General features: G+C 34.7%; 45 protein-coding genes, 5 tRNA genes and 2 rRNA genes. 6 read left to right on the top strand and 46 right to left on the bottom strand.

Translation table 11 applies throughout. The features are described 5' to 3' along the window. Window positions 1-419 precede the first annotated feature (419 nt). The 15 genes from JN09_RS06575 to JN09_RS07705 all read right to left on the bottom strand — a co-directional run bounded on the left by JN09_RS06575 (window position 420) and on the right by JN09_RS07705 (window position 14,300). A complete protein-coding gene (locus JN09_RS06575; protein ID WP_204434050.1) occupies window positions 420-971 on the bottom strand; it encodes an acetate uptake transporter in 552 nt (183 codons plus the stop codon). Window positions 972-1,062: 91 nt separating this feature from the next. Then, window positions 1,063-1,617: a chromate transporter gene (locus JN09_RS06570; protein WP_204434048.1), complete on the bottom strand. Its 555-nt coding sequence runs from the start codon at window positions 1,615-1,617 to the stop codon at window positions 1,063-1,065. After that, window positions 1,614-2,165 carry a chromate transporter gene (locus tag JN09_RS06565; protein ID WP_204434045.1) on the bottom strand — a complete coding sequence of 184 codons (552 nt, stop codon included), beginning with the start codon at window positions 2,163-2,165 and terminating at the stop codon, window positions 1,614-1,616. The genes JN09_RS06570 and JN09_RS06565 overlap by 4 nt, the downstream gene beginning before the upstream one ends. Before the next feature lie 39 nt (window positions 2,166-2,204). Then, a complete protein-coding gene (locus JN09_RS06560) occupies window positions 2,205-2,603 on the bottom strand; it encodes a protein-export chaperone SecB (RefSeq protein WP_204434043.1) in 399 nt (132 codons plus the stop codon). A gap of 129 nt (window positions 2,604-2,732) precedes the next feature. Further along, entirely contained in the window at window positions 2,733-3,497 is a 765-nt protein-coding gene (locus JN09_RS06555) for a hypothetical protein (protein ID WP_204434042.1), read from the bottom strand. Beyond that, on the bottom strand, window positions 3,481-4,584 hold the full coding sequence (locus tag JN09_RS06550; RefSeq protein WP_204434040.1) for an AAA family ATPase: 1,104 nt from the start codon (window positions 4,582-4,584) through the stop codon (window positions 3,481-3,483). Before JN09_RS06550 ends, JN09_RS06555 begins: the two co-directional genes overlap by 17 nt. A 144-nt stretch (window positions 4,585-4,728) precedes the next feature. Continuing rightward, window positions 4,729-5,964 (bottom strand): aminopeptidase, encoded by a 1,236-nt coding sequence (locus tag JN09_RS06545; RefSeq protein WP_204434038.1) that lies wholly within the window; start codon window positions 5,962-5,964, stop codon window positions 4,729-4,731. 87 nt (window positions 5,965-6,051) lie between these two features. After that, on the bottom strand, window positions 6,052-7,554 hold the full coding sequence (locus tag JN09_RS06540) for a putative bifunctional diguanylate cyclase/phosphodiesterase (RefSeq protein WP_204434036.1): 1,503 nt from the start codon (window positions 7,552-7,554) through the stop codon (window positions 6,052-6,054). Between the two features lie 197 nt (window positions 7,555-7,751). After that, entirely contained in the window at window positions 7,752-8,789 is a 1,038-nt protein-coding gene (locus JN09_RS06535) for a hypothetical protein (RefSeq protein ID WP_204434026.1), read from the bottom strand. 64 nt (window positions 8,790-8,853) lie between these two features. Continuing rightward, window positions 8,854-9,843 (bottom strand): endonuclease I family protein, encoded by a 990-nt coding sequence (locus tag JN09_RS06530; protein WP_204434024.1) that lies wholly within the window; start codon window positions 9,841-9,843, stop codon window positions 8,854-8,856. A gap of 59 nt (window positions 9,844-9,902) precedes the next feature. Further along, window positions 9,903-11,243 (bottom strand): hypothetical protein, encoded by a 1,341-nt coding sequence (locus tag JN09_RS06525; RefSeq protein ID WP_204434016.1) that lies wholly within the window; start codon window positions 11,241-11,243, stop codon window positions 9,903-9,905. Window positions 11,244-11,396: 153 nt separating this feature from the next. Beyond that, window positions 11,397-11,528 (bottom strand): hypothetical protein, encoded by a 132-nt coding sequence (locus tag JN09_RS07690; RefSeq protein WP_268939118.1) that lies wholly within the window; start codon window positions 11,526-11,528, stop codon window positions 11,397-11,399. Window positions 11,529-11,653: 125 nt separating this feature from the next. After that, entirely contained in the window at window positions 11,654-12,805 is a 1,152-nt protein-coding gene (locus tag JN09_RS06520; protein WP_204434014.1) for a nucleotidyltransferase domain-containing protein, read from the bottom strand. Further along, entirely contained in the window at window positions 12,805-13,209 is a 405-nt protein-coding gene (locus JN09_RS06515; protein WP_204434012.1) for a S24/S26 family peptidase, read from the bottom strand. The genes JN09_RS06520 and JN09_RS06515 overlap by 1 nt, the downstream gene beginning before the upstream one ends. Continuing rightward, window positions 13,206-14,300, bottom strand: a complete 1,095-nt coding sequence (locus JN09_RS07705) for a PqqD family peptide modification chaperone (protein ID WP_204434010.1) — start codon at window positions 14,298-14,300, stop codon at window positions 13,206-13,208. The genes JN09_RS06515 and JN09_RS07705 overlap by 4 nt, the downstream gene beginning before the upstream one ends. Window positions 14,301-14,404: 104 nt before the next feature. Here JN09_RS07705 and JN09_RS06505 point away from each other — a divergent pair, with 104 nt between their 5' ends. Beyond that, window positions 14,405-16,003 carry an ABC transporter ATP-binding protein gene (locus JN09_RS06505; RefSeq protein ID WP_204434002.1) on the top strand — a complete coding sequence of 533 codons (1,599 nt, stop codon included), beginning with the start codon at window positions 14,405-14,407 and terminating at the stop codon, window positions 16,001-16,003. A gap of 38 nt (window positions 16,004-16,041) precedes the next feature. On the opposite strand, the gene JN09_RS06500 is transcribed toward JN09_RS06505, so the two are convergent. Further along, the gene (locus JN09_RS06500) at window positions 16,042-18,042 is read right to left on the bottom strand and encodes an HD domain-containing phosphohydrolase (RefSeq protein ID WP_204434000.1); all 2,001 of its coding nucleotides are present in this window, start codon (window positions 18,040-18,042) and stop codon (window positions 16,042-16,044) included. Window positions 18,043-18,101: 59 nt separating this feature from the next. Continuing rightward, window positions 18,102-19,100, bottom strand: coding sequence for a CorA family divalent cation transporter (locus tag JN09_RS06495; RefSeq protein WP_204433993.1), 999 nt, complete (start codon window positions 19,098-19,100; stop codon window positions 18,102-18,104). Between the two features lie 101 nt (window positions 19,101-19,201). On the opposite strand from JN09_RS06495, the gene JN09_RS06490 reads away from it, so the two are divergent. Next, the gene (locus JN09_RS06490) at window positions 19,202-21,010 is read left to right on the top strand and encodes a glycerophosphodiester phosphodiesterase family protein (protein WP_204433990.1); all 1,809 of its coding nucleotides are present in this window, start codon (window positions 19,202-19,204) and stop codon (window positions 21,008-21,010) included. Between the two features lie 37 nt (window positions 21,011-21,047). Here JN09_RS06490 and JN09_RS06485 read toward each other — a convergent pair whose 3' ends face one another. The 6 genes from JN09_RS06485 to JN09_RS06460 all read right to left on the bottom strand — a co-directional run bounded on the left by JN09_RS06485 (window position 21,048) and on the right by JN09_RS06460 (window position 24,636). Beyond that, the gene (locus JN09_RS06485) at window positions 21,048-21,233 is read right to left on the bottom strand and encodes a hypothetical protein (RefSeq protein WP_204433988.1); all 186 of its coding nucleotides are present in this window, start codon (window positions 21,231-21,233) and stop codon (window positions 21,048-21,050) included. Between the two features lie 10 nt (window positions 21,234-21,243). Next, the gene (locus JN09_RS06480; RefSeq protein WP_204433986.1) at window positions 21,244-21,948 is read right to left on the bottom strand and encodes a hypothetical protein; all 705 of its coding nucleotides are present in this window, start codon (window positions 21,946-21,948) and stop codon (window positions 21,244-21,246) included. Window positions 21,949-22,018: 70 nt separating this feature from the next. After that, window positions 22,019-22,264, bottom strand: coding sequence for a thioredoxin family protein (locus JN09_RS06475; RefSeq protein ID WP_204433984.1), 246 nt, complete (start codon window positions 22,262-22,264; stop codon window positions 22,019-22,021). 9 nt (window positions 22,265-22,273) lie between these two features. Further along, window positions 22,274-23,293 carry a permease gene (locus JN09_RS06470; RefSeq protein ID WP_204433975.1) on the bottom strand — a complete coding sequence of 340 codons (1,020 nt, stop codon included), beginning with the start codon at window positions 23,291-23,293 and terminating at the stop codon, window positions 22,274-22,276. After that, on the bottom strand, window positions 23,286-23,570 hold the full coding sequence (locus JN09_RS06465; protein ID WP_204433967.1) for an ArsR/SmtB family transcription factor: 285 nt from the start codon (window positions 23,568-23,570) through the stop codon (window positions 23,286-23,288). Before JN09_RS06465 ends, JN09_RS06470 begins: the two co-directional genes overlap by 8 nt. A gap of 115 nt (window positions 23,571-23,685) precedes the next feature. Continuing rightward, complete coding sequence (locus JN09_RS06460) at window positions 23,686-24,636, bottom strand: sensor domain-containing diguanylate cyclase (RefSeq protein WP_204433965.1); 951 nt, start codon at window positions 24,634-24,636, stop codon at window positions 23,686-23,688. Between the two features lie 264 nt (window positions 24,637-24,900). Between JN09_RS06460 and JN09_RS06455 the strand changes: the two genes are divergently transcribed. From JN09_RS06455 to JN09_RS06445, 3 genes are all read left to right on the top strand, one after another. Continuing rightward, complete coding sequence (locus tag JN09_RS06455) at window positions 24,901-25,239, top strand: ArsR/SmtB family transcription factor (RefSeq protein ID WP_204433963.1); 339 nt, start codon at window positions 24,901-24,903, stop codon at window positions 25,237-25,239. 3 nt (window positions 25,240-25,242) lie between these two features. Further along, window positions 25,243-27,165, top strand: a complete 1,923-nt coding sequence (locus tag JN09_RS06450; RefSeq protein ID WP_204433961.1) for a heavy metal translocating P-type ATPase — start codon at window positions 25,243-25,245, stop codon at window positions 27,163-27,165. A gap of 120 nt (window positions 27,166-27,285) precedes the next feature. Beyond that, complete coding sequence (locus JN09_RS06445) at window positions 27,286-28,086, top strand: TMEM164 family acyltransferase (protein ID WP_204433959.1); 801 nt, start codon at window positions 27,286-27,288, stop codon at window positions 28,084-28,086. A gap of 26 nt (window positions 28,087-28,112) precedes the next feature. Here the strand turns inward: JN09_RS06445 and JN09_RS06440 are convergent, their stop codons facing one another. After that, window positions 28,113-28,721 (bottom strand): sugar O-acetyltransferase, encoded by a 609-nt coding sequence (locus tag JN09_RS06440; RefSeq protein ID WP_204433957.1) that lies wholly within the window; start codon window positions 28,719-28,721, stop codon window positions 28,113-28,115. Between the two features lie 157 nt (window positions 28,722-28,878). On the opposite strand from JN09_RS06440, the gene JN09_RS06435 reads away from it, so the two are divergent. Then, window positions 28,879-29,103 carry a hypothetical protein gene (locus tag JN09_RS06435; protein WP_204433955.1) on the top strand — a complete coding sequence of 75 codons (225 nt, stop codon included), beginning with the start codon at window positions 28,879-28,881 and terminating at the stop codon, window positions 29,101-29,103. On the opposite strand, the gene JN09_RS06430 is transcribed toward JN09_RS06435, so the two are convergent. The 22 genes from JN09_RS06430 to JN09_RS06325 all read right to left on the bottom strand — a co-directional run. Next, window positions 29,093-30,370, bottom strand: coding sequence for an MATE family efflux transporter (locus JN09_RS06430; RefSeq protein ID WP_204433953.1), 1,278 nt, complete (start codon window positions 30,368-30,370; stop codon window positions 29,093-29,095). The genes JN09_RS06435 and JN09_RS06430 overlap by 11 nt on opposite strands. A 383-nt stretch (window positions 30,371-30,753) precedes the next feature. Further along, on the bottom strand, window positions 30,754-31,623 hold the full coding sequence (locus JN09_RS06425) for an ABC transporter permease (RefSeq protein WP_204433950.1): 870 nt from the start codon (window positions 31,621-31,623) through the stop codon (window positions 30,754-30,756). Continuing rightward, window positions 31,616-32,521 (bottom strand): ABC transporter ATP-binding protein, encoded by a 906-nt coding sequence (locus JN09_RS06420; RefSeq protein WP_204433948.1) that lies wholly within the window; start codon window positions 32,519-32,521, stop codon window positions 31,616-31,618. Before JN09_RS06420 ends, JN09_RS06425 begins: the two co-directional genes overlap by 8 nt. Before the next feature lie 73 nt (window positions 32,522-32,594). Beyond that, window positions 32,595-33,143, bottom strand: coding sequence for a DUF3267 domain-containing protein (locus JN09_RS06415; protein ID WP_204433946.1), 549 nt, complete (start codon window positions 33,141-33,143; stop codon window positions 32,595-32,597). A gap of 119 nt (window positions 33,144-33,262) precedes the next feature. Beyond that, on the bottom strand, window positions 33,263-34,606 hold the full coding sequence (locus JN09_RS06410; RefSeq protein WP_204433944.1) for a dicarboxylate/amino acid:cation symporter: 1,344 nt from the start codon (window positions 34,604-34,606) through the stop codon (window positions 33,263-33,265). A gap of 85 nt (window positions 34,607-34,691) precedes the next feature. Beyond that, on the bottom strand, window positions 34,692-35,738 hold the full coding sequence (locus tag JN09_RS06405; RefSeq protein WP_204433942.1) for an LLM class flavin-dependent oxidoreductase: 1,047 nt from the start codon (window positions 35,736-35,738) through the stop codon (window positions 34,692-34,694). Between the two features lie 121 nt (window positions 35,739-35,859). Then, window positions 35,860-36,444 (bottom strand): DUF2188 domain-containing protein, encoded by a 585-nt coding sequence (locus JN09_RS06400; protein WP_204433940.1) that lies wholly within the window; start codon window positions 36,442-36,444, stop codon window positions 35,860-35,862. 108 nt (window positions 36,445-36,552) lie between these two features. After that, complete coding sequence (locus tag JN09_RS06395; protein WP_204433937.1) at window positions 36,553-37,083, bottom strand: NUDIX hydrolase; 531 nt, start codon at window positions 37,081-37,083, stop codon at window positions 36,553-36,555. Between the two features lie 91 nt (window positions 37,084-37,174). Then, a tRNA-Gly gene (locus JN09_RS06390) sits at window positions 37,175-37,248 on the bottom strand. 6 nt (window positions 37,249-37,254) lie between these two features. Next, a tRNA-Pro gene (locus JN09_RS06385) sits at window positions 37,255-37,331 on the bottom strand. 9 nt (window positions 37,332-37,340) lie between these two features. Beyond that, window positions 37,341-37,417: transfer RNA gene (locus tag JN09_RS06380), tRNA-Arg, on the bottom strand. Window positions 37,418-37,423: 6 nt separating this feature from the next. After that, window positions 37,424-37,499, bottom strand: a tRNA-Glu gene (locus tag JN09_RS06375). A 70-nt stretch (window positions 37,500-37,569) separates the two neighbouring features. Next, window positions 37,570-38,118 (bottom strand): DJ-1/PfpI family protein, encoded by a 549-nt coding sequence (locus JN09_RS06370; RefSeq protein ID WP_204433935.1) that lies wholly within the window; start codon window positions 38,116-38,118, stop codon window positions 37,570-37,572. 14 nt (window positions 38,119-38,132) lie between these two features. Continuing rightward, on the bottom strand, window positions 38,133-38,768 hold the full coding sequence (mtnN, locus tag JN09_RS06365; RefSeq protein ID WP_204433933.1) for a 5'-methylthioadenosine/S-adenosylhomocysteine nucleosidase: 636 nt from the start codon (window positions 38,766-38,768) through the stop codon (window positions 38,133-38,135). Continuing rightward, a complete protein-coding gene (udk, locus tag JN09_RS06360) occupies window positions 38,765-39,388 on the bottom strand; it encodes a uridine kinase (RefSeq protein WP_204433924.1) in 624 nt (207 codons plus the stop codon). The genes mtnN and udk overlap by 4 nt, the downstream gene beginning before the upstream one ends. Before the next feature lie 2 nt (window positions 39,389-39,390). Beyond that, window positions 39,391-40,737: an MATE family efflux transporter gene (locus tag JN09_RS06355; protein ID WP_204433922.1), complete on the bottom strand. Its 1,347-nt coding sequence runs from the start codon at window positions 40,735-40,737 to the stop codon at window positions 39,391-39,393. 85 nt (window positions 40,738-40,822) lie between these two features. Then, window positions 40,823-41,092, bottom strand: a complete 270-nt coding sequence (locus tag JN09_RS06350; protein ID WP_204433920.1) for a GNAT family N-acetyltransferase — start codon at window positions 41,090-41,092, stop codon at window positions 40,823-40,825. An 11-nt stretch (window positions 41,093-41,103) separates the two neighbouring features. Beyond that, entirely contained in the window at window positions 41,104-41,418 is a 315-nt protein-coding gene (locus JN09_RS06345; protein WP_204433917.1) for a GNAT family N-acetyltransferase, read from the bottom strand. A 33-nt stretch (window positions 41,419-41,451) separates the two neighbouring features. Continuing rightward, a complete protein-coding gene (locus tag JN09_RS06340) occupies window positions 41,452-41,898 on the bottom strand; it encodes a hypothetical protein (protein ID WP_204433916.1) in 447 nt (148 codons plus the stop codon). Window positions 41,899-42,043: 145 nt separating this feature from the next. Beyond that, a tRNA-Asn gene (locus JN09_RS06335) sits at window positions 42,044-42,120 on the bottom strand. 15 nt (window positions 42,121-42,135) lie between these two features. Then, window positions 42,136-42,246: ribosomal RNA gene (gene rrf, locus JN09_RS06330) — 5S ribosomal RNA — on the bottom strand. A gap of 29 nt (window positions 42,247-42,275) precedes the next feature. Next, window positions 42,276-42,448 (bottom strand): 23S ribosomal RNA (locus tag JN09_RS06325); the annotation flags it as partial.

Below are 42,448 nucleotides of genomic sequence, written 5' to 3'. Positions count from 1 at the left end.
AAAAAACTGTGTGGTTGTTAGATGATAGAACAATAAAGGATGAACTTTCCTAGTCAATAAAAAAGATGATGAGGTGCCATGCTTGCTTCATATTCAATCAATAAGGTGTTGAATATGATCCCAGTCATTAAGATGCTTACTAACGTTATCATGGAAAGCCACGGTAGATACTTCTGATTTCCTTTTATAACTAAAATAGAGGTAATCCATACCATGAGGTTAGATTGGTGGGTAAAGTATAAAAATGTACTGAGTCCATTGTCAATTAGACTTCCAAAAAATCCTATACTACTTGTACATAATAAAACCCATACAAGTGTTTTTTGAGCTTTTGTCATAGTATCAATCCTTTTTAGTTAGTATAACACGTTTTTATTTAGAAAAAAAGAATCTCTAACGAAAGAGATTCTTATATTTTTTTATAGAGGCAATACTTTTTTTCCAAACTCGTTATTTACCACTTGAGCAACAGCACCATAAAATGCGCTTAACCCTGAGAAGATACCAACATAACCAGCAATGGTTGTGATTAATTCTACTTTAGTGAAATCTCCTAAGGCAAGTAAGAAGAATAATAACGCTAATGATCCAAAGATGATTTGGGTTGTTCTATTGTGTTTTAATGTGCCAATAAACATGAATGCTGTATATAAGCCCCACAACAATAAGTAAAAGCCCATTGAAACCTTGTCAGCTTCTAAGCCAGCTTTAGGGAATAACCAAATAATCACTAAGCTTAACCAGAAGAAACCATAGCTAGTAAAAGCCGTTCCACCGAAAGTGTTGCCTGTTTTAAACTCTAAAACACCGGCAATGATTTGTGCGAATCCCCCCATTGCGATACCCATAGCGATGATTACCATCGATAGTGGGATTAAGCCTGCATTGTGTAAATTCAGTAATACGGTTGTTAATCCAAACCCTAATAAACCTAGTGGTCCTGGATTAGCTAATTTTAATTCTTTTTGCATGAAGTAATGTCTCCTATTATCTATTTTTTTAGTTGGTCTAGCCAACTATTCCAATTATAATAAAAGGCACGCTTATAGTCAATGAAAACACCTATAAAGCGTATACAATTAGCCCCAACAAAGCCGATAACAGTACTAAGTGAATAGGAGATAACTTTTTAAAAACCTTTGATGAGATAAATACACATAAGAATATGATTAATGCTTTATAATCAAATGTGATTTCTTCAAAGTAATCACCTAATATAGCATGTAACAATACCCCAATCCCCGCACTTAGAATTAACCCAAGAATAACAGGTTTTAAGTAACTTAGAATGGTTTGAACTGGTCTAGTCTTAATGAACTTATCGCTAAAATAAGCAATTAAAAGGATGATGATAAAACTAGGGAGTACTACGCCTAGGGTTGCGAATACGGAACCCCAAATGCCATAACTATGGTACCCAGCAAAGGTTGCCATATTGATTGCGAATGGTCCTGGGGTAGATTCTGCAATCCCAATAAACTGATTGACTTGATCGACAGTCAAATAACCCCCTAGGGTCATTTCTTGTCTGATCATCGGGATCATCGCATACCCACCGCCAAAGGTGAATAAACCGATTCTAAAGAATACGAAAAAAAACTTTAAGAGTGCCATCATATCTTCTTACCTCTTTGAATAAAAGATACGATAAACCCAAATATCCCTGTAATCAGTAATAAAAGGATAATTGAGAAATTGGTAAAAAACGATACCCCAAACGCCATTAAAATTAAAAGTATGTTAATGACATTCATTTTCACTTTTTTTGATAATTTGAATAAAGCATTAAAGATCAATACAGATACACCAGCAGAGATTCCTTTTAAGGCGTTTGCAATATAGACATTCTCACTAAAGGCTTCTAGAAATAGTGAGATTATTAAAATCACAATAAAGCTCGGTAATACGACGCCTAGAGTTGCAAACAAAGACCCTAAGAACTTCTTATGTTGATAACCAATATAAGTTGCCCCATTAATCGCAAATGGTCCTGGGGTTGCTTCACTAATGGTAATGAGTTCTAACATCGTTTCTTCATCAATCCATTTTTTCTTTTCAACAATATCTCTTTGCATAACTCCAATCATGGCATATCCACCCCCAAAGGTAAATAATCCGATTTTGAAGAATGTGAAGAAGATATCTAAGTATTCATTTTTCTTCATATACTACCCCTTCTAAAAAAGAATTAAACAGCTGGCTGTTTAATTCATGGTTTGTTCATCTGGAAATAAAACACTCGTATCTAATATCGGAATAACGATAGGTGGAATCATCGCAAGTGTGGTCATCTGTGTGATCGTTGCCCTTAAGTATGGGTACAAAAACGTAACCGCATCTTTCTTTAAGAATGTTTCAATCGCATCTTCTGTTTCCGCCACATGAAACTCAAAAATCCCTCTCATATGAACGACAATGTTAATAGGATAAACCGTATCGGCATGATCTAGGACTTCAAACCTAAGTTCTGTGTAATAAACTTGGTCTGATAGTTTACCAGTGTGCCTTGTCAGTTTATGATTCAGTTGAAAAGTCCCTGCTATATGCTTATTAACAAGTTCCATTCTGGTAATAACGATATTCGTTCGTTTCATTGGTAACATGATTAACACCTCATGTTCATTATAACATCAATCAAACCGTAATAAAACGTCTTAATTGGATAATACAAGTATACTGATAATTCATATGTGAAAAATCATTTTAGTTCTTAATCTAAGAAAGCACACTTACTATTGAAATTTTAGCTGATGTTTCATGAGCGAATGAACAAATTTACCTTGTTTTAGGTCTATTAAGTAGAGTATTGAAGTGTTGATGACGTATAAACCATCATTTATATACGACTTATACTGCTTATCTAAAAGTGCGATTGAAACAGACGAGTCGATATCGAAACAGTCCTCTACAAAAATCTTCTTTTGATTGTGCAATAAGTACCCTAATTTTGATAAATGATGGATGATAATGTCTCTAAAGTCACTATATTTCAACTTACCATAATTAGTATAGCGATTAAAGTTCCCAACTATTTTTTTGTATTCAAGCAAGTCATTTTGACTAATCGTCCTACCTATAAATTGTTGATCCGGCATTTGCTTTATATGTCTAAAACACTCGATCATTGGATAGTTAACGTACAGCTTTCCACCATCAGTTGAGTCATTGAAAAGTGTAAGCATTTTATGAAGTTTTTCATTGCAAAACTTTTGATAATGAGGATCATAATCAAATAACAAGTATATTTTTGAAAACTTATTAGAAAGCTTTTTTCGTTCTTCCTCTGTCTTTGCTAACTCCTTCGCAAGTAAAACTATATCTAAGTTTTCGTCTTCAGATAACTCTTCATAGAGTTCATAAATCGAAGTTTCATATGAATAAATACTGTACGTTCTGTCTTTGTCAAATACACGTTGTAAATGATATATTAAATTGGGTTCTGCTGAAGTCCCCTCTACAATAAATAGAATATTTTGAGTATTAGAGAAATTCGCCATTTCGATACATCTTTTCTAAATTATGTCCTTCTCTCAATTCTCTTTCGGTACAGTCTGAAAGAGGTGTCAGCTTATTCTTAGACAAAATAAAATAACTGTCTGGTCTCATAAAATTGTTAGACATAATCCCAGTATTGTGCGTAGTCACTAGTGCTTGACCTAATTTTGATTCGGTGAGTTTTTTTAAGATAACTTCTGAAATCTCCGTATGATAAAAGGCATCAAACTCATCAATAAATAAGAAAGAAATATCTGAAAACTTTTGACTCCAATAATAAAACAATGTTAGAGCCTTAGTCCCATTAGACGCAATCTCCCAAAAGTTTAAGTATTTATCAGAAAACTTCGCATAAATGGTTCCCTTACCGGTAATATCCGTCCTTAACTCAAGTTTTAAGGGGATTTCCATATCATTCAAGAATCTCTCGTAATCAGATAGTTTGTCATCTTTAATAATTCTTTCCATGATAAAGTCAATTCCATTTTTATACCCGATGTACTCATTATCACCCAAAGACCTAAACCATAGCATATGTTCCACAAAATAGAACAGCTGACTTAGAATACTCTTTTTTTCTTGAACTGTATTGTTCTTAATGTATCTTAATACTGATATACTCATCTCATCAGTTGGAACTTGGAGGGAACTAGCATCAACTAGTTCTAAGTTTTCAAAGTCGCCTCTTTTTGCTGTATAACTGTAGCTATATACTTTATTTTCTCCAATATAGAGTTCCTCAAAATCTAGCTTATTGGCGTTCTTTTTCTTATATCTATAAGATACTTCCGTATTGTCTAGTAAAAAAATGTACTCAAAACTTGCTGATGATTCAACACTAGCAGCATTCAAATAATTAATGTATTCATGAGGAGATTGTTGTTTATCTACTAAATGCAAAGTGATATCAAACAAAGCCAACCCAAAGTTCGTCTTTCCAGTAGCATTTTTTCCATAAATGACAGCCTTTGTCAAAAGTCCGTTATTAATCACATGACTATTGAATTTATAATCTCTGTATTTAGAGAAATCAATTGAAATAGCATCTTTAAACCCTTTGTAATTTTGAACTGTAAACTTTTTTAACATATTATTAGCCTCACTTTATGAGATATTTTACCACTTCCGTAACTAGTTGTCAAATTATCCGTATTTTTTTTACGGCATATATTAAGAGTATAATAATTACTTAGCCTCTAGAAACTATAAAAAAAATGCCCGAAGGCATTTTTACTAGATTACGAAGTTTCCGTCTTTAAATACTACTACTTCAGAACCATCATGCTTAACCCCAACAATGGACATATCTTTAGAACCAAACATGAAGTCTACGTGAATAAGTGAATTGTTATACCCTTTCTTTTCAAGCTCTTCGATTGGTGCATTAAGTCCACCTTTAATGTTCATTGGATAAGCTCTTCCTAAAGCCATATGACATGAAGCATTTTCATCATATAACGTATTTAGGAATAAAAGGTTCGTGTTAGAAATTGGCGAGTCATGGCTAATTAAAGCAATTTCACCAATATATCTAGCATTAGCATCTGTGTTAAGTAATTCTTCTAACGTCTTCTTTTCTTTCTTAGCATCAAACTCAACGACTTTACCTTCTTCAAACACTAGGTAGAAATCTTCAATAAGTGTGCCTTGATAGTTAAGCGGTTTGGTTGCAACTACTTTACCAGAAGTTGCCCATTTATAAGGCATTGTGAAGGTTTCTTCTGTTGGAATGTTTGGATTGAAATAAACCCCGGAAGTTGTTTTTTCTCCACCACCACTCCATACATGGTTTTCAACTAGACCAACGGTTAAGTCAGTCCCTAAACTGTTTTTGAAACGAAGTTCTTTGAAGTTTAGTTCGTTTAAGATTACATTATGCTTGCTTAATTCTGCATTGTGTTTAGCCCAGTTTTCAATTGGATCTGAATCCTCATACACGCGGCAAGCGTTAAGAATAGCTGTCCATAATGCTTCTTTAGCTTCTTCCCCTTTTAGGTTTGGATACACTGCTTCAGCCCAAACGGTGTTGGATGCAGCAACAATGGTCCATTGACCTTTGTTACCCATGGTGTATTCTCTTAAGAATGGCAATGCTTTTTGTGTAGCTGTTAATGATTTTGCCATCTTAACTGGATCTACGCCTTGATTAACTCCAATCATAGGCGAAATAACATTAATGAAACAAGCGTTGTTATCTACATAATAACGGTTTGTTTCAATAGCATAGCCTGGAACTTCTTCCAAGGTTTCAACCGATTGATAATCATAAGCATAACGGGTTAAATAGTCATCACTCCATTGAGTAATTACTTTTTTAGCACCTGCTTCATAAGCTTCTTTCACGATTAAACGTGTAAGTTCTTTGGTTTCTGTGGTTGCTCTAACGACCACCACTTGGTCTTTTTGTACGTTGACACCAACTTTTACAGCTAGTTTTGCGTATTTTTCTAATAACGATAATTTTGGCATACTATCACTCCTTAAAAAGTATTATAACAAACTTACCATAAATTAGGAAGAAAATCGAAAAAAATGGTGTGTTTTACACACACCACATTAAGAAGGGTTTTCTGTTTTATTGAATAGGGTTTTGTCTAATTCATCTGGAAGGCTCGGTCTTGCGATATGATACCCTTGAATGAAGTCCGCATTCATCGATTTTAGTGCTTTAAGTTGATATACTTCTTCTACCCCTTCGACAACCACTTTAAGTCCTAACGCATGTGCGAGTTCTATCGTATATTTGATTAGGGGATTTTGATCATTATCAAACTTAACTTGTCTTGTGAAACCTCGGTCTATTTTTACAACATGAAGCGGTAACCGTTGAAGGTAAGTTAGGGATGAATACCCTGTCCCAAAGTCATCTAGAGACAGTTTAAAGCCCATAGCTCTTAATTCATTAAGGGTTATGATGGATTCTTCAATATGTTCTAATATTGAGGATTCAGTAATTTCAAATATGCATTTATGGGTAAGAATCTTATCTTCCGCAACAACTCTTTTTAACTTAGATAAGAATGAGGCATCGTTTAGGACTCTTGCCGATAGATTAACTGAAATCATCATGTCATAGCCTTCTTTTTCCCAAGCTCTAATTTGAGATAATGACTCTTTTAATACAAACCAAGTAAGGTCTTTAATAAAGCCAGTTCTTTCAGCAACCGGGATAAATTCCATAGGTGGAATTAGCCCTCTCGTCGGATGGTTCCATCTAATCAAAGCTTCTACGGATCTAACCTTATTACTTTCAAGATTATAGACCGGTTGATAATAAACAACCAATTCCTTTTTTGTAATCGAATGATTTAATAGGTTGGATAAATCTGTTTGTTTTTGGAGTTCAGAACCAAACACTTCACTATATAGGATGATTTGGTTTTTACCCCTTTGTTTTGCAATACTTAAAGCCATATCTGCGCACTTTAAAAGCGTTTTATAGTCTTTCCCATCGTGTGGATAAGAGGCTACACCTGCCGAGACACTGACAAAGTATTCATCCCCATCCAAAATGAATGATTTATGAATTTTCGATGCATGAGACTTAATCATATCTAGTAATAAGTCTCTGTGAAGGTTATTCTTTAATATGACAACGAACTCATCCCCACCTAATCTTCCAACAATATGTGGCTCTCCAGCAATCTCTTTAAGTTCATTGGCAATTTGAATTAATAATTGGTCTCCTACATCATGACCTTTCAGTTCATTAACATGTTTAAAATCATCAATATCGAGGTATACAAACCCAAGAATATCATTTGGGCTATGTTCAATATGTTCAAGTACTTTACGGGCAATCATGTTTCTCGATAATAACCCTGTAAGTTCATCATAATAAGCTAAATCATAGAGCTGTGACTCAAGTACGGATAAAGTGTGGTTGGTTTTTTCAAGTTCAGTAATGGATATTCTTAATTCGTCAATTGTGTCTGCGTATAAATCCATACGTTTTTTAATGATCAAATAAAACATCAATCCTGTGATTAATACATATAAAATGCCTTTTAGCGTTTGGAGTTCATCTAGTTTTTCGATATCTGTAACAAATAATTTCAAAAAGAGGTCTGAAAAAAATATCCACAGGATCCCAATTATAAGGTATTGTGTAATGATGAATAGTGAGTTCTTGAGCGGACTTTTATCACGGTTCAACTCGGTTGATACACGGTGAAAATACTTTTTAAACATATAAACACCCCACTTTATACTAATATTATATCAAATCCGTTAAAAAAAACCATTCTCTTGAGTCCTTAGCTCAAGCGAATGGTTAAATATCCAATTACAGTCACTTCATTATTAGTCAGTTCATATTGGAAAAATATTTGTTTGCGGTCTGGTTCATTAAGAACTACCGCATCAATATACGACTTATTGATTGTTAATACACCATCTGTGAAGGAATAATCTCCTTCTTCTAAAGTTGGATTGGTATAAACACCTCTGAATGATCCAGTATATAGTTCAAACTCGAATGTGACATCAGACCCTTCATAAATTACCGAAGGATTTGAGGTGAGTTTTGGTTTTTGTGTTTCAGAAAGAACTAAGGTGGTCAAATAGGTATCTTCGCCTTCTACTCTTAACTCATAACTACCATAATCTAGTGTTTCCAAATAAGCTTTGGTTAAAGATAACCCGTTCTCATCATCAATATAGTTTGAACTTGCTAACAAAAGACCATTTAAGTAAACCTCATTACCTATTACTTGGCTAATTAATAGGTAATCATCTCCACTAAAATACGTATACCCATCTACATTAACTCTAAGGGTTTTATCATATATGACTAAATTGTTTAAAAACCCTTTAACATCCAAGCGTTTAAACCCAATATCTGAATTAATCTTGTATGTGTTTTTATCTACAGTGTCTTTACCTATTACGTTACCTAGATAATCATAATTCGTAACTTGATAGATAATGTCTTTTGTGTCTGATTCAAATGTTAATGTATCCCCTTGTAAAGATACCGAAACAGCAACCGTCTTAATAATCGTAATATTGATAGCCAAACTATATCTTGAACTGTTGTCTTTAAATATAGTTTTTACTTTGACTGCATATATGCCTGTATCAAATGTACTCATATCATAATACGTATCGGTTGTGTGATACGTTTCATCATTAATCGATACTTCATAGGAAATCGCATCTTTGACACTTGTCCAAGAAACCTTAAAAGTGTCTTCATGATATCTTAAATCCTTAGGTGGATCATATATTACTTGTTTTTTACTACACCCAGCTAAGCTTAGTATAAGCGCTAATATAAGTGTAAATTTCTTCAAACTAATCCTCCTTTACTAATAAAACTAAACTGAAGGCACAACCAAGAGAGGTTGTGCCTAATATCTATAGTTCTATTTTTTGATATTCAGGTACATATAGGACTTGAATCGTTTGGTAAATCTCTATTGTTTCTTTATAACTATTCGATCGTATGCTTCCAGCAATATCTAATAAGTAATAATATACAGATTCATAGAATTCAGGTCTATCGATATATGGATTTCGATTTTTTTGATATCCATAAATTCTATTATTCCTTTGGACTTCAAATTCATCCACTGGGTCAGCAATATGCCAAGCAAGAAGTTGATCAATATCACCAATCTCTCTTGCATTTCTTGTTGTAGAACCTGAGTTATCTTTTGTAAGTCTTAATCTCTCATCATAATACCTAGTTGCCATATATAGCAATATTCTCGCAACGTCACCTCTATGATCATCACCTGGATAGAACTTACTACTTTCATAATGGTAACTTCCAGAAGTACTACTTGTTGTATTAAAGTAATAATTACTCCTTTGAGAGTTAACATTTGGAATTGCAGCTCTTAACTGGTGCATATCAGATACCATAGGCGATGCCTCATCATAAGAAGATTGAGGCCAAACGTGTTCCTTATTCCAAGTATTGCCACTATCCCAAGTGCCGTTAACAGCAGTTCCTGTATAAATCGTGTATACCTTTGATGGATTATTTAAGTCAGCATCTATATAACTAAGTTTATCACTCGTACTTGAATATGAATATATCGTATGACCGGAAATAATTGTTTTTAATGAAGTAAATAATTGACTGCCATTTTTTCCTTCTGCATTTGCATAATATCCACTTGGAATATTTGGGTCTAAAGGTTGAACAATTTCTTCTTCAGTTACGATATAGGTTAATACTAAGGTTGATTGATTACCCATCTCATCTGCTGCAAAAAATGTAATTGTATAAGACCCTACCCTTGTGTTATCGAAAGTACCTCTATAACCACATTCAGGGTAGGGATCTTTATTATCTATTGCATTACAAGATGGAATGATTATATCATCCCCTACAACCATAGATAACTTACTAGGGTAATAACTTGTTATCTGTGGTGGTGTTTCATCTGTTGTAGGGGCTATTTTTTTAAAGTATATGTTATAGTAATTAATTCTATTCTAACTTGACCTGATCCAACATTCTTAATTACAACTGAACTTGATGATGCTTCAGTTAACTGTGTTGTTTGGTTTTTTGAACTAATAGAACTACTGCCATTTATTGAATAACCAGTGTTTGTGTCAGTTTCAACTGTAATGCTCGTTAAAATATACTCAGATGATAAACTAATCGTAAGTTGTCCTCCATTACTAGAAGAGCCATTATACAATCTAATTTGCCCACCACTATTATTAAAAATCGAGGTTGTGCTTGAGGAATTTTTACGAAAACTTACGCTAATACTCGAAGTACCTGGATTAGTAATGGCTAAACGATCAGCGGAAATAACTCCATCTGCAATATTACTACCATAAGATCCACTTGTATCTATAGTAGCCGTGTAAACTACCGGTTCAACTTCTACAGGATTCTTAACGATTAAGTCACTATAGATGGTTACTATTTCTGTGCCAGTATCTACTATAGCATAAGCTCTTGTTGTAACATGGTGTTCAGAAACAAAGCTCATTAAAAACTCTTTTGTTTGTGCATTAGCTACGTTAGATTTTGCTATAACGACACCAGTTGTATCGAGTGTGATATCTTCTGTTGTGTCTGAATAGATAAATCCATACTCTACCAAATAATCATCGCCTTGAAGTTCAACGCGACCCATATATGATTCATATCCATCACGAATACCTGTCAAATCTTTCATAGAGACAAATGAAGTTGGTGTAACTGCAGTTGTTTTTGCAAATAACTTAGTATCTTCAAGTGCAGTGAATGCATAAGTTGGTTTGTATGATAACACGTTTCCTTCTTCATCTGCCCAATGTGTGAATGTGCTTGAATTAGCTGCAACCGCGACAACTACTTGGTTCCTAACTGCATCAATGGATCCTACAAGACCACCCTCAATAAGAATGTTAATGTCACCAGTTGCTTCAGTATATTGTAATACATACACTCTTGAAGAATCGATGTTCTCCAATGAAGTTTCACCTTCTAATGATTTCCAAGGATTAACTGAATCTACCAGCAATCCACCAGGTTTTGTATAACCCTCAACATCAGGGGCACCAGCAGTACCATTGTCTAATACACTAACTTGATCAATTAATTTCCCATTAGAATCGACAAATAGGACAGCATGTTTACCTTCTGTATGGAATAAACCAAATACACTCATCGAAGATTGAACACGAACACTAAGGTTTGCAGCTAGGTCAGTTCTTACGAATCCATTAATAACCCAGAACGCAAATTGGTTAACACCATCAAGTGTTGATGCGTTGAAACTAAGGGTATCACCCACATTTTTAGTCTGCGGATCAGCATTTATGATTGCTCCATCGTCTACTGATGAAGAAATAGCAACTGTAACTGAATCTAGTTCTGCCGCATTAACGATAACACTTGAACCGAATAATGCTAAGATTAAGCTAATTACTAATAGTAGTTTTTTTCATTATTCGTCCCCCCAAATCTCTTCAAACCCAAATAGACCTTTTGCATTAAGTCCACTTTCGGCAATTGAATCTGATAGTTCAAATTCTACCACTTCTACCGTGGGTTTTTCGTACTTCTCTTTTTCAAACATTTAAATACCTCCCATGTATCTAATATTTTATATAGATAGTATCACATATATATACATATATCAATGCTACATTGTCATGATTTAGTAAAATTTATGTAAACGCTATCTAATAATTCCTATTTTTTTTATAATCCCAGCGTCTTAAACACTTGTTTGACTGCCTCTTTGTTTTTAGAACTATCCTCTAATTGTCTAAGTTTCATTCTTGAATCCTTACCTCTTTTGATCGTTAGATTGAAAAACCTAATCAAGTAGAAAACAGGCAAAAGTAATCTTGTTTTTAACTTGGGATGCATAATTCTCATGTTCTTATAACTTGGAAACAAAACTTTTACTAAAACAAACCATTTGGATTGTTTCTTGTTTTGTGTGTTCACAAGTCTAGGTGCCATCTGGTTAAAACTGTGTCCACTGCCATGTATTCCAGAAGTCATTATGTAATTTGAAACATTAGTATACTCTTCTTCAGTGAATGTAAATGCGCCTATTTGAAGATCAGATTCAATCCCAAAATATCGTTTATTTAATTCGAGCATTACATTATAAAATCGCGTCATAGACATACTTGTTAAATAGGATTCTAAAGTGCTTTTATCGAGTATACTCGCATAAGCCTTAACGTATAATCCTATATCTAAAATGCTTCTTAAACCGACACCACTGGATTCGAAGTGTTTTGCTAAATGATACATCAAATATAACGTTTCAAAATTTGGTTCAAACACATACTCGTATAACTCTTTTTGGATTGCGTGACTAAACGCATCTTTAAAGAGTTCGTATTTAGGGTTAAAATCATTCATTAACGTAGGGTGAATCTCTACTTCTAACCCCTCGTAACTATAGGCATCATGTGCTGGGCTTTTTTGTTCTACTTTAAAGCCGTGATTTGACAAGACAGCTTCAATACGCTTCATTTCAAAAGACTCAACTAGAATGTCAATATCCCCCATGCCTCTCATATAGCTTTTCTCATACAATGATTTAAGTCTAGACCCTTTTAAGAAGACATGTTTAAACGCGTTTTCATTTAAGATCTCTCTTAATTTATCAATTAACTTTAGTTGTTTTTCATCTCTTAAAGCATAGTCATAAAGAATTTGAGTTTTATATTGATCGAGTTTGGATGAGCCTAGGCCATCTTGAATATAGGTAAAGATTAAGCCAGATAACCCATTTTCTCTTAATGATATGACAAAAGACTTTTCATCTTCAATTTTAAAATCGATTAACTTTTTTTCTAGGGCATAACGGGTTGCCTTTAAAATCGTATCCATTATTTGAACCTCAATAGTAGACGTCTAAATGGGTTTAGAACCCAGAGTTTTACCTTAAGTCGGTTAAACTTGCTAGATTCAATGATTTGTTTTTTAGTCTTATAAAAAACGACTTTCCCATAGACGTTTTCAATTAAGACAAACTCTTTACGAACCGCACCATCGCCTCTTAAGATAAAACCATCATCATATACTTTTATAATGCGGTGTAATACAAATTGATTTTGGTATTTAGCCAAGACAACATCCCATTTTCTATATGTAGATTTCTTTAATGTGACGTCTGTAATAGAGTCCTTAAAAAATGGCCACATGGAATGTCCTTTTACTTTGAATGTAACTTTTTTCCCTAGATTGAGTTCTTCAATGACAATGGGTAATAACGTCTCTGAGTTTAGTTTCATAATAGAACGTTATGTTTTTTAAGCGTCTCGATGAATAACACCACGTCTTTTAACGCTTCTTCTTCGGAAATCTCATAACGATTCGTTAGGATGGTTACTAATGAATCGATGGTTTGATCACTTTCTAGCGCCTCAAATAAGACCTTTCCACTTTGATTAAGTGTCATAATCCCATTAAAGTTTAGGGCTTCATTATCAGTTGGTAAAACCATGATTTTTGAACCTATTTCTTTTAATTTAAAACCATCTTTTAGTTTCATAATTTTCTCCCTATAAAATCCATGATAAGTGGTAAATACACTTTTTTGTTCATTTGTTAAGTAAGCTAAATACGTATCAACCGTTAATACCTCATTCATGATTGGAATCATTTTATCCCATATAGATTCCTGACTAGGTCTTAACATATTCTTAAGTAGATAAATGGTACTTTCATCTTTAGATAGTCTTGAGATGCTCGTGGTATCTCCTTGTTTAATAAAACAAAGCGCTTTAAGTGGGTATTTGGCATTGAGGTTGTGTTTCGACTTACCAGAAAATGGCGTCCCATAGACATAACCATCTTTGATTAGGGGTTTATCGTCATTCAGGTTAAAGGCGTGAGGAAATACTTCCTGATAGTATCTAACATGCGTACTTTTACCTGTTTTGGAGGGCGCAGAAAACAAAATAACCTCATCATTTAATACAAGGCTTGATGCATGAATAGGTAAAAATCCTTCGCGCATTGCAACCTCTAAAAATGACATAGAGTATAAAATGTACTCAATAGATTCCATATCCTTAATAAGATCTTTGACAAAGAATAATGCTTGAGTCTTATAGTCTTTAGAGGTTCTTAATTCATACTTAATCAATCCAGATTGATGTTTGACTTGCATGATAGAAACCCCATCGACTTCATAAAAAAAGCGATACTTTTCATGCATAATTGGCGTCATGTCAATAGGTTTAATCACATCAACAAGCTTTGATGTTATTGCATAATCAAAAGGCCCATTAGACTTATAGGGCTCTAAAGTCATAGAAAAATAATCCTTATGAATAGGTTTTAATAGAATATTAATTCCAGCGATTGAATAAGTACTCACGTTGATACCCCGTCTTTTAATATATTATACCATGTAAGCGCATATCATATGTAAAAAAATAGCAAACATATGATAAAATAACTATAAATTAGGGAGCGTCACTTATGAATACATTAAAAGGATTTAGTTTACCTTACCAAAAATATCTACGATTTCCGTTAGTTATTTTATCGATACTTTCAGTGGTTCTATCTTCAACTGCCGTTTTATTCGCCTATTATTCGAAAATCACCATTGACTATGCCATCATCAATCACAAGGATTTTCCTTTATATGCAAGTATTCTAGTTGGACTACTTCTCCTACAATTAGTTGGTCAAATGGTTAATCACTACTTAAAAGTCTATTATCAAAATAAGCTATATGGTGCGATCCAACAAGACTATTTTCACCTTTTATTAAATGGGGCTTACCAACAGGTGAAAAAAACGCATTCTAGCAGTCTAACTCATTTGTTTAAGAGTGATTTGAGTATTGTTACAGAAGGGTTGTTAGACTTAATTCCTAAATTGATCTTCTATATTTTAAGATTCCTATTAGCTTTTGTTGTGCTTTATTTATTAAGCCCAATATTCGCATTACTCTTCTTAGGTCTAGGGCTCATTCTACTTGGAATTTCAAGGTTCTTAAAGAAACCACTTCAAAAGACACATAAAAAAGCTATTGAGGCTGAAAACATCATGTATACAGAAATGACGGATTCTTTATCCCATTTAGAGGTGATTAAAGCTTTTGAGGGGGAAGATTTCACACTCAATAACTTGAATGAAAACACCAACAGACTAATTAAGACCCGCATGAGTAAAACGAAGATTTCCGTGGCTTCCAGTTTTGGATTAAACCTATTCTTCGGATTTGGATACGCATTTTCAATCATCTTCGGTGCTTATCAAATCAGTCTTGGACTTCTTTCAATTGGTGCGCTTACCGCAATCATTCAATTAGTCCAAAACATTCAATCCCCATTCTCTGGATTATCGAACATACTTCCTAAGTATTATCAAATGATTCAATCGATTACCCATCTAAGCTTTATCAAAGACATTCAACAAGAAGGTTCAAAAAAAGAAACCGATTTTGAATTTGAACGGATTGTATTTAAGGATGTATCCTTCAGGTATGATGAAAAATGGGTATTAGATAAACTTGATCTAGAAATCAATAAAGGCGACTTTGTCTGGATTAAAGGAGACTCTGGTTTAGGCAAGACCACATTATTTAGGCTGTTGTTGGGATTCATCAGACCTTATAATGGTAATATTAGGTTTTATGCTAAAGACAACTATATGAATATCAATGAGACAACGAGAAAATACTTTAGTTACGTCCCACAAACGCCTTACATCTTATCAGATACTATTTACAGGAATTTAACCCTTGGAAAAAATATACCGATCGAAGAAGTTAAAAGAGTTTGTAGGTTGTGTCTAATCGATGAAGAGATTAATACAAAACCACAAGGTTATCATACAATTCTAACCGAAAATGCAGGCCTTTCTATTGGACAACTTCAACGACTTTCGATCGCAAGAGCACTGCTTAGAGATTCTAAGATCTTACTTTTAGATGAGGTCACAAGTGCACTTGATCCGGCACTTGAGAAAGCAATAATCGATAACCTTCACAAGTTAAAGGATAAAACCATCCTATTTATTTCACATAGACCTCTATCAAACTATACAAAACTCATTGACTTAAGTTAACAAAATTGCCAGCAACCTCGTAGGATTGCTGGCATTTATTATTCTATTACACTTGGATTTTTCTCAAGAATATCTAAGAATATCTTCACAAGTTTAGGATCAAATTGTGTGCCTGAACATCTTAGGATTTCTTTTTTAGCATCTTCTATCGAACGTGGTTCTCTATAAGGTCTTCTTGAGACCATGGCATCAAAGGCATCCGCAATCGCGATAATTCTCGCACGAATTGGGATATTTTCACCTTTAAGGCCACGAGGATAGCCTGTGCCATCGTATTTCTCATGGTGAGATAAAATGTCATTGGCAATCTCTGCATATTCAGGCGAGGTTGAAATGATTCTATAACCAATCTCTGGATGGCGTTTGATGATTTCCCACTCGTCTTCTGTGAGTTTACCTGGTTTATTCAAAATCGAATCATCAATGGCAATCTTTCCAATGTCATGAAGATTGGATATCGCTTTTAGCTGATTAAGATCATCATTTTTAAAGCCTAGTTTTTTACCCATTAAAATACACAGTTCAGATACTCTTTTTGAGTGTTTGTGTTCTCTTGGATTTTTTTCATATAGTGTATTGAGAATCGTTTTAATCGATTCATTTCGGTGACTGGATATTTCGAAGAGCTTGTTTTTATACATCGCTTCTTCAGCTGTTCTTAACGCAACCTCAATAGGTTCGTCTTGCTGCTTAGTAGCAATCCCAAATGACACGGAGACAATCATGCCACGAATGTTTTTCTTTTCTAAAGATTGTTTCAGTTTGTCTGCCATAAAGGAGGCTTGTTCGTATGTGGTATTGGAGAGGATAGCTGCAAACTCATCACCACCAGTACGACAAACGAATCCTTTGGTTTGGAATGTTTGTTTCAGTTGAAAGGATACTTCTTTCAGGAGTTCGTCACCTGCGTCATGACCGAAAGCATCGTTCATGATTTTTAGTCCGTTAATATCACAGATGACAACGGAGATTGGTTGATTCTTTTCAGAGTCAATGGATAAAATCTTTTCTTGATAATATCTTCTATTATAAAGACCAGTTAAGGCATCATTGTAGCTTAGGTATAAAATGGATGCTTCATACTTTTTGCGGTCTGTGATTTCGCTTGAGAAAACCATACAACCGACAATCGATCCTTGATAATAAATAGGCGAAAATCTTTCTTCTAAGAACTTTCCCGGAGTGTCTTCAACTTCACTTGAGTCGATGACCACTTCACCTTTAAGCGTCTTTTGAATGTTTTGTTGAAGTCTTAGGCGCATTTTAGGTTCTCTGATGTTTATCAAGAAGTCGTCGCCTTCTTTAATCTTTACGCCATAAAACAATTCCATTTGATTTTTGTGAAACTCATTAAAGTTCAAGTAACAAATATTCTGATCTAGCGCATACATCTCCATCGTTGTCGTTGAGTCTAATGATGCTTTAAGAAGTGTACGTTGTTTTTCGATTAAGATGTTTAAGTCTAGTCTATGACGTTGATTATCAATTGCGATACCAATAAGCATGGTGATAATCGGGTATACGACCAAGTAAGGAATGATTGTCGATCTAATGATTGAAAGTGGATTATCAAGCGCGAAAAACGCTAGTAGGGTAAGAATATGTGTGAATAACCCCATCGCATAATAGGATAAATAGGACTTACTAAAATGCTCTTTAAGCTTTGTGTATCTAAATATAATCCCTACAGCACTTGAAAAAATAATCGTCAGCACGCCTGAGTAAACCCCTGTTCCACCGACATAGATACGATATCCCATACCTATAGACATACTAATCAAAGTTGGTATCCATCCAAAAAACTGTGCAGTAATTACATAAAGAATACTTCTAGAATCAAAAAATAACCCTGTTGTAAGCTCCCAAGGATTGCTCATAACGAATATGACTGAAAGTCCTAAAAGAACCCCAACAAGGCTTTTTTTACCCAAAGATTTGGTTTCTGTGTCGTAGTCTGTAGCTGTATACAGAAACACAACGGCCAACAAAATAATCGCGTTGTTAATTAGCTCAATACTGACGTTAATAAAATCATTCAAAGTCAATGTCCCCACCTGCTTTAACTCTATTATAAATGGATTTGAAACGTTTCACAAGGTTACTTGAAATAATTATTGCGTTTAAAGAAATAGAGCATTAGTAATACTAATGATAAAGATCCAAGGATAAATACTTCCAAACCATACTTTTGTTCAAGTGCTTCAAAGTACTTGAAGTTCATCCCGAAGAATCCTGTTAAGAATGATAAAGGGATGAAGATGGCTGAAAATAGGGTTAATGTCTTCATGATTTGATTCATCTGATTAGACTGATTGTTCATATACAAGTCTAATAAATGTCTTGTAAGTTCACGTTGTTCATTTAGACGTTCCTCAAGTCTATTTAAATGGTCAAGAAGGTCATCGTAGTAAGGCTTCGTATCTTCCTGAAAAATCGGATTCTTAAGGGCTTTTGTTAGTTCTTTGTATAAAGGAGAACTAATGCCTTTTAGTCTTAGTAATTGCTTACGAATGGTATAGAAATCTTCTTGGTCTAGTTTTTTCAGTTCGAGAATGTCTTCCTCAAATGATTCAAGTAAAACACTAGAATAATCAATAAAATCTAGATGTAAGTCTGTAATAATGTCTAATATTTGATAGTGCAGGTAGTCTATGCCGTGTTCTTTTAATTCTTTATATTGATCTAATAATCCATATAGAGGTTCTAAGAATAAAGGCTCAGATTCATGAAAAGATATTAACGTGTCTTTCAGCAATAAAATGCTTAAATAGTCTTCTTTGACTTTTTCTTTATCTTTATAGATCACGTGAAAGACCGAGAATAAATAGTCCCTCTTATCCTCAATCTTGACACGTTGTTCAACGTTTAATACATCTTCTAAGACTAAAGAGTCAATCTTAAAATGATTCTTAATTGCTTCGATTGATGAAACGTCTTTAAGCCCAATTACTTGAATATAACTCTTTTTATCCAGTTTGGAAAAATCGTTCGTAATGGTTAATTTATTCTCATAATGGTAATGCTTAATTTGTGTTTCTCTTTGAACCTCGCCGGTATAGACTAAGGATTTAGGGGTAAAATAGTCTTTGATTTTCATACTAACCGCCTCCTATTTCTATTATACTTCATGTGTGTTTTAACTAGGTGAATAAATTGAGGGATTCTTCATTAAGTGGTAGAATAATAGTAGGTGATGCTATGACTAAAACAGTCACTTTAATAAAAAAGGGATTATCCTTTAACCTCAAAACCTTAATTCAATTTGAAATCATCTACCGCTTATTTGGGGTATTTCTATTATTCCCGATACTGAGACTCTTATTCATATTATCTCTCAGGTTAAACGGGATCACATACCTAACAAACAACGGTCTTATTGCCTACCTAAAATCTCCTTATACCATTTTAGTATTCTTAATCGTATTATTAATTTTTTCCTTATACATACTATATGAAATGTTAACCCTCGGAGAGCTATTTAAACACAGTTTTACAGAATCTTTTATCCCTTTGAAAACCCTTTTATTAAATGGTGTAAGAAGGCTTCATAGTGCGTTTAGAAACAACTTCTTCTTACTGATTAGTAGAGCCTTTGTGTTCTTTATTTTGGTTGAGGCCATTCAGTTATTGGGGTTCTTTCAAAACAAAAGTATTCCAACCCTATTTCAAAGCATCATTGAACTTAGAATTGTTCAAACAGGTCTGACTGTAGCGCTTGTCATCATCTTCATTCTTTTCATATTGAGTTTTTATGTTACACCGATCATTGAGTTTGAAGGTATATCCTCCAAAAAAGCTCTAATGAAATCATTCAAAATGATTCAATCCAAACCCTATAAAACCGTCTTTGGGATTATTTCTATCAATCTGATAATCAATCTAATCATCTTCATTGTCAATGCACTTTTATTGATTCTTATTGGGGGATTGGTTAGCATTTTACAAGGTAGTATTTACGTTAAAAGTGTGTTATTAAGCATCATCTATAGTCTTTATATAGGGATAACGTTCATTTCATCAATGTTCATCATTCCAATACACTTTGCTTACATATTCTCAGACTACATCAAGAAGACTAATTATGAGATTCCTAAAGAATCTTATAAACCTTCTTCCTTTAATAAGAAACGTTTCATTCTATCCCTGGTACTTCTAGGCATAATCGTGCCAATTATCAACTTTCAAACATTTAAAAACTTAATTGAACAGGAAAGGTCTAGGGTAGAATTATTCAATAGACCACTCGTAATCGCGCATAGAGGCGCTTCAAACTATGCGCCTGAAAACACCTTAAGTGCTTTTGAAGAGGCCATGAAACAAAATTCAGATGGTATCGAACTCGATATTAGAATGACGAAAGACGGGGTTCTTGTTGTATTTCATGATAGTATCGTTTCTAGGACAACCAATTTGAAAGAGCATAAAACGGTCGAATCATTGACCTATGAAGAACTATCTACTCTCGATACTGGCAGTTGGTTTAACCCAGTCTATCAAGGCGAAAAAATCCCAAGTTTAGAAGATGTATTCATACTAACTGAAGGAAATCAAAAACTCTATCTTGAGCTTAAATCCATTGCGAGTCCAATCGAAGAAAAACTCTTTGAGTTGATTGAACTTTACAATCTAGAAGACAAAGTCATCATTATGTCATTTAACCGAACTCAACTAAAAACCATCAAAGACTTGTCTGATAATAGAATTAAGACGATGTTGTTGTTACCGGTGTTTTATGGAGATATTATGGATGTCATCAATAGTCCAACGTACGATTATTTCGGGTTATCCGTAGATATTCTCAAGTCGAATAGTTCTTATATAGACATTATCCATCAAAAGGAAAAGCGTATTTATGTTTGGACAACCAATAGCAAAGAAGACATAAGACTTATGTCTAATCTAGACGTTGATGGCATCATTACTGATGACCCATTACTTGCACTAGAAATTGTATTAGAGGATTACCGTTTCAGTTTAATTGAAATGTTGTTAAGGCTATTTGAATAAAAAAGAAGCGACGCCCATTATGAGTGTCGCTTTATTACTAATTATAAGATAAGGCTAATGTTGGGTTGATGCCAGTTGAATAATCTTGATATTGTAAAAGCACGATATAATTCCCGGTTGTTAGGTGATAAGTGGCTTCAGTAGATGTATCTTCTTTTTCATCTTTCTTGTCTTTACATCCCACGAGGAATAAGCACAGTAAAAGCCATAAGCATTTTTTCATGTCGTTCTCCTTAGTAATTTGGTCTTACTTTAATCGTTATTTTTGGATCAATTTTTTTAAGTTCTTGATAAAAAGGATTTATGCGCTTAATAAGTGTTTCTTTTGCTTTATAGAGCGGTTTTGAGTTATCTTTTTCTACTTCAAAATTTGTAATCCACTCTTCGTTTTGATTAATCCATTTAGAAATCGTTTCTGCATACCGTCTATATTCTTTAAGCTGATAAGTTTTATCACTTTTGGTGATTTTCTTGATTGAATTGATTTTGACAAGTTCAAATCTTGTTTGATTAATGAGTAACCCGCATGCGTGTCTTAATGCCATATAACCGTGCCTATATTCTAATTCAGAAAGCGTATTTTTCTCTTTCGCAAGATCAAAGTAATACTGATAAATGGCTGAATTAAGCTCATATGCCTTTAAATCTCCCATATGAATTCTAAATGTCTTATAGGCATTCATTAATTCATAGTGGGTGTCTTTTAGAGAAATTAAACCCTCTTTCAAGTCTTTGTTTTGTGATAGTTCATTAGACTTTAACACCTTTGATTGTGTACTTGTTAGTTGATCATTAAGTACCATAAGGGTTTCTCTAACCTTAACAGAGATGTCAAAGTGCATCTGATTTCTTCTTAGAATCATCTCCGTAATAAACGTAATAATCGCTCCGACGACAATTCCAATAAACCCAAACCATAATCCTAGTAAGTCTTCCATGAAATCACCCCATATTTAACTAAATTATATCATATATTAATTAATATCTAAAGTTTATTAAAGAAAAAACTCATCCGTTTGATGAGTTTTTAAATAATGTCTCTATTTCGTTAATCGATAGGACTTTTCCTGAGGATACGATCTTACCATCGATGATTAATCCTGGCGTTCGCATAAGTCCTGATTTCGCAATTTCCACCAGATCAGTCACATAAGTTATGGTGGCCTTTAAATTTAGTTCTTCTACTGCCTTTTCTACGTGTTCTAATAGTCTTTTACAATTTGCACAACCCGATCCTAATACTTTGATTTCCATGTTACCCTCCTATATAAATAAATATCCAACAACATTAAATAGATAACCCATGATAATAATACTAACCGATACGATTCCAAGAAAAAGGAATAAAAGTTCTTTTTTGACAACCTTTTTTAGCATAATTAGAGACGGGAATGAAAGAGCTGTTACTGCCATCATAAAGGAGAGTATCGTCCCTAATCCAACCCCTTTATCTAAGAGGGCTTCAGCGATCGGAAGGGTTCCAAATATATCTGCATACATTGGAATACCTACTAGAGTTGCGATTAAAACAGAGAATGGATTCTTATCGCCTAGTACTGTAATAATAAAACTTCTTGGAATATACCCATGAATAAATGCGCCTATCATTACCCCTATGATAATGTATGCCCATACTTTTTTAATGATTGTTTTTATCTCACTCAATGCATAGTCGATTCGGTCTTTTCTAGTTAAACTAGATTCTTCTGTGTTATTAATCGGTTCATTTTCATCCGGTTTAACGAAGTCTTCTACATAACGATCCATTTTGAATACCGAAATCAAAGACCCACCAATGATTGCGATTAATACGCCTGTTATCACATAGGCTAACGCCACTTTGACACCAAAGATGCTTGCTAATAAAATAATGGATGCTAAGTCAACCAGTGGTGAAGATATCAGAAATGAAAATGTGACCCCAATTGGCAAGCCAGCCTTAGTAAACCCAATAAAGATCGGAATTGAACTACATGAACAAAAGGGAGTTACTGTGCCTAATAATGCGCCAACCACGTTTGCCCAAAACCCGTTTAATTTCGATAATATCTTTCTTGTACGTAGAGGTGTGAAGAAAGACTGAATGTATGAAGAGATGAAAATAAGAACCGTAAGTAGAATAAAGATCTTAATCACATCGTAAAAGAAAAAACTAATCCCTTTGAATAGTGCACTGTCTTCTTCTAGCTTAATTAGATCTATAAAGAATCGATTCACCAATTCTTCTAACCAAGTCATCTTTAAAAATATATCATTCAGACCCAAAAATACCTTGTTAATCATTCTCTCTGTTACCTTTTGGATTAAACCCTTCAATGAACTCTCTTAATAACAAAATACTATGTTCTTTTAGCTTATACTTAGTCCAGTTGCCATCTTTACGAGATTCTATTAATCCTGAATCTGTTAAATATTTCATATGATAGGACAGTGTAGGCTGAGTAATATCCAACCCTTCTATTAACGTACACGCACATGTTTCTCCATTTTGAATCATTTGAACAATCTTTATACGGTTTTCATCAGATAAAGCTTTAAATAGCATCGCATATTCTTTCATAGTTACTCCTATATTGATATTTATCTATATTGATATCTATCTATATGATAACGCGCAATCAAAATTAAGTCAACCAAAAAAAAGCCTCCCATAGTGGAGGCATTTTTTGATCATGTTATTCAAATATGGAAGCTCTATTTTTACCTTGTTTTTTCGCATTATACAATGCGACATCAACATTATTCATTAGTGACACGAATCCATCATAGTCCACATTATCGTATCTTATAACACCGATACTCGCCGTTAGGGTATTCGCTTCTAAGAGTGGCGTCCATACACTTAATAGATTAACCAGTTGATTGGCAAGACGCTCTAACTCAGTTCTTTTTGACAAGTTCGGTATGATCAGTAAAAACTCATCTCCACCTAATCTAATCGCTACACTATCAGGGTATTTATTTGAAACACTTAGCAGTTTTTGTCCGAGTGTTTTCAGTATTTTATTACCAAAATGATGTCCATGTGTATCATTAACTGTTTTAAAATCATCTAAGTCAATCATAAATAAAGCGCCATTTTCTGGTCTTTGGTTTTTATAGTAATTCTTAAAAAAGGTTGCGTTATAAAGTCCTGTTAAAGTGTCTTTATAAGCGATGCTTTCAAGTTCAATATAATAGCTAAATAGTCTAACGAGTTTTTCTAAGAGACTAATCTCTCTTTCATTAAACTTAGAAGTACCCTCATCAACAACACAAAGCGCACCAAATTTTTGTCCGTTTTCTAAGACAATAGGAATACCTAAGTAAGACCCAATGTTAAGATTCTCAACGGTTGACATGACTTTTTCCGGTAAGTTTGCGTTTTTGATGTCTTCTAATATCAGTGGGGTTCTATTTTGATAATCAATTTGATTACAGATTGCTTGGTCAACAGGAATTAAAGTCGACTCAATGACGTTTACTGCCTGATCATGATTGGATACCTTGAGAGTAACTTGTCTGATGTTATCAAGATAATTAATGAAAATGACTTTATCAGGAATGATCTCTTGAGCTAAACTAATAAAATCTGAAGCCAAAAGTTTAAAATTGCGGAAATACTTTAACTCATTTAATAACGACATATAGATCCTCTCCTTTTAATAATTATCCAACAGCATTATTGGTTATACGCTGGCCTTTTGGACAAATAGACCACAAAATCGATAAAACCCTGTTTTTATCTACAAGAAGCTATATCGAGCACGACTGCTCAATTTATCTTTAAATAGTAACATACTTTCCGATAAATTGAAATACCTATTAATTTTTCTTCTAACGATTGACAATATTAAATCAAAAGTATATTGTATGAATATATGCTCATATACTCATAAAGGAGAATTCTTATGCACGAAACATGTAATAAACACGAAGAAATCATTGAATCCATCAAAGACAACATGAAAGATACTAAAGATTTAACTTTAATGGTTAAACTGTTTAAAGTGTTTGCTGATGAAACACGCATCAAAATCTTATACGCAATTAAATCCCATGAGGTTTGCGTTAATGACATTGCCTCTATTCTAAACATGACTCAAAGTGCGATATCACACCAATTAGCTCAACTTAAAGATATGAATCTAATCAAGGGCAGACGCGAGAAACAAACCATCTTCTACTCTTTGGTTGACCATCATATTTATGATATCTTCAACCAGGCACTAGAACACGTGAAGGAGTAACCTATGGGACATCATCACGACAATCAAAACCATGACCATCAAGGTCATGGCAATCATAGTCACGGTCATCACAAGTTAAACCCTATATACGGGCTAATTATTGGGTTTATTCTCTATATAGTGAGTTTTTGGATTAAGGATACTTTAGTCCAAAACACTATACTTACACTCGCAATCCTTATCAGTGGACACCATGTAATTTATGAGGGTTTGGTTGAAACACTCCTACATAGCATTCACCATAAACGGTTCATTCCAAACATCCATCTATTGATGGTTCTTGGGGCAATTGGGGCAATCATCATCAATGCCTTTGATGAAGCTGCTTTATTAATCCTTATATTTGCTTTTTCGCATATATTAGAAGATTATGCAGATAGCAAGAGCCATAAGGAACTTTCAAACTTGATAAAACTGAAACCTAAAATGGCCAGATTAGTTAAAGAAGGTTCAACTGAAATTATTGATGCAGAAAGCCTCAAACTGGATGATATCGTATTGGTTCTTGATGGCGATCAAATTCCTTCTGATGGTGTTGTTGTCTTCGGTCATAGTTCAGTAAATGAATCCAGTATTACTGGAGAATCCATGCCAAAGGATAAGTCTATTGGAGATACTGTCTATGGTTCAACCATCAATCATAACGGTCAGATTCAAGTTAGGATTACTAAAGATCCAAAAGACTCTATTTATAATAAGATTACAGAACTCGTTACAAGCGCTCAAAAAGACATATCCAAGAAAGCGAAACTGATCAAAAAATTCGAACCCATCTATGTAACAATCATTTTACTGTTAGCGCCAGTATTCTTTTTAGTAATGCGGTTTTTATTTGATTTGAACTTAATGGACAGTTTTTACCGAACCATGATTTTCATCATCGGTTCATCGCCTTGTGCGCTTGCAGTAACAGACATTCCAGCCACTTTATCAGGGATGTCAAACCTAGCCAAGAAGGGCGTACTCATCAAAGGTGGGTCGTACTTATCCAATTTAGCAGATGTAGATATAGTTGCTTTGGATAAAACTGGGACGATTACAACTGGACAACCAGTTGTCACTGATGTATATTATGATGCCTCTTTAACTCTAAAAGAGAAAAATGAACTCACTCAAATACTTGTTTCTATGGAATCGTACTCAACTCATCCGATTGCAAAATCGATTGTTGCTCATTTTAAGGTTGATTCTATCCGTTCTTTAACCATCCAAAATGAAGTAGGTAGCGGATTATCTACTATTATAGATGAAACGCCTTATATCATCGGTAATGAATCGTTATTTAGTATAATGCCTGAGGCATTTAAGGTTCTAAAAGAACAATACTTAAATGAATCCAAAACGGTATTCTTCTTTGGAAACCCAATAGTTAAAATGATGATTGCTTTAGAAGATTCGATCAAAGAAGACTCAAAAGACGCAATCTCATACTTTAAACAAAAAAACATCAAAACCGTTATGCTTACTGGAGATACTTACAGTGTCTCTAAGAAAGTAGGGGAAATGGTTGGGATTGATGAAATCAAGAGCCAATTATCTCCGATTGATAAAAATGACTTAATCAAGGCGTATCAAAAAGAATCTAAGACTGTATTAATGACAGGGGATGGGATTAACGATTCTGTTGCATTAATGAGCGCAGATATAGGCGTATCTATGGGTAGAGGGACAGACATTGCGATGGATGTTTCAGACATAATCCTCCTTAAAGATGACCTATCGAAACTAAGTTATGCACACAAAGTGTCATTAAAATTAAGAAGAATTGTTTGGCAGAATATCCTATTTTCTATGGGGGTTGTTCTATTATTATTGGTTTTAAATCTATTTGAACTCAATAATATCGGTTTTACAGTTTTCATCCATGAAGGAAGTACATTGGTTGTAATACTAAATGCGTTAAGACTGCTCAAAACCATCAAATAACCAAATTCATGAAACACATATTACTAACTATAGTTTTATGTGTTTTTTTAATTACATTGTGATCGCGAATAAAACTAGATATGATATAATTATTTTTGATTGTTATCGTTGGAGGTCTCTATGAAATCTATTTTAAAATTTCTTGACTCTGAGATGAATGAACCACAGTTGTATGGTTCATGGTCCGAGAGTTGGTTTCAATACATATCTTTGGTTTTAATGGTTATTGGTATCATACTATTAGTACGCTACTTCAAAAAATCAAACGTTCATCAAACCAAAAAAGTCTTATTAATCGCGGGCATTATTATGCTTCTGCTTGAAGTCTATAAGCAAGTTATTTTCACTTATCAAGCCAGTGAGTATCAATGGTATGCCTTCCCATTCCAGTTTTGCTCTACGCCTATGTATTTATATACATTATATGGTTTATCTAAGAATAAGAAACTAGATCGTTATATCGTTGCGTTTTTAGCAACTTATGGGGCATTTGCCGGTTTGGCAGTCATGTTATATCCATCTACAGTATTTGTTTCAACCATTGGTATTAACATCCAAACAATGGTTCATCACGGCTTCATGGCAATCATTGGTGTCAGCTTAATGCTTACAAAGATTCGATTCAATCAAGAGACTTTCATCAAAGCGGGAATGACTTTCACTGCTTTGGTTATAATCGCTATCTTCTTAAACTTTATGTTTAATCTCTTCATTCATGATGGGACGTTTAATATGTTTTTCATCAATCCGAGGTTTGAAGGTAACCTACCTGTGTTATCCATTGTTGAACCTCACGTTCCACACTTTGTATATATGATTGTATACATTGCTGGTTTTAGCTTCGCAAGTTATTTAACCGTGTTAATCATTACAAATGTCTCAAAACTGATTGTATTAAGACCCAAATCTGAATTAAACTAACAAAAAAAGGTCAAATGACCTTTTTTTTATGTGTTTTCATACTCTTTTTTCATTTCTGTCCAATAGCGTTTATCTTCATCTGTTATTGGTCTTAACACCCTGCAAGGATTACCGGCTGCAACCACATTTGCGGGAATATCTTTCGTGACCACTGACCCTGAGCCAATCACTGTATTATCGCCAATGGTAACACCTGGATTGATCACAACACTTCCACCTATCCAAACATTATCACCGATTTTAACTGGCAGTCCTAGTTCATAGTATTCATTTCGAATAACGGCATCGATTGGATGTGTTGCGGTATAAATAGCTACTCTTGGCGCAAACATCACGTTATTCCCAATTGTGACTTTATTCACATCTAGGATAATGCAGTCAAAGTTAGCATAGAAATTATCACCTACATGGATATTAATCCCATAATCACAGTAAAAGGGTTTATTGACTGTAGGGTTCTTCCCAACAGACCCAAATACATCTTTAATAATTGAAGATCTAGCGTCAAAATCAGTGTGTGAAGTCGCATTAAAGTCATCTAGTAATTGTCGAGATTTACGACTGATTTTTACTAGTTCCGGATCTGATGATTTATAGAGTTTACCTTCTAACATTCGTTCTTTTTCTGTTTTCATAGTGACCTCATTTCTTAATAATTATATCATCAACAAAAGAAAAAGGCTAAGTTAGCCTTCTTCACAGGAGAATTAGATGAAAACTTGTACCCTAACAGGGTTCTTATCATCTTTGTGGGGAATTACACTGCCTACTATACGGACACCATCTAAATATATGCCTTTAGTATCTGAATGCTTAATTTCAATGGTGTTGTATACACATAACCTTCCATCCAAACTACTACCAAACTACCCAGAAAATGGGTTATTTGCCGGTGTCGCATTAGAGTTTCAATACGCACCAAATGGGATTCATAATCTAAAAACCCCACTTCCACTGTTAAAAAAAGATGAACGCTATAATGCGTTCATCCAATTTGAGTTTAATACTACTGAGTGATTTGTCTTTCTTTCAACTTAATTGCAACTAAAGAAATCACTGAAACGACTAATTCAGTAATAACGAAAGAGAGAAATACGCCCTCAAATCCAAAAAACTTACTGAAGATCAATAAAAACGGAATACTTAACAGAAAGCCTCTTAGAATAGATATCGAGAAGGCTTTTTTTGCGTCATTTAAGACATTTAAAGACAATCCAACAATCACATTCACAGAAGCAAATAAAAACCCTATAAAGTAGATTCTCAATGCGTTTTTAGAAAGGCCGATGACAACATCATCGTTTACAAACAACCTAATAACAGATTCGCTAGATAAACTTAGGGATAAATACATGATTAGACTAAATCCAAATGCCATCCATAAGCCAGCTCTAATCGTCTTATATAGATTAACATGATCGTTTTTGCGATAGTACCTGCCAATGATTGGTTGTAATCCCTGTCCTATGCCTGTCATAACCGCAAACACAATTAATGAGATATTGGCAATAATACCATAAGCACTAAGGCCTAAATTACCGTGGATGGAAAGAATCACTATATTAAATAAATATAGCGTTATGGATTGAGAAAACTCATTAACAAATGAGGCAATACCATTTTTAAGAATCATTAAGAAATCTTTAACCACTATTTTGGCTTTGACTAGACTAAGGGTTCTTGATTTATTTTTATAGAAATGTGTCATCAATAGTCCAATTGAGGATAGTGATGACAGCGAGGTTGCAAAACTTGCTCCAAACATTCCCATTCCAAGTGGCACCATAAACAGATAATCTAGAAAAATGTTTGCCGCGCTACTAACTACCATCGCTGTCATCGCAAGTCTAGGATTCTTGTCGTGCCTTACAAATGATATTAAGACATTATTTGTCATAAATACTGGTGTAAAAATCATAATTGTTCTAACATAATCATAGGTGAACTGATACGTTTCATTATCTGCTTGTAGTAGTCTTACAACCAGATCAGGAAAGAATACTCCAATCACAAGAAATACTAGACCAAATAGGATCCCTAAGATAAGTGATAGCATGAAAAACTTATTGTCCTTCTTTTGAATGAATAGGGTAGCCCCACCAATTCCTATCATTAGACCAATCCCAGTAATCAAACTGAAAACAACAATCGCTAAATTGAGTGACGCTAGGCCTAATGGGCCAATAACATTTGAGACAAATAAGGTATCTACCAATATATAAACAGAGATCGATAACATCCCAATAACACTCAAACTGGTATATTTTAAAACTTGTTTTATCATTTTACCGCTCCAATCCTAAAAAAGGTGATAATCATATTCCTTCTTAGACCTAACGGAATATGGTTATCACCTGAAGTTTACCCGGTGGCAAACCCCACGTTTTTCTTATTAATCATTAACTGTATTATAACACAAACCCTACTTACGATTAAAGACTCTAATCGCATGAAATGGGATTATTAGTAAGTTTATTATTAAGAATGCTGGAAAGAACACCATCGTAGAAAGTGGTATAAAGATCTCATTCAAAATATTTGACCCTTTTACGTGTTTGAATGAAAGTGTATTCTTTAATTATTCTTATTAATTGTATCAAATTCGAAGGTGAAGCCCAACTGAATTGCAATCATACGACCAAAAAAGAAAGAACCGTTTGACCGGTTCTATTTAACAAGTTTTTTACTCATGTTACGATATGAAATCGCTAATAAGCCAATAGAGAAAACTGTAATGCCAATGGCAATCCAAATCGGGTTAACTTCATAACCAAGTACACCAATTTCTAAAGTGCCATAGAAGACTTCTAGTTCTTTAACGAGCAATGGATTAAGTTCACCATAAGGTTCGCTCAAAATAATCTGTTTTAACCAAATAGTCATATGTGTGAAAGGCACGAGTGAAGAGAACTTCGCTACACCTTTTCCTAATACTTCAAGTGGCATGTAAATACCGCATATGAATCCGACAACCGTTCCAAGCACACCTGCAACGGTACTAAATGCATTCACTGTCTTTAACATAGACACGATGAATATCATAAAGCTGGATGACACAAATGTATATAAGAAGACTAATAACGATATAGATAGAATCGTTCCAATAGAATACCAATAGCCAGTAATCACTCCGACATATAGGATGGTTAAGAACCACATTACTAAAGTAAGAACAAATGTGACTAAAATCGATGAAATGAAGTAAGATAATACGATTTTATATCTCTTTATTGGGGTCACTAAGAACCCTTCTAGTTTTCTTTGTTCAATGTCAGTAATCATATTTCCCATAACACCTAGTGATAAACTGATCGAGTTAACGACGAGTACGCCACCCATGATGACACCGGTAGATAAAAATGTTTTAAGATTACCATCCATGGCATCAAACTCAGCCCCTGAAGTGTATTGTTTTCCAATGAATAAGAAATATAAAGCCAATAGTATAATTACACTAAGAAATGAAAAGAACACAGCTGTTTTATCTCTTATAAACGTTTTAATGTTTCTAAGAATTAACCCTTGTAAATCATACATGTTCTTCACCCCCAATGACTCTAATAAAGACATCATCCATTGTCCCTTTGATGACCTCTAGTTGTTTAATATTACTCTTTTGATGGCAGATGATGTCGATGGTTTCAACGGCTTCATCTACTTGCATAATGTATTCATCGCTTACTTTGATAAATGGTTTATTAATCTTATCCAAATAGGCTACAAGTTCCTTCTTATCATTAGGCACAATCTTAAGTCTGTCGTATGAGTATTTATCCTTAAGCTCATTAGGTGTGCCCTCAGCAACGATTTTACCTTTATTAATAATGACAACATGATCCGCAATCGCAGCTTCTTCCATGTAGTGTGTCGTTAAGAAAATAGTCATATTCTTTTCTTTTCTTAAATCATCAATGACTTTCCATACCACTTTACGTGTCTCAGGATCTAACCCGGTTGTGGGTTCATCTAAAAAGAGAATTTCTGGGTTAGAGAAAAGGGCTCTCGCAATCTCACTGCGACGCTTTTGTCCGCCTGATAATGTCTTAAATCTTTGGTTTTCAAACTCATCCAATTTTAAATATTTCTTCAACTCTTCATAACGTTTCAAAACACCCGCTCTGTCATTAATATATAGAGCGCCTCTATATAATAAGTTTTCTTTTACGGTTAAATCATTGTCCAAAATATTCGATTGAAAAACAACCCCGATTTTATTACGGAAATAGTTTTCTCCCTTTTGATTGTTCAACAAGATATCGCCTTCATCTTTTTGAAGTAATGTAGATATCATATTGATTGTAGTTGATTTCCCAGCACCATTTGGACCTAAGAAGGCAAATAAACTGCCCCTTCTTACATCAAAAGAAATATCGTCAACGGCTTTAATATCTCCGAAACTTTTCTTTAGATGTGAAACACTTAAAATAACATCCATTGAAACACACCTCACTTATTTTATAAAAACCTATTGTATACCTTGTAGTAAACGAGAAATACCTTTATATAGATTATTGTTTGGTAAATAGATTCATCCCGACACCAGTATCCTCTATAAGTGTCTCTTTTGAATATTTACGCAATTTATAAACAACATAGAAATCCCCTGCACAACCAGAAAAATGCATTGCGAGTAAAATAAAAGTCATGACTCTTGCAGGCTCTACTAGAAAGAAAATAATCAGTAAAATGCCATTGATAATAACAGCTGGTGATAAGCCAATTACGATATAGCTTTTCTTGTAATAAAAGACACCGGGCGTTGAGGCACTTGCAGCCCACCCATGAAATTTGTACTTAACCTTTTGTTTAGAATAGTGCTTAAAAAATAGACCATGTATCCATTCGTGAATAATGATTATTAGGAAGAATAATCCAAACCCAATAAATAAATCAAAAATCTCAAAGTGATCAAAATCCACAAAAAACAACAACAATAATACTGGTAAAATAACCAACACAGACCATAAGTTAACATAGAAAAACTGTCTCTTATTGGTCATTAAGTTAATCTCTTCCTTTAAATCATAATCATTTGGCAGACTTAATAAAGATCCCATATTATCTCCTTTTAGACACGTCGTATACGGTTTAATTATACACGTTTAAATTATAAAATAAAGAAAAAAATGATGTTTTTTTAGACATCATCTTTATTTATTCTTCGGTTTAATTGTGGTTAGTCTTCTACAATGACTTCTGCTTCACGTTTATCTTTGTAAAATACTTCTAAATCAAGTTCTTTTTCTGACTTGGCTGTCAGTGTAGCTGCTACTGCAGTACCGGTAACGTTAATCATTGTTCTACCCATATCGATTAATGCATCGACACCAGCAACTAATGCAATACCTTCAATTGGTAGCCCTAGAGTTGCAAGAACAACGGTTGCTGCGATGGTCGCAATACCCGGAACCCCAGCAATACCAATCGATGCAATCGTGGTTGTTAATACGATTAATGCGTAGTCTGTAAACTGTAAGTTAATGCCAAATGCGTTTGCGGTAAATATTGCCACCATTGCAGGGAATATTCCTCCACAAGCATTCATCCCGATGTTTGCGCCAAGTGGAGCAACAAAGGATGATATGTTTTCAGATACCCCTACTCTATCAGTAAGAGATTTAACTGTTACTGGCAGTGTGCCATATGAACTTTGAGAAGTAAAGGCAACCACTTGAGCAGGGTAAATGTTCTTAACAAATTGAACAGGACTTAACTTGCCTACAAATGTAATTAAGCCAAGTTGTACTACGATAAAATGAATGAGCATCACTGCATACATTAAGATGATATAGACACCTAATGATTTAAGCGTTTCAAGGTTGTTTCTACCAGCAGCATTTGCCATTAAAGCAAATACGCCATAAGGGGTAAACTTAATAACCATCTTTGTAACACCGACCATGATTCTTGAAGAAGCTTCAATTAAGTCTTGTACAGGTTTAACGGTTTCTTTTCTCTTCTTGGATTCATAATTAATCGCAATCGCAATAAATACTGCGAAAATAATCACTGGAATCATTTGGTTGTTAACCATATGCGCCACAATGTTATTTGGGAATAAGTTTAAAATAACCGTCTCAATTGGGGTTACTTCTCTTGGAGTATAGACAATATCTGATACATCAAAGCCTTTGCCAAGTTCAAACACAAGTGCAGCAACTAACCCTAAAATGGTTGCAATCGCTGTTGTAAATAATAGCCAAAACAATGCTTTAACCGAAATACGGCTTAGTTTATCTTCTGTTCCTAATTGAGTAAAACTTCTTAGGATTGATACAAATACGAGTGGAATAACCACCATAGAAATCAATCTAACGTATAGTTGTCCAATAGGTCTAATGGTTGTTGAAACACTACCTAATGCAAGACCTGTTAATAAACCAAGTCCAAGTGCAACTAGTACTCTATAAGAGAACTTAACTCTCTTTTTCGCCATATAATGTAATAAAACAATCGCAATCACTGTAATAACGTATAATACGGCTTTTTGCCATGAATCAATTTTTAAATTTGCAAACATAATAATCCTCCTGTGTCTATCAAATTATATTAAGTTATGTTTTATAAATCAAATGATTTAATCATTCAAAATAAAGAATCGACTTTTATATGGATTCCTTCTTGATAGCGTCTTCAATAAGCGGTTTTACCTTAGTTCCCAAAAGTCTAATCGCATGAAGTACTTTGTCGTGGCTGAGAGCCCCAACAGGTACATGAAGTGCAAATCGGTTGATGCCAAGCGTCTTTCTTAAATGGAGAATCTTTTTCGCAACATATTCAGGGTCGCCCACAAATAGTGCTCCCTCCATACTGTTGGATGCTTCATATGAAGCTTTTGTGTATCTTGACCAGCCACGTTCTTTACCAATGGTATTCATTGCTTGTTCCATAGAAGGATAATAAGTTTCAAATGCTTCATCAAATGTGTCAGCAATAAACCCATGGGAATGTACTGAAACGAAGCGTTTTAGAGGGTCATGTCCCTTTTCTTGATAGACTTGATCATAAAGATTAACTAAGCCTTTGAATGCTCTTGGAGACCCACCAATAATGGCTAAAAACAATGGTAACCCATAGTTTGCTGCTCTTACCACAGATTCAGGGGTTCCCCCCACAGCCACGCTAATGGTTAAGTCTTTTGTGCGTGGGTACACACCTAAATTCTGGATGGCATGTCTTGTTTTGCCATCAAATGAGACTTTCTCGTTATCACGTATTTTGATTAATAACTCTAGTTTTTCTTTAAATAGTAAATCATAGTCTCTTAAGTTATAACCAAAGAGCGGGAATGATTCGATAAATGAACCCCTTCCAGCCATAATTTCTGCTCTCCCATTAGAAAGCGCATTTAATGTTGCAAAGTTTTGATAGACTCTAACTGGGTCTTCACTGGATAAAACTGTTACGGCACTGCCTAATTTAATATGTTTTGTTAGTGGGGCTGCAGCTGCTAGAATCATGTGTGGGGCTGATGCTGCATAATCGCTTCTATGATGTTCACCAACACCAAAATAATCTAGCCCAACCTCATCTGCTAGTTTGATCTCTTCTACTATTTGTCTAATGCGTTCATCGTATGTAGGTTTATACCCTGTAATTGGATCTATCATAACCTCTGCAAAGGTTGTAATTCCTAATTCAAATTTCTCCATATTATCACCAAAATCAGTATATCATTTCGAATTCGAAGTATCTAATGATTTGCTTTAGGTAAAAAAAGATGGTCTATTACTAGACCACCTTTATGTATATTTCTATTGATAAAATGAAGGACTATTTCTTAGTATAGTCTTGTTTACGGATGGATCCATCCACCTTATGGATAACAATGGTTGTTCCTGCTTTAAATGCTAAATCTTCAGCAACTTCAATCGCTTCTTTCTGAGTCTCATAGAACTTAATGGTCTTTTTAGACCCTTCTTTACGCACACGCCATTTCTTATAATGAGGACTCTTTTCATCCTTGTTTTGTGAGACGTGGTATTTCGCAGGTTTATCTAGTGTAACAACATCCTTGGAAGGGTCATCGTCTTCATTAGATTCATTCTCATTAGCTTTAGACGCCTCTTTAACTGGTTTTGCCTTCTTAGGTTCAACTGGTTTAGAAGGTATCTCTTCTTTTTCCTTTTCAACAACCGGTTTTGGTTCTTTTACTGGTTCTTTTTCAGCAATAGGTTTTAAGGCTTCTTCTTTAACAGGTTCTTTAAATGTCTCTACAGGTGATTCGACTTTAACAGGTTCTACTTTTGTCTGTTTTGGTCTCTTTCTAAAAGCTAATATTAACAACCCAATTAAAGCAACAGCTGCTATCGCAACAATCCATAAGTTATCTTGAATATACTCTAATACATCTGACATATTTGACATCCCCCTTTTATATTTATTCTTGCACATTTTAGCTTTAAATGCAACTTTTTAAGGATTTTTATGCATTTATATGAAAAAAAAGTGCTTTCGCACTTCTTATTAACATTCAGGATCTTCGTTTTTAAACAATATCGGTTCTATTAAGTACCAAGCACAAAGGATACGTCTACGGGCGTGTGGTATAAAGTCCTCACGATTAATGAACTCGATAAAGTCACAAGGATTTAGCCATTTGTAGTCAATGGTTTCCCCTTTTTGTAAGGTGATTTTATCTGAATCTACTTGGGTAATGAATCCTCTAAATAAAGCATCCCCTTCAACAGAACGGTAAATTAAAGTAAGGTTTATAGCATTCAGCCCAGTTTCCTCTAGAAGCTCACGCTTAGCACCTTCTAAAGTGGTTTCGCCCTTGATGACAGACCCACAAGTAATTTCCCAGTATAAAGGGAAAAGCTTTTTATCATCTCGTTTCGTAACTAACACTTGATTTAAATGGTTGACTACGAGTATTTCTACTACCTCATGATAATGCCCATCTTCATGGTCTTCACCTCTAACCATATCCAGGCCAAGTTTGTTACCATCTTTGTCACAAGCTTCAAAGATTTCCAGTTTTGTTTCATTAAACACGTCATCACCTACTTTATAAGTCTCTACAAGGATTATAGTGTAATTATAAAAAAAAGTCCATCTAATATAGACAGACTTTTATATCATCAATTGGAGCGGGTGACCGGGATCGAACCGGCGTCATCAGCTTGGAAGGCTGAGGTTCTACCATTGAACTACACCCGCAAAAGATGGTCGGGAAAACAGGATTTGAACCTGCGACCTCCTGGTCCCAAACCAGGCGCTCTACCAAGCTAAGCTACTTCCCGAAAAAATAATGGCGTACCCAGGAGGACTTGAACCCCCAACCTTTTGATCCGTAGTCAAACGCTCTATCCAATTGAGCTATGAGTACAACTAATGGTGACCCGTACGGGATTCGAACCCGTGAATGCATGCGTGAAAGGCATGTGAGTTAACCGTTTCTCCAACGGGCCATATTTGAACAAGCGCATTTATAATTATACCATCAAAAATACGTTTGTCAATATTTTTTGATAACTTTTTTCAATCCAAAGCAATCTGTTTTAAAATTGATTTAGCGAAGGCTTCACCCTTAATAAATTTGATGATTTCATAGGCAAAATCAACTGTACAACCAGCGCCTCTTCCTGTGATTATAAGGCCGTCAGTGACCGCTTTAAGGTGGGGTTGGTAAAACCCTTCAAAAGTATCTTCCGCTAAGCCTGGATAAATCACATACTTGGTGTTTTTAAGTAGACCCATTTCACCTAAAAAACGAGGACCTGCACATATAGCAGCAATCAGTTTATTTTCTAATTTAAAGGATGCTGATAAGGATTTAATGTAGGTATCTTTATCAATTATCATGGAAACATACTTGCCTCCTGGAATGACTAAAAACTGATAATCATCTAGATCGATTTCATCTTTATGATAATCGACTTTCACTTCTAGACCATACGCAGTAGTGATACGCTTAGATTCATTGATGGTTACAGTATCAATATGAATGCCTGAACGTACTAAAAGTGCTCTAGTAGAAAGAGCTTCAGTATCTTCACAATAATCAGATAAGACCATTAAACCACGCATAAATGCCTGCCTCCTTAAAGGATTAACCCTATTAGTGTTTTAAATCGCTCGCTACAAGAGTGTTCAAATGCTTCGTAATCTTCAATTTGAGAGGCATGTCCAATCACATCGGATATTACCTTAATTGAAAGAATAGGTTTGTTATATAAATGGGCAACTTGATAGAGTGCTGCCCCTTCCATGTCACAACATGCGCCTTGTTCGATTTCACTTGTAGTAAATGTATCGCCTGTATATAGTGTAACATGACTAAGTTTCAAAACGCTAGTGGCTTTAGCAAGCATCGCTTGATCACTTTCGTAATATGTAGGCATTTGAGGCACTTGGCCTTTTTCATATCCAAAGATGCTTAAATCAAAATCATGGTAGGTTGCTAGGTTGATAATGACCATTTCGCCTTGTTTTAGTGGATTAAAACCACCTACTAAGCCAACATTAATAATTGATTCGATTTTGTATTTGGCAAGAATAGCCGATAGTAGTAACCCTGCATTAACTTTGCCAACTCCTGTGGTAGCTAGCATAACTGGGGTTTGATTTATTCGTCCAATCACAATTGGTTTGCTTGCAATACTGATGTATTCTTTATTTTGAATGAGTGTTTCAATGGCTACTGTTTCTGATGCCATTGCGCCGATTATTAAGATCATTTGTGCTCCTCTAAAATCATTTTTATTTTCGATACGATAATATCTACTGCGACATCATGATTATAATCATTTGGTATGATTACATCGGCATAGCGCTTAGTTGGCTTAACGTATTTGTGATGCATTGGTTTCACGGTAGACTGGTATTGAGCAATCACAGAATCGACACTTCTTCCGCGTTCTTTTAAGTCTCTTTGTAAACGTCTGATGAATCTGGTGTCTTCATCCAACTCAACAAATAGTTTAATGGAGGATAAATTACGGATTCGTTCATCTGTCAAAATCAAGATACCTTCTAAAATAATGACTTTTCTTGGTTCCACAGTTTCTGTGTTCTTACTTCTTGTATACTGTTCAAAATCATACACCGGTTTTAAGACAGATTTGCCTTCCAAAAGCATTTGAATGTGTTTAACGAGTAGATCGTTATCCAATGAATCTGGATGGTCATAGTTCACTTTATAGCGTTCTTCTAAAGACATATCTTCTTGGTCTTTGTAGTAGTCATCATGTTTGATGATTGCCACACTCGTCAAGTCGAGTTTACTTAGTATTTCGTTTACGACCGTTGTTTTTCCTGAAGCGGATCCACCGGCTACTGCAATAATGACTGGTTTCATAGTTACCCCCTAACAAGTGACTTATTAACCCACGTTTTCTTTAGCCATCTAGTAAGCATTGTAAAGCCCCTAAATAGCTCATCGACTGATATGCCTAAATAGACTCCTAATAACCCAAGTCCAAGTGTTTGACTGAATAAATACGCACATGTAATTCCAACACCAAGCATTGAAAATACAGCCATGACGAGCGGAAATGTCGTATCGCCTGTTGCTCTTAGTGCTTGAATAACAACAAGGTTCAATGCCCTTCCCACCTCTAATAATATCGCAAACCACAATACTTGTCTAATGGTTTTGATAATGAGTGGATCATCGGTGAAGAATTTTGCTATTGGGGTTGCAAACAAATTCACTAACAACACTACTGATCCCACGATAGAAAGCGTGTATAAGACCGTTTTTAACGTGTTTTTATAGGCCCCCTCAATATCTTCTTCTCCAATATAATAACCCGTTATAATCGCATTTCCTGAGGCAAAAGCTCCACTGAATAAGTAGATGTAACTAAGCATTGTATTCACATAGGTTCTGGCTGTAATCATCTCTGTTCCTAGTTTATTAACAAACGATAGAATCACAAATTGCATCGTGTTATAAGTCATACTTTCTAGGGCAGAAGGTAGGCCGACTTTAAAGATTTTTCTGGCGTAATCTCCATTATAGGATACTTTAAAGATATTTAATCCGATGATTCTCTTTAATAAAACAAACGATACCATCATCGTAAAAAAGCGCATCAACATGGTCGATAAGGCTGCACCCGCAACCCCCATTTCTGGGAAAAATCCATACCCATAGATTAGGATATAGTTGAAAATTACGTTAAAAACATTCGCAACGATAACCGTTTTCGTAACTTCCTTCGCATGGCCATAACTTCTTAAACTAGCCGAAATTGCATTGGTAATCGAGACAAATAATAGGGATATCGCTGTATAGAATAAATAATCATAGGACAATCCAACAATTTCTTTTGGTGTTCCAATTAGTATAAATAATGTGTTTCCCAAAAATAATAAGAGTGCTGCAATCCCAAGGCCAATGAAGAATTGGATGAATATACCTGTATAAATGGTTTTCTTTGCTTCATCTTCTTTTTGTGCACCCAAGTATTGTGAGACCACCACCGCAATTCCTGTCGAAACAACGTTTAAGAGCACGCCAAATAGGTTAATGACTGTAGATGCATTCCCCACTGCTGCAACGCTTCCAAGAGCATAACTGAACGTTTTTTCATAGGCTGAAATCATGATGGTATCTACTGATCCCATCAAAATGAAGAATGCCAGTTCGATGAATATTGGTAAGGTGAGAATAAATATATTTTTCTGTAGTTTTGTCTTCATTACTATAACCTCAATAACGGATTTATTATACCATAATAAACCCTTATAACTTTCAATCCAAATAAAAATGAGAACGGTTAAGTTCTCATTTTAGTATGTAACGATAAATTTCATTGTCCTTAAAAAATTTGATTGCATATGGACAGCTTACAACTGCTTTAAACCCCTGTCTTGTTAGTTCTTCTACACAGAGTAACATCAGTTTATTCGCGATGCCTTGACCACGATAGTCAGGATTCACTTCAACGTGATTAATGTCTACTAGATGATCACCGATTTCTGGGAAAGTAGCTTCTCCAATCATTTGATTCTCTTCACACACAAAGATTCGATTCTTTTCTGTTATAAAGTCCATAGTTGTCTCCTTTAGATGGCACATTCCTCTTTAAGTTTGTCCAAATCTAGTCCAGGTTTCAAAATATCTTGTTTATCTATATTCCTTTTAAACCACGCTAGCGCGTATGAACAAGTTGGAATGACCTTGTAGTTTTGTTCTTTTAGTTGTTGATAGGCAGCTTCTAATAGTTTATTAGCAACCCCTTGGCCTCTTAATGATGAATCTACGTAAGTACGATTGATTTCTACTAAGTGATCTCCTACGAGTGGAAATCTTACTTCAGCAATCATCTCATTATGGTTGTCATTCAAATAAATGTGTTCCTTAGTTTTAATAAAGTTCATAATATATTCCTCCAAAAAGATTGTATCATATAATCATTTTTTAGTGGGCTTATTTGACTCTTCAAGTTCTTCCGGTTTTGGATCTGCAAAGTCTGTTTTATCTTCAACAAGACGGATAATCTTATCATCTGATGGTTCTTTTGAAGCCCCAAGATATTCATTATAGATTTTTCTGAAAGACTGTGTTTTAGCATCTCTCAAGATGACCCGTTGAATGAATAAGGTTGAAATAATCACAATCGCCCAAAACGGTGTACCTGGTGCTAACCAAAACACCATAACGCCAGTCCCTATGGTTACAAACCGTCCTTGTGAAGTAATCATACCATAGATAATGAATGCGATACCCCATCCATAGAATAAAGAAAATGATATAAAAAGTGCTAATAGTCCTTTGGGTGTCTTTAATCCAATAATCAATCTGAATATAGCTTTAAAGAAAGTAACGAAATAGCGTGTAATCTTTTTCAAAGCTTGCATGACATCCCTTCTTTCCTTACATAAATTATAACATTCTACATCATTATCAGTTGGGGTTTTTCGATGAAAGTGCATACATATTAGGATTTTTAGTTACTTTCTTCGAAAAAAAACAACCCGTAAACTGGATTTTTGTTTTTTATCGTGGCGCCCAAACTAGGACTCGAACCTAGGACCCCCTGATTAACAGTCAGGTGCTCTAACCGACTGAGCTATTTAGGCGTTTTATTAAGATTTGCCTGGCAACGTCCTATCTTCGCAGATACTTCTACTATTTTCGGCGCTGAAGTGCTTAACTTCTGTGTTCGGGATGGGAACAGGTGTGTCCACTTCGCCATCGTCACCAGACATCTCTCAAAACTAGATAAATTCATTGTAAGGTTAAGTCCTCGTTCTATTAGTACTAGTCAGCTTCATGCGTCACCGCACTTCCACACCTAGCCTATCAACCTCATCGTCTATAAGGGAACTTACTTATTGCTAATGGGAAATCTCATCTTAAGGGGGGCTTCACGCTTAGATGCTTTCAGCGTTTATCCCGTCCGTACGT

Source organism: Paracholeplasma morum (assembly GCF_016907055.1).
GTDB lineage: Bacteria > Bacillota_I > Bacilli_A > Acholeplasmatales > UBA5453 > Paracholeplasma > Paracholeplasma morum.
This window is presented reverse-complemented; position numbering and strand designations above follow the sequence as displayed.

Coding starts and splice junctions, on each gene's coding strand:
- mtnN (WP_204433933.1), bottom strand. CDS start 38,768: ATGATCTTAATAATCGGCGCAATGGCATCAGAAACAGTAGCCATTGAA.
- JN09_RS06570 (WP_204434048.1), bottom strand. CDS start 1,617: ATGATGGCACTCTTAAAGTTTTTTTTCGTATTCTTTAGAATCGGTTTA.
- JN09_RS06415 (WP_204433946.1), bottom strand. CDS start 33,143: ATGGGATCTTTATTAAGTCTGCCAAATGATTATGATTTAAAGGAAGAG.
- JN09_RS06450 (WP_204433961.1), top strand. CDS start 25,243: ATGGGACATCATCACGACAATCAAAACCATGACCATCAAGGTCATGGC.
- udk (WP_204433924.1), bottom strand. CDS start 39,388: ATGAAACCAGTCATTATTGCAGTAGCCGGTGGATCCGCTTCAGGAAAA.
- JN09_RS06565 (WP_204434045.1), bottom strand. CDS start 2,165: ATGAAGAAAAATGAATACTTAGATATCTTCTTCACATTCTTCAAAATC.
- JN09_RS06355 (WP_204433922.1), bottom strand. CDS start 40,737: ATGAAGACAAAACTACAGAAAAATATATTTATTCTCACCTTACCAATA.
- JN09_RS07690 (WP_268939118.1), bottom strand. CDS start 11,528: ATGTTTGAAAAAGAGAAGTACGAAAAACCCACGGTAGAAGTGGTAGAA.
- JN09_RS06445 (WP_204433959.1), top strand. CDS start 27,286: ATGAAATCTATTTTAAAATTTCTTGACTCTGAGATGAATGAACCACAG.
- JN09_RS06350 (WP_204433920.1), bottom strand. CDS start 41,092: ATGGACTTTATAACAGAAAAGAATCGAATCTTTGTGTGTGAAGAGAAT.
- JN09_RS06440 (WP_204433957.1), bottom strand. CDS start 28,721: ATGAAAACAGAAAAAGAACGAATGTTAGAAGGTAAACTCTATAAATCA.
- JN09_RS06575 (WP_204434050.1), bottom strand. CDS start 971: ATGCAAAAAGAATTAAAATTAGCTAATCCAGGACCACTAGGTTTATTA.
- JN09_RS06470 (WP_204433975.1), bottom strand. CDS start 23,293: ATGATTAACAAGGTATTTTTGGGTCTGAATGATATATTTTTAAAGATG.
- JN09_RS06530 (WP_204434024.1), bottom strand. CDS start 9,843: ATGGTTGTAGGGGATGATATAATCATTCCATCTTGTAATGCAATAGAT.
- JN09_RS06560 (WP_204434043.1), bottom strand. CDS start 2,603: ATGTTACCAATGAAACGAACGAATATCGTTATTACCAGAATGGAACTT.
- JN09_RS06370 (WP_204433935.1), bottom strand. CDS start 38,118: ATGCGTGGTTTAATGGTCTTATCTGATTATTGTGAAGATACTGAAGCT.
- JN09_RS06505 (WP_204434002.1), top strand. CDS start 14,405: ATGAATACATTAAAAGGATTTAGTTTACCTTACCAAAAATATCTACGA.
- JN09_RS06455 (WP_204433963.1), top strand. CDS start 24,901: ATGCACGAAACATGTAATAAACACGAAGAAATCATTGAATCCATCAAA.
- JN09_RS06435 (WP_204433955.1), top strand. CDS start 28,879: ATGCCTTTAGTATCTGAATGCTTAATTTCAATGGTGTTGTATACACAT.
- JN09_RS06425 (WP_204433950.1), bottom strand. CDS start 31,623: ATGTATGATTTACAAGGGTTAATTCTTAGAAACATTAAAACGTTTATA.
- JN09_RS06405 (WP_204433942.1), bottom strand. CDS start 35,738: ATGGAGAAATTTGAATTAGGAATTACAACCTTTGCAGAGGTTATGATA.
- JN09_RS06520 (WP_204434014.1), bottom strand. CDS start 12,805: ATGGATACGATTTTAAAGGCAACCCGTTATGCCCTAGAAAAAAAGTTA.
- JN09_RS06345 (WP_204433917.1), bottom strand. CDS start 41,418: ATGAACTTTATTAAAACTAAGGAACACATTTATTTGAATGACAACCAT.
- JN09_RS06515 (WP_204434012.1), bottom strand. CDS start 13,209: ATGAAACTAAACTCAGAGACGTTATTACCCATTGTCATTGAAGAACTC.
- JN09_RS06485 (WP_204433988.1), bottom strand. CDS start 21,233: ATGAAAAAATGCTTATGGCTTTTACTGTGCTTATTCCTCGTGGGATGT.
- JN09_RS06490 (WP_204433990.1), top strand. CDS start 19,202: ATGACTAAAACAGTCACTTTAATAAAAAAGGGATTATCCTTTAACCTC.
- JN09_RS06495 (WP_204433993.1), bottom strand. CDS start 19,100: ATGAAAATCAAAGACTATTTTACCCCTAAATCCTTAGTCTATACCGGC.
- JN09_RS06480 (WP_204433986.1), bottom strand. CDS start 21,948: ATGGAAGACTTACTAGGATTATGGTTTGGGTTTATTGGAATTGTCGTC.
- JN09_RS06465 (WP_204433967.1), bottom strand. CDS start 23,570: ATGAAAGAATATGCGATGCTATTTAAAGCTTTATCTGATGAAAACCGT.
- JN09_RS06555 (WP_204434042.1), bottom strand. CDS start 3,497: ATGGCGAATTTCTCTAATACTCAAAATATTCTATTTATTGTAGAGGGG.
- JN09_RS06545 (WP_204434038.1), bottom strand. CDS start 5,964: ATGCCAAAATTATCGTTATTAGAAAAATACGCAAAACTAGCTGTAAAA.
- JN09_RS06475 (WP_204433984.1), bottom strand. CDS start 22,264: ATGGAAATCAAAGTATTAGGATCGGGTTGTGCAAATTGTAAAAGACTA.
- JN09_RS06400 (WP_204433940.1), bottom strand. CDS start 36,444: ATGTCAGATGTATTAGAGTATATTCAAGATAACTTATGGATTGTTGCG.
- JN09_RS06460 (WP_204433965.1), bottom strand. CDS start 24,636: ATGTCGTTATTAAATGAGTTAAAGTATTTCCGCAATTTTAAACTTTTG.
- JN09_RS06420 (WP_204433948.1), bottom strand. CDS start 32,521: ATGGATGTTATTTTAAGTGTTTCACATCTAAAGAAAAGTTTCGGAGAT.
- JN09_RS06410 (WP_204433944.1), bottom strand. CDS start 34,606: ATGTTTGCAAATTTAAAAATTGATTCATGGCAAAAAGCCGTATTATAC.
- JN09_RS06340 (WP_204433916.1), bottom strand. CDS start 41,898: ATGCAAGCTTTGAAAAAGATTACACGCTATTTCGTTACTTTCTTTAAA.
- JN09_RS06430 (WP_204433953.1), bottom strand. CDS start 30,370: ATGATAAAACAAGTTTTAAAATATACCAGTTTGAGTGTTATTGGGATG.
- JN09_RS06550 (WP_204434040.1), bottom strand. CDS start 4,584: ATGTTAAAAAAGTTTACAGTTCAAAATTACAAAGGGTTTAAAGATGCT.